The following is a 57,671-nucleotide window of genomic DNA, read 5'->3' as shown; positions in this document are numbered from 1 at the left end:
GCCAGCTTGCTGATCAGCTCGCACTCTTCCGCCTCGACACGAAGCTTTTCCAGGTGCGCTTGCATGTCCTTCATTGCACTGACTCCCCCGAGATCAGAGTGAGATCATCACACATGGAACTCAGGGAGCAATAACCTATGTGAGCGATCGGGAACTCCGTTCACCCACGGAGAACGCCGGTAATACTTCTAAGCTGTGGATCAGGAACATTCAGGAACGTATTGCGTCCCATCAAAATCTATATGCCCATAACGGTGCATATGCGACCTCGGCAATCCTACTGAGAACGTCGGCCCAACTGCGGTTTCCCGTTCGCTGTGGATCAGGGCATCGGCAACACGCCGACAATTGCCGGGCCGACGGGCAAGTTAACCTTCGGCCGGCATTTAATTGTCGCCGACGCGAGCGATGCGCTAAATCCAGCCTGACATCGCGGGGCACAGGGACCGGGAATATCTGATTGCTTGTTTCGAAGATTAGGACGTTTGGAGTGGTTGCCGGCTGGCTTGCGCTGGTCTTCATCGCTTTCGTCACATTGTCCCCCATCCAGGACCGTCCAACGTTTTTCCATCCGCAGATTGAGCGCTTCGCCGCGTTTGCGGTGATGGCGATGGCCTTCGTGCTCGGCTACCCGCGGCGGACCGGGCTGATCGTGCTGTTCGTCGTGTTCAGCTCGTTCACGCTCGAAGCGATGCAATTGCTGACGCCGGATCGCCACGGCCGGCTGCTCGACGCGGTCGTCAAGGTCGCGGGCGGTCTCGCCGGCGTCGGCGCGGGTCACTTCATCCTGCTGGTGCTGCGCAGCCAGTTCGGCCGGCTGAGGTCGCGCGCGGAACAGTCCGCGGGTTGAGCCGCGGTCAATCTGCGGCTCAATCGCGCTTGGGCGCTTCCGCGGACTTGGTGCTCTCCTGCGCCATGCATTGCTGAAAGAAATTCAGCCGGTCGCCATTCATCGGCGCCGCCCCCGGCCGCTTGTACGGATAGACCATGTAGGCCGCGCGCAGGCACCGCTTCGCCGTCTCGGCATCGGGGGCTGCGATGGCGGCACGCGACGACAGCAACAGCGCCAGCACGACGCCGAACCGGATGGCCGCGCCGCTCACGGCTTCTCGCATTCCGAGTAGAACACGCCATTCGCGGCCGCCAGCCGCTGCAAACAGTGCCGCTTGTCGGTCACCGCGCCCTCGACCGTGAAATCATAGGCCTGCGCCTTCAGGATCAGCGCGTAGCGTCCCGGCGACAGCGGCGCGTCGTCGCGCGGCTGGACCTCGAACATTTGCGGGTCCTCGCTGAGCGGCGCGGCGCGGAACGGGATCGAGATGTTGCGGATCACCCAGGTGTCGTCATCAGACGACACCACCGGCTTGCCGGCCGCATCGAACGTGGTCTGCTGGGTCACGCGCGCGATCAGGCGGACGTCGATCGGATCGGAGGCGCCGCCAGCGCCCTCGCGCCGGAACACAATGAAGCGAAGATGGCCGTCAGGCAGTGCGGTCTCGCTCGGCTTGGTGATCGCAGCTGAAATCGCGATGCGCGGATCGGGTGCGCGCCCCTGGATCAGTTGCAGCTCGTAGAGCTTGCCGCCGCTCTCGGCGTACACGCCATAGGCGGTCGGCAACGGCCGTTTCGGTGCCGGCGGCGCGACGGGCACGGCCGGCGCCGGCACCGCCGCAACGACTGCAGGCTTTTGGCTTTCAACCGGCACCGGCGCGAGCGTTCCCGCGATCATCGCGCGCGCTGCCGCCAATGACACGCCGCGTTGCTGGAGCAGGACGACGGCCGCGATCAGCGCAAAGAAGCCCAGCATCGCGACGTAACGCAGCGGCGCCGACGACGACCAGCGCGGCCGGCGCGGCAGTTCGGCGCGCTCGAGCGTGGTGACGAAGGCCTCCTCGGCATCGATCCGCTGCGGCCCCTCGATCCGCCGCGCGGCGCCCGCCGCCTCCAGAAAGGCGGGTAGCGCTCGCGCGGGCGGCACCGAGAACCTTTCGACCAGGTTATCCCTGGTATGCGCCTCGACGCCCTCGATCGCGACTTCCAGCGCCTGCATCAGACGGGCTTTTTCCTTGGGATCCTCATGCGCGAGTTGCTGCAGCTTCTGCCGCGCAAGCTCGTAGACCGCGCTGCGCAGCTGCTGCGGGTCGGCATTCACGGAATCGATGGTCCGCGCCAGCACCAGCGCGAACTCCACTTCGGGATGCGCAGGGCTGATATCCCCAAACGTCCTCTGGGCCGGCGTCGACGTCATAAATGTTAGCCTGGATTGCCCATAATGTTACAACATTGTAGGTGGCTTTTACTGTTAACACAAATGACGAAACCGCAGATGGCGCCGCGGTCCGGCGTTACCGTTCCAGGGCACAGCAGGATTCATTGACCCGTTCTTTGCAAATCCTGGACGACTGGTTGTTCGCGCCGAAGCGGGACCGCCGGTCCTGGCCGGACCTCCTGCTGTTGGCGGGATGGATCGCGCTGGTCGGCTTCCAGATTTCCCGTCACGTGATGTGGCGCGACGAGGTCCGCGCGCTCACCATCGCCCTTGATGGCGACGACGTGATCGCGATGCTGCGAGGGCTGCACGGCGAAGGCCACCCTGCTCTCTGGTATCTGCTGCTACGCGGCGCGCATGCCGCGGTCGGCCGGGTCGAGGTGCTGCCCGGTGTTGCCTTCGCGATCGGGCTCGTCACGGTCGCGCTGCTGATCTTCCGGTCGCCATTTCCGCGGCCGCTGGTCCTGCTGCTGATCACCGGCCACGCGCTGCTGTTCGAATATGTCGTGATGGCGAGGAATTACGGCATCTCGGCGCTGTTCCTGTTCGCGATCGCCGCCTGCTATCCCGTACACCGCGACCGCGGCGTCGTGCTCGGCGTGCTGCTGTTCCTGCTCGCCAACACCAATGTCGTCGGCGCGATCATGGTCGGCGCCTTGCTACTGTTCTGGCTGCTCGACCTGCTCGAGGTTCACGGCTGGCGCTGGTCGCCGCACCTGACCAATTTTGTAGTCAATGCGATCATCGCCACGATCGGCGTCGCGATCTGCGCCGTGACGATGCTTCCGACCTATAATGATGCCGCGGCCCGGGACTGGTCGCACGCGTCTCCGCTGACGGCCGCAATCCTGTCGCTGGTGAACCCCGGCGCGACGTCGCTCGGCGCGCTGTTTGCCAATCTGCTGCCGGGAATCGCAGGATCGGCCCTGCTGTTCGGTGCGACGCTCGGGCTATTGCCGCGGCGGCCAGCCTTTCTCGCCGCCATCGCCGCGCTGTTGCTGACATCGCTGTTCTTCGCGGTCGCCGCGAACGGCGCCTACCGCCACGCCGCGGTCTTTCTGTGCTTCCTGATCGCGATGTACTGGATCGGCTGGAGCAAGATCACTGCGGCATCCGCCGGACTGCTGCCGGCAATCGGACTCATCTCGCTGCTGCTGGTGCTGGCGATCCAGACCGCCGCAGGCATCAACGATCTGCGCAATGCCGTCAGCGGCGTGGTCGCAAGCCGCAGCGCCGATCTGGGCCGCCTGATCGCCTCACGCCCTGATCTCACCGACGCAATCATCCTCAGCGAGCCGGAATATCTGGTCGAGGCGCTGCCCTACTACGTCAAGAACCCGCTCTATCTCGCGCGCGACCACAGGTTCCGCAGCGTCGTGATCTTCTCGCGCAAGGGCAGGATGGACAGCGATCTCGGCGAGACGCTGCGACTGGCCCGCGAGCTCCACGACACGCGTGGTGCGCCCGTCATCATCCTGCTGGCCTACCGGCTCGATGAGATCACGCCGGACCAGACCTATGACGAAGGCAAGGACTGGCGAACGTTCCACGCCTCAGCCGCGGAGATCAGCGATTTCCGCGCAGCGACCACGATGATCCGCCGCTTCGACCCGGCGAAGACCGACGAGAGCTTCGACGTCTACCTCCTCAATTAGGCGATCAGGACAAGGAACCGCGCGATGGCGCTGATGGACAGCAAGGTCGAAGCGAGCAAGCCGCCTGCCGCGGGCATCCGGCAGTATCTCGCGATCCTGCGGCTCGATCACAGCACCAAGCACATCTTCATCCTTCCCGGGATCATCCTCGCCGGGCTGTTGCGCGGCGCGAGAGGCGATCACCTTGCCGCCTCCATCCTCCTCGGCCTCTTGGCCGCGATCTGCATCGCGTCGGCCAATTACGTGATCAACGAATGGTTCGACCGCGACTTCGACCGGCATCACCCGACCAAGTCGCAGCGCTCCGCGGTGCAGAGCGCCATGGACGGCAAGATCATCGGTCTCGAATGGCTGCTGCTGGTCACGGTTGGCCTCGTCTGCGCATCCGCGAGCAGCCGCCTGATGCTGTTTGCGACCAGCATCTTTGCACTTCAAGGCATCGTCTATAACGTCCCGCCGCTGCGCAGCAAGGACAAGGCCTATTTCGACGTCATCTCGGAGTCCGTCAACAATCCGCTGCGGCTGTTGATCGGCTGGGCGATGATCGACCCGACCTCGCTGCCGCCGGGCTCGGTGATCCTGTGCTACTGGTTCGGCGGCGCATTCCTGATGGCCGCCAAGCGGCTGTCCGAATATCGCGAGATCGCCGCATCTCATGGCCGGGAGCTTTTGGCGCGCTACCGCGCGAGCTTTGCCGACTATACCGAGGTGTCGCTGACCGCCTCCTGCCTCAGCTATTCGCTGTTCTCGGTGTTCTTCCTGTCGGTCTTCCTGGTGAAATACCGCATCGAATACATCCTCGCGATGCCGCTGGTGGTGATGCTGTTCACCACCTACTTCTCGATGTCGACAGCGCCGGGGTCATCGGCGCAGAAGCCCGAGAAGCTCTATGGCGAGCGCGGCCTGATGCTGACCGTGCTGGCGCTGGTTGCTGTCTTTCTGGTGACGAGCTTTGTCGACATGCCGTTCCTCGCGCGGCTGGCGGAGCAGCATTACATCACGCTGGAATGAAGCCGCTAGCGCGATTGGTTAGCGCCGTCGCGGATGCGCCTTCTGATGCCAGGCCCAGGCCGAACGAATGATATAGCCGAGATCGGAGCGGCTGGCCTTGAAGCCGAGGCCGCTTTCCGACTTCGAGGGATCGGCGACCAGGATCGGCGGATCGCCGGCCCGACGTTCGCGCACCACGCTCGGCACCGCTTCGCCGGTCTCGGCGCGGATCGCGTCGAGCACCTCGCGCACCGAATAGCCGGTGCCGGTGCCGAGGTTGAACACGCCACCGGCGTCGCCCTTCAGCAGCAGTTCGAGCGCGGCGATATGGGCGGCGGCGAGATCGTCGACATGGATGTAGTCGCGCACAGCGGTGCCGTCGGGCGTCTCGTAGTCCTCGCCGAAGATCGCGAAATCCGGCACGTGCCCCAAGAGCGCCATCAGCGCGCGCGGGATCAAATGCGTTTCGGGATCACGCAGCTCGCCGATGCTGCCGGAGGCATCGGCGCCGCAGGCGTTGAAATAGCGCAGGCAGACCGAGTTGAATTGATAGGCCGCGCGATAATCGGCCAGGATCTGCTCGATCATGTATTTGGAGCGGCCGTAGGGATTGACGGTCGGCCCCGCGGCGCTCTCCGGAATCGGATCGCGCCCGGCATTGCCATAGACCGCGCCGGTCGAGGAAAACACCAGACGGTCGCAGCCCGCTTCGCGCATACCACGCAGCAGGCCGAGCGTGCCGGCGACGTTGTTGGTGAAGTATTTCTGCGGATCCGCCACGGACTCGCCGACCGCACTGAACGCGGCGAAATGCATCACGGCGAGCACATCGTGCGCGCGGATCGTGGCGGTGATCTTGTCGTGATCGGCGACGTCGCCGACGACCAACGGTCCCCATTGCACGAAGTTGCGATGACCGGTCGACAGATTGTCGTAGACGACCGGAACAAATCCGGCCGCGGCGACGGCCTTGGCGCAGTGGGACCCGATATATCCCGCACCGCCCGTGATCAGTATCGAACCCTTGCTCGTCATTGAAAATGTCGTCCCTGCGCGGACCAATCCTGCGTCTCAACAGACGCAGTGCCTGCATGGGTACGACATTCCGTCTGGCGCGGCAAAACGGCGATGCGAATAGCGTTAAGACCGCCCCGATTGCGCGCGGACGTGAGGGTTAACGCGACCCCAGCGGGACGTTGGTCTGTTGTCCCACCGGCGGCACCTGGCGCGGCGCTCTGCCGTAAGGGTAAACCGGTGTTGCCGGCGGGACCGGCCGGGTCGCCTGCGGCCGCGCCGTCGGAACGCCGCCGCCCGGTCCGTCGATCGAGTAGCGGGATCCGCCCTGCATGGTCTGCCCGGTGCCCTGCGCAAGCACGGGGCCCGCGGCGGCAACCGCCAGCGTCGCGATCGCAAATAGGCCGGCCAGCTTCATGACGATGCCTCGATGGAGGTGATTGAAATTAACTGGTCAAGCCGCCAATCGTTCCGGAATGTGGGCGCAGTGACGTTGCGATCGTCATCATCCCTCATGAAAAATGGCGCGGCGAAATGCCTCGCCGCGCCACGTTCGATGGGGTCAACTTTGCAGATTCAGACGCCGGCCTGCGCGACCGCGGCCCAGTGATCGGGGTTATCAGGGGTCTGCATCCTGACCCAGCGATAGCGCGCCTGCGACCAGCTGCGGATCTGCGCATTGAGATTGTCGAGCACGATGTCGCCGCCCTTGGCGCGGACCACCAGCACGAGATGATGCTCGCCCCAGGAGGTCACCACTTCGCTGAGCAGCAGATTGCGCATCGGCCAACCGCGCGCCAGCAGCTCGTGGCGCTTGCTGACGGCATAGTCGTTGCAATCGCCGCGCGCCGGATTGATCAGCCATTCCTCGCCGGCGAGGCCGCGCTCGTTGCGCTGCGGAGCGATCTGGCGATTGACCGACGCATTGATCTCGATCAGGTCGGTGATGCGCTGCTTGGTCAGACGCGTCGCGCCGCCGCGGAACACCGTGCGGCTGCGCGGCTGCTGCTTGCATTCGTCGGCATAGCGCATGCAGAACATGGTGTAGGCCATCGGCGCCAGCGTCGGCTCGCTGAAGCGGATCTGCTCGATCGCGCCGCGCAGCGGCAGCGGAAAGCCGATCATTGCGGCCTGCGTATCCCGTGCGCTGGTCCCGAGCGCGACGATGGCCAGAACCAGGGCCATCACCTTCTTGACGCTGTACATTCTTCACTCCCCACCGTGACGGGAAGCATCTACGGGAAATGTCTTGCGCTTCGGCTCAAGCGCGCGGCGGCATTTGCTTCAAATGCGACGGTGCGCGCGCGCAGTCGGTTAACCAAGCGGCGTTGGCTGCGCCGGCAGGCTTATCGGTTGCCAATGATAACGCCCACATCGGGGTTGCGATGCACGACGGATGGCAGATCTGTCGTCTTTTCGGGCTTTTCGCCGCGGTTCCCGCCGACGCGGCGATCAGATGCGGGGCCGGTTGCGGCGCGGGATATTCCCGTTCCCGTGCAGGCATGGTTAGCCCGACGTGAAGGCGCCGGCGCGATCTGTTAACTGGTCACGCGTTGCCTGGGCGCGATCCCGCACCAGTTCATGACGAGGTCGGCGAGCATCTTGATCTCGAGATCGGCGGGGGTCCCGCCGGCGAAATCGGCCACCGATTGGCCGAGTGCGACGGCGCGCACATAGGCCGAGCGGCTTCCGATCATCGGCCCGATCTCCTCGTCGAGCGTATCCAGCTCCTCGATCAATTGCTGGCCTTCAAGGGTGCGCTGGTCGACGCGGTTCGGCACGATCATGGCACGGAGCGCGGTGCGCCGCGCGGCACGGACCTCGCGTACGATGTCGAGCGTCCGCGCGGTGGCCTCGATGTCGAGGCCGGACGGCGTACACGGCATCAGCACGATATTGGCGACCGCGAGCACGGCGCCGAGCACCCGATCGTTGGGGGCGGAGTCCACCACGATGATCTGATGCGGAATCTGCCGCATCAGCTTGGCCCATTCGGCCACGGGGCGGGTTTCCGGATCAAGCTGGTAGACCGGGAACGACAGATTGCCGGGCTCGGCCCAATGACAGGCGGATGCCTGCGAGTCGGCGTCGACCAGTCCCACCACGCCGGTGCGCCGGTCCAGTTCCGCGGCCAGCAAGACCGCGAGAGTCGTCTTGCCGACCCCGCCCTTGCGCTGGGCAACCGAAATGACAAGCGGCATCGCAAACTCCTGGCGTGATCCCCCGCGCGATCACGATGGGTGCGCGGGAGGACACCTTCATCCAACGAGCGTCAGCATCCTGGGCAGACAGACCCGTTTCGCGTCGTAATTGTCCCTCACGAAGCTTCTCGCCTTCATTCGCATCTTTTTGAAGGCCTTGGGCCGTGTCAGCACCGAGATTACCTGATCCGACAGCGCATCAATATCAAAAAACGGCGCCAGCAGGCCGTTGCCGTCCGAGATGATGTCGCGCAGCGGAGCGGTGTCGGACGCCACCACCGCACACCCCGCGCTCATGGCCTCCAGCAGCGACCATGACAGCACGAAGGGGTAGGTCAGATAGACGTGCACCGAAGAGATCTGCAGCAGTGCGAGATATTGGTCCCGCGGAATCCGGCCGAGGAAATGCACGCGGCGCAGGTCGATGTCCGACCTGATCTCGTCCAGGAACATCGACTTCCAGCTCGAGCCCTTCGGCGGATTCGCCCCGTAGGACGTTCCGGCACCACCGACGATCACCACCTGCGCATTGGGCCGCGCCGCCATAATCTTCGGCAGCGATCGCATGAAGATGTGGAAGCCGCGCACCGGCTCCAGATTGCGCGAGACGTAGGTGATCACCTCGTCGTCGGCCGAGAGTGTCGCGCCGTTCGGAAGCAGAAACCGCGCGACCGGATTGGGCTTCACCTCGTCGGTGTCGACGCCCTCGTGGATCACCTCGATCTTGCTCTGGAACTCGCGGGGAAAGGTCGACCTTTGCCATGGCGTCGGCGAAACGCCGGAATCGCATTCGGTGAGCGCCAGCAGCGTGGTCGCATTCTTCAAGTGAAGTGCGACATTGCCGTCGAGGCCGGTCATCGGAAACTCGGGATCGAAGCCGACGTCCCTGCCCTCCGAGCCGTAGTAGAATTCGCAATACAGGATGATCCGCGCACGCGGAAACATCGTGCGCAACGGCAGCGTCTCGCCCCAACCGGGATGCGCGAAGATCAGGTCGGGCACGAAGCCCTGCCCCGACAGCGACGACAGCGCATACAGAACCTCCTCGGCCCGCCGCGATTCGACATCGAAGCGGCGGGCAAAGGGATGTACGAGCGCGGAGTCCGATTTGGTCGTCGAATATTTGATCAGCCGAATATCCGGCGCCGTGCTCGCCGTCGACGAACCGACCGCGACGACCTTGTTGCCGGGCTGCTTCGCAAGTGCGCGCGCAATGTGGCGATACTGGGCTGGAAAGTTATTGTGGACGAAGAGGACGTTCATTGGCGGACGGGCGCGCTCCCCGGCCACGCGATCTTCGATTGGGGTCAGGCTCTGCATCATGTGACCGGCAGTGTGGCAGTGATATGCACGGGTGAAACTATCTCATCGATTAACATTAAGACCCCTTCTATCACACAGATTTTTGGGGCACACTGCGCGGGCGACATATCAATCCATTCCGTTAGGCTCGCAGGCGACGATGAACGAACAGATTCAGCAGAAAACCATTGATTTGGCACGGGGCCTCTTCCTGGTTCGGTACAACGGCGCAGATGATAAGGTGGCCCCTCCGGTGGTGCGCGTATATGCGGATCGCGCCAGTCTTAACAATTGTAATATCATTTCCGGGCCGGACGCCGCCAATGGAACCCTGTTTGCGCCCGAGAGCGCGCTGGTCGTGTCGGTTGCCCGGCCGAGCCGCCTGATCGTCGAGGTCACCGCGGGGCGCGTCGGTGGGTCGACCGCCGCCAACATCAAGATCGAACCGTTGACCCAGGGCCAGCTGCCCCAAGGCCAGCAGGCCCACGGCCAGCCGGCCGCGCAGCCGGCCAGCCAGCCATTCGAGGACTTTGACCCCGAGTTCGAACCCGAATTTGCGCCTCAGGCCGGCGCGAGTGGGCAGAGCGACCTCAAGCTGCTCGCCCATGTCGCTGGCCTCGGTGATGTGACCGTCGGCCCGAACACCTGGATCGCCGGACCGGCTGCTCCGGCCCGGATCGAGGGCATCTCGCTCGAATGGCCGAACAAGCCGCGCGATCTCAACCTGCAATATGCGGTCAAGTTCGCCCGGCCGCAGCGCGGCGACAACCAGTTCGTTCCGCTCGGAACCTTCGCCGGAACCCGCGGCCGTGCACTGGCCATCACCGGGTTCTCGCTGGAGGCCACGGGGCCCAGCGTGGATCGCTATACCATCTCGGCCGAGACCATCTTCCTGGGTGCTCCCGCTCTGCGCGTGACCGGGAACCGGATTGTGGTGTCGGGCCCGTCGGGACGGGAACCCCTGGTGGGCTTCAAGCTCAACCTTGAAGAACGCCGCGTGCAGGCCGCACCACTTGCGCCGCAGCAGCCGCGGCGCGTCGAACAGATCAACCCGGCGCCGCGCGTGGACGGACCGCGTCTCGAGGGCCGCGTGCGCGTGTTCCGGAGCCGGCAGAGCGCCGTGAAGACGACGGGCTGACATCCGGCAGATAAGGGCGACATTTGACCGCCGACGCGCGCAAGATCGCCTTTACGTCCAGAACGCTCCATCACGTCGATCTCGAGCGGGCTGCGGTCGCGGCACTGGAGGCGCGCGATTTCCGCTTGGCATTCGCGCTCGCCGACCGCCGCTGCCGGATCATGCCGCATCCGGGCGCCCGCGCCCACCTCCTGCGCGCAGAGGCGCTGTCTCGCCTTGATCTCAGGGATGACGCTGTCGCCAGCGTTGCCAGGGCGATCGAGCTCGAACCGGACGATCTGGTTGCCGCACGGCGCATGATGGCGTGGGGTGACGGCCCGCAGCGGATCGAGGCCGCACGCACCATCGCACGGCGCGACGATGATCCGGATTCTGTCAGGGGCGCCCTCGTGCTGCTCGAACACAGCGGTCAGGACAGCTGCGCCCGCGTCGACTTCCTGGATGAAGAGGTCAAGGGATGGGTGACGTGGCGAGGAGTTGACGACCCACAGCTTTCACTGGCGCAAGCGGACCAATCCAGTGCCGTCCAGCTTCCTTCCGATCCCCGCCACAGATTCGCACGCGATGGGCGGCACGCCGCGAGCTTCCGTCTGATCCGCCCGCCATCGGCGACCTCGCAGCGGCTCGAGATCGCGCAGGCGGGCCGGATCATCGCAAGCGTTCAACTCCCGGCCAATCGCGCGCCGGATCGCCGCGACGCGCCGCCACGGGCAGCGCGCGCGCGAAGCGGTGAAACGCCACCGCTCACCATCATCATCCCGGTGTACCGGGATTTGGCCGCGACACGCGCCTGCATCGAGAGCGCATTGACCGCCGCCGCCTGCACGCCGGGCTCGACCATCGTCGTGGTGGACGATGCGTCGCCCGAGCGCGACATCAAGCACCTGCTCGCCGAGCTGGCTGCCAGATCGCATATCCAGCTGCTGATCAATGAGCAGAATCTCGGCTTCGTCGGCGCGGTCAACCGGGCACTTGGCGAAACCGATGCCGGCGATGTCGTGCTGCTGAACTCGGACACGGTCGTGCCGAAATACGCGCTGCAACGCCTGCGCAGCGCGGTGCAATCGACACCCCGCGTCGGCACGGCGACGCCGCTGTCGAACAACGGCGAATTCACCAGCTTCCCGGTCCCGAACCGGTCAAATCCCCTGCCCTCGCCGGACGAGATAGAACTGCTCGACGAACTCGCCGGCACGGCAAATTCCGGGGTGGCGATCGACATTCCCAACGGCATCGGATTCTGCCTCTACATCACCCGCGAATGCCTCGACGCCGTGCGTGAGCTCTCCGACGACTTCTATCGCGGCTATCTCGAAGACGTCGACTTCTGCCTGCGCGCGGCAGAGGCCGGCCTCCGCAACGTGTGCATCCCGTCGGTGTTTGTCGGGCATGAGGGCTCGCGCTCGTTTCTAGGCGAGAAGCGTTCGCTGGTGCTGCGCAATCTGCGGGTTCTCGAGCAGCGCTACCGGCGCTATGCGACGGAGTGCGCCGCGTTCCTGCTCGCCGATCCGCTCCGCGATTGCCGCGCGGCGCTGGAGCTCAAGCTGCTCGCGAACGAAGCGGACGCCGCCGGCCCGCACGTCATCTTCTGCGGCTCCGCGATTGGCCGCGAGATCGCCATCAGGCGATGCGGGCACCTCGCTGCGGACGATCAGCGCGCTCTGGTCGTGCAGATCCGAACGGAGGGACAGCGCCGGCTGGCGACCATCTTCGATCCGGATAGCCGCGCACCGCAGTCGATCGCACTCGACGTTGCAACGGCTGAAGGCCGTGAGGCCTTGCTGACGCTGCTCACCGACCTCAAAATCCGCGCGCTCGAGATTGCGGAGCCGAACCGCATCCCCGCCGCATGCCTGGTCCAGCTCACGCAACGCTTCCCCTACGACGTCCTGATCACCGACACTGCGCTCGCACTGCGCACAGCGATCGGGTCGGGCGTTGACCCGGACTGGACCAGCCTGATCACCAGCGCTCAGCGCGTGACCGCGATCGGTGAGGACGGCGCGGCCTTTTCGGACACGGTGCTCGGCCAGCAAGCGACCCGACTGGACGACCCGCCAGCGCCGCCGGCGCGCTATCACGTTGTCAGCAGTCCGGCGCGTCTGGGTCTGCTCGTCCTGCACGCCAACGCGGCGGAGTTTCGTTTCATCAGGGCGTTGAGCGATCAAATCGCCAATGTCGACCAAGACGTCGAGATCATCGTGCTCGGGACCACGCTCGACGATCTCAAGCTGATGCAGCGGAGCAATGTCCTGGTTACCGGCGACATTGCCGTCGACGACATCGCGACGCTCGTCGAAGGTCACGGCATCACGAAACTGGTTCTCGACATCGGCGAACCCGCCTTTGGGCATCCGCTGGTGGATGCGCTCAGGGCGACCGGGCTGCCGGCCGCCGCGACGGAATGGAGGCCGACAGCAGCGGGACATGGCCACAAAGCCGACCTGAAGCTGCCGCCGGGCTTTGATGCCGATCAAACGATCGCCGCCGTGCTCGGCTGGGTGACCGACGATGCGCGGCTACATCCCGACCGGAGGAGCGGCCGGCACCGGCGGCAGGTTGGCGCGCGGCTTCCATGATCGCGGTGGCCATGCCAGCGAAGAGAACGGCGTCGAGTCGAGCCCCAGCAGCGGGCTGTAATAGGGATCGTCGAGCAGCACCTCGCCCCATTTCGCGCGCAGCATCGACAGCTCGCGCTTGAAGCGCGCCTTGCGATCCGGCGCGGAATCGCGGCCCCGGCTCGCCGATTCCAGATGAACGAGCTTCGCGTCCGCCGCGAACACGATCCGCTTGCCGAGCTGGCGCAGCTTCAGGCACAGATCGATATCGTTGAAGCTGATCGGAAAGCGGGTCGCGTCCATGCCGCCAACGGCGACGAAATCGCGTTTGCGCATCAGGACACACGCGGCCGTCACCGCCGAGCATTCGTGCGCCACCTGGAGCAGATCGCCGTAGCCGGGATCACCATCCATCCGGTCGTTGAAGGCATGCGCAGCCGAGAAATTGGCCCCCAGCACCACCCCGCCATGCTGCACGACGCTGCTCGGCCACAGCAGCTTTGCACCGACGGCTCCGACGTCGGGAGCGGCGAGCCGCCACAGCAGCTCCGCCAGCCAGCCGTCGTCGAGCGCCTCAATGTCGTTGTTGAGGAAGCAGATGTTGTCGGCGTCGACGCAATCGACCGCGGCATTGCAGATCGCTGCGAAGTTGAACGGTCCCTCGACCGAGATGACGTCGATGTCCTCCTCGGACAGGCTCTCCAGATAGTCGAGCGTTTCAGGCTCCGTCGAACTGTTATCGACGACAAGAATTCGAGCATTCGTCTCATTCGCGGCCGGCGTCACGGTCTCGATGCATCGCTTGAGCAGCTCGGCGCGATTTCTGGTCGGGATGATGATGGTGGTGCGCTCGTTCCAATCGACGGCGCGCTTGACCTGAACAGCAGGAAGCAGCCCCGCCTTGCGCGGCTCGACGCTCGCCTCGATGCCGGCTCTGGCCAAATATGCCTTGCTTGCGGCGGCCAGTTCGCCGGTTGCGGCCGACGCATCGATCTGCGGCAGTGCCGCGATCGATCCCGGAAGGTGATAGGTTCGGCCAGGCTCCGCGCAGGACAGAAAGATGTCGTAGAGCGACGTCGCCGATCGCAGCGCTTCGATGGCATGTTGGCGGCGAACCGCAAAACAATACGCGCCATAGCCCTGCTCGAGCGCGCGCTCGAGATCGAACGCCGAAAACGCCAACGGCCACACCGCACCTGCGCCCGCAGGGATCTCGACGTCGCCATAGGCAAGATCGCAGTCGGGCTCGGACGCGAACAGAGCGGCGAAGCGCTGCAAGGCATCCTCTGCGAGGATCGTCCCGCTCAGGCAGAAGACAAAGAACTCGCCGTTGGCGGCATCGCCGTCGACGAAGTCGCGCGCGGCTTTCGGATCGAACTGACTGAACGCCTGCGTGGGCAGGCACACCGCCGACCAGGCCGCGTGCCCCTGGGCCTCAAGGCTCTCGATGCTTTCGTCGACCCTGTTCTCGCCGATCAGGACGACCGCGGCCTCGGATGGAACGTCGGATTGTTCTGATTGCGTCGTCGGCGCAAAGCGCTCTTTCCAGCCGGGATAGGCATGAAACGGCATCGAGGCCGGCAGCACACGGTCGAACAGTTCTCCGCGCAGCCGCTCGCTCTCCCAGCGCCCGAGCTCTGCAAGCGTCTGCTCCAATCCGCGCTCGAATGCCACGAATGGGATCGGCTCCGAGATCAAGCTGCGTCCCGAAACCGTCCGCGCCGACAGGCCGCGCATACGACCATCCGCAAAATGCTCGGGCAGATGAAAATCGATCCGGCGGCCGACGCCGAACTCGCTTCCCCGCGCAACGTTGGTCCAGCCGGTCGGCTTCACCGTCATCACCGGCCGCTGCGCGATCAGGATCTCGATATCTTCGTCGATGTCCCGAGACAGCCAGCCCTCGAAGCGCAAACCTCCGGCCCAATCGATTTCGGCGATCCGATGCCACTGCGCTTCCGGTGCGGCAACGTCGCAACGAATCGGAGCGCCGACGGGACTGCCGATGTTGGCCAATCTTGCCTCGACCGTTCCGGCGCTCGCGCCAACCTGATCCTGCACATTGAACGTAAAGCCGAAGCGACCGTCGCCGATTCCGGCGTCGGCAAGCTCTGTTACAAACTCGTCACACAATGATGACATGTATGGCTCGCCGTCGACCAGCAGTTCGACAGTGTAGCGTCGGCCGAGATCGGCGCGGTCATAGACAAACCCGGAAAACGTCGTGCGATCGTATCTGGTGAACTGCGTTTGCAACGACGCGTCGTCAGCTCCTGAGGGCCTCTGCTTGCCAATCGTCTTCGTGCTCATGTCCACCCCTCAAACGGCGGCTCGATTATCGGTCGATTTCAAGTTGAGAATGTGTCCATGGCGCGCCCAAGGTGACTAGCGAGCACTCACCTGCACTGAGGCGATCACCGTTTGCACAAAAAGCCGCCGAGCTCCAACACAAACTATGCGTCATAAAACTTGGCGTTATCGGCGCCAATTGTGCTAGTGCTAACTCCTCCTCTCCACACTGATCGACGAGCGGATTCATGAAGATTGCAATGGTTGGAACGGGATATGTAGGTCTCGTGTCCGGAGCGTGTTTTGCCGATTTCGGCCATCAGGTCGTGTGCGTCGACAAGGACGCCGGCAAGATCGAAGCCCTGAAGCGCGGCAAGATCCCGATCTACGAAACTGACCTCGACAAGCTCGTCGAAACCAATGCGGCCGCCGGACGGCTGACCTTCACGACGGAGCTCACCGGCGCCGTCGCCGACGCTGATGCCGTGTTCATCGCGGTCGGAACGCCCTCGCGCCGCGGCGATGGCCATGCCGACCTGAGCTATGTCTATGCTGCCGCCAAGGAGATCGGCGCGGCGCTCAAGAAGTTCACCGTGGTGGTGACGAAGTCGACCGTGCCGGTCGGCACCGGCGACGAGGTCGAACGCCTGATCCGCGAGACCAATCCCAACGCCGATTTCGCCGTTGCTTCGAACCCCGAATTCCTGCGCGAAGGCGCGGCAATCCAGGATTTTCGTCATCCCGACCGGATCGTCGTCGGCACCGAGGATGATCGGGCCAAGCGGGTGATGGGCGAAGTCTATCGCCCGCTCTATCTGAACCAGGCGCCGATCCTCTATACCGCGCGGCGCACCGCGGAACTGATCAAATACGCCGCAAATGCCTTCCTTGCCACCAAGATCACCTTCATCAACGAGATCGCCGATCTCTCCGAGCGGGTCGGGGCGAACGTGCAGGAGGTCGCGCGCGGCATCGGGCTCGACAACCGGATCGGCACCAAGTTCCTGCATGCCGGCGCCGGCTATGGCGGCTCGTGCTTCCCGAAGGACACCCGCGCGCTGTTCAAGACAGCGCTCGACCACGACGTCCAACTGAAAATCGTCGAAGCGACGCTGACCGCGAACGACAACCGCAAGCGCGCGATGGCACGCAAGGTCGCCAACGTGATGGGCGGCGAGCTGCGCGGCAAGACGATCGGCGTGCTCGGCCTGACCTTCAAGCCCGATACCGACGACATGCGCGAGGCCCCTTCGATCCCGCTGATCAACGGCCTGATCGATTTCGGCGCCACGGTTCGAGCCTATGATCCGATCGGCATGGAGCAAGCGCGCAAGGAATTGCCCGAAATCGAGTACTGCAAGGATGCCTATGAGTGCGCGCGCCAGGCGGATGCGCTGGTCATCGTGACCGAATGGCGCCAGTTCCGCGCCCTCGATCTCAAGCGCATCAAAGATGAGATGAAGCATCCGGTCGTGGTCGACCTGCGCAACATCTACCGTCCGGACGAGATGGCCGCGCACGGCTTCACCTATGACAGCATCGGCCGGCCGCGCTGAGCGGCCGCACCTGACCGGCGATCGCCGCCGCTCAGTTCAATCCCGAAGCCCCGGTTCTGATCAAATCAGAACCTGGGGCTTTGTTTTTGACGCGCATCGTTTGCCGCGAACCGGCTCCCCTTCGCGCGAAGTCGTTCTAGGCGTGCGCGGGCGCACTGAGCTGGACATAAGCGTCAAGCTCGTGCGCGAGCGCTTCCTGCCAGGTCGGCATCGCTACGCCGAACTGCGCCTTCAGCCGCGTCAGATCCAGCCGCGAATTGCCCGGACGCACTGCCTTGGTCGGAAAGTCCGCCGTTGCGATCGGAGCGATGCTCTCGACCGCCAGCGTGACACCACGTGACTTCAGCCCGCTGACAATGGCGCTGGCAAAGCCGTGCCAGCTGGTTTCGCCGGCGCACACCAGATTGACGACACCGCCCCTGCGCGCGAGCTGATCGTGCAACGTGGTGAGGTTCGGCAGCACGATGCCGGCCACCGCACTGGCGATCGCCTGTGCCGACGTCGGCGCCCCGATCTGATCGGCCACGATCCGCAGCTCCTTGCGCTCGCCGGCGAGCCGCGCGATCGTGCGCAGGAAGTTGGTGCCCTTTGCGGCATAGACCCACGAGGTGCGCACGATCAGATGCGCCCCGCCTGCTGCCTGCACCGCGACATCGCCGGCAAGCTTGCTGGCGCCGTAGACCGACAATGGCTCGGTCGGACTATCCTCGCGCCACGGCCTGTCACCTGAGCCGTTGAAGACATAGTCGGTCGAGAAATGCACCAGCGGCACATGGTTTGCCGCCGCCCATTTGGCGAGCGTCTCGGGCCCCTTCGCGTTGACCAGGAACGCCAGCTCGCGCTCGTCCTCGGCACGATCGACCGCCGTATAGGCCGCCGGATTGATGATGAGATCGGGCTTCAGGCTTTCGAGCTGGCTCGTCAACAACTCCGGTTTCGACAGATCGAACTCCGCGGTCGGCGGCGCAACCACTGTGCCGTGACCGTCCAGCAGCGGCTTGAGAGCACTGCCAACCTGCCCGCGTGTTCCCGTCAACAAGATCCGCATCAGATTTGTCCGTAGGTCGGAAGGTTGCTGGCGTCGGCGAGCAGCGGCGCGTCCGCATCCTTGGCCGACAGCTGTGGCTTGTCGACGCCCCATTTGATCCCAATCGCCGGATCGTTCCACCGGATCGAGAGCTCGTCCTTGGGGCTATAGAAATCGTCGCACTTGTAGAAGAAGTCGGCGGATTCCGAGAGCACCACGAAGCCGTGCGCGAAGCCGCGCGGCACCCATAATTGCCGGCGGTTGTCCTCGCTCAACTCGACCGCGACATGCTTGCCGAAATTCGGGCTACCGACACGCACGTCGACCGCGACGTCGAGCACCTTGCCGCGCAGCACGGTCACGAGTTTGCCCTGGGTGAGCGGGTTTTGCAGATGCAACCCGCGCAGCACGCCGTAGGCCGAGCGGGACATGTTGTCCTGCACGAAGGGGCGCGTGATGCCGTGCTCGACGTAACGGGGCGACTGATAGGTCTCGAGGAAGAAGCCGCGCTGATCGCCGAACAGCTTCGGTTCGACGATCAGAACTTCTGGGAGCTCGGTCTTGATGACGTTCATGTAACGAAGGTTCCAGTTTGAGCAGGCCTGAAATGTTAATTTGATACTCATAACAAACTTGTGCGGCGCACGCTATCTGTTATGTTTTGATAGTCAAACTGTGAGGGACCATGAAGGGCATTATCCTCGCCGGTGGAACCGGCTCGCGCCTCTACCCCGTGACCACTGTCGTCTCGAAACAGCTGCTGCCTGTGTTCGACAAGCCGATGATCTACTATCCGCTGTCGACGCTGATGCTGGGCGGAATTCGCGACATTTTGATCATTTCGACGCCGCAAGACAAGCCGCTGTTCCAGCGCCTGCTCGGCGACGGCCACGAGATCGGCATCAGGTTCTCCTATGCCACGCAGGAGACGCCACGCGGTCTCGCCGACGCCTTCATCGTCGGCCGCGACTTCATCGGCGATGACTCCGTCGCCCTTGTGTTAGGTGATAACATTTTCTACGGCCACGGCCTGCCCAGCATGCTGTCGGCCGCCTCGGTCCGCAAGAAGGGCGCCACCGTGTTCGGCTACGTCGTCAACGCGCCGGAGCAGTATGGCGTGGTGGAGCTCGACAGCACCAACCGGGCGCTGTCGATCGAGGAGAAGCCGAAGCGGCCGAAATCCAACGTCGCCGTCACCGGCCTCTATTTCTACGACAATGACGTCGTCGACATCGCGGCCGGCATCAAGCCGTCGCCGCGCGGCGAGATCGAGATCACCGACGTCAACAAGGCCTATCTCGAGCGTGGCGACCTCTATGTCGAGGTGCTCGGCCGCGGCTTCGCCTGGCTCGACACCGGCACCCATTCCTCGCTGGTCGAGGCCAGCCATTTCGTCCAGATCCTGGAGCAGCGCCAGGGGCTGCGCATCGCCTGCCCCGAGGAGATCGCGCTGCGCCAGGGCTATATCTCGCTGGAAGCCTTCGCGAAGGTGGCGCAGAAGACCGCCAAGAGCAGCTACGGCGAGTATCTGCTGTCGGTCTACCGCTCGTTCCAGGGCCAACCCCGCACCGCCGAGGTGTTCAAACATGCGGTTTAAGGGATCGACGATCTTCGTCACCGGCGGCGCCGGCTTTATCGGCTCCGCCGTGGTCCGCCATTTGCTGCGCGACACCCACGCCCGGGTCGTCAACATCGACAAGCTGACCTATGCGGCCAATCTCGACTCGCTGCCCGGCTCAGCCGAGAGCCTGAACTACAGCTTCGAGAACGCCTGCATCTGCGAGGCGCAGAGCCTGCGCCGGCTGTTCGAGAAATATCAGCCCGATGCGGTGATGAATCTCGCCGCGGAAAGCCATGTCGACCGCTCGATCGACGGCCCCGGCGAATTCATCCAGACCAACATCGTCGGCACCTTCACGATCCTGCAGGAGACGCTGCGCCACTGGCGCACGCTCTCGCCCGAGAAGCGCGACCAGTTCCGCTTCCTCCACATCTCGACCGACGAGGTGTTCGGCTCGCTCGGCGATGAGGGGCTGTTCACCGAGACCACGGCCTATGCGCCGAACTCGCCCTATTCGGCCAGCAAGGCATCGTCCGATCATCTGGTGCGCGCCTGGCGCGAGACCTACGAGCTGCCGACCCTGGTAACCAACTGCTCGAACAATTACGGCCCCTATCACTTCCCGGAAAAGCTGATCCCGCACATGATCATCAAGGGGCTCGCCGGCGCGCCGCTGCCGGTCTATGGCGACGGCCAGAACATCCGCGATTGGCTGTTCGTCGAGGACCACGCCAAGGCGCTGACCCTGGTGCTGGAGCGCGGCAGGATCGGCGAGACATACAATGTCGGCGGCCGCAACGAGCGCACCAATCTGCACGTCGTGGAAAGCATCTGCGACCTGCTCGACGAGGTCGCGCCTTCGGCGTCAGGCCCGCGGCGCCAGCTGATCAACTTCGTTGCCGACCGTCCCGGCCACGACCGCCGCTACGCGATCGACGCCACCAAGCTCGAAACCGAGCTCGGCTGGCGTGCCGAGGAGAATTTCGAGACCGGCATCGCCAAGACCGTGCGCTGGTACGTCGACGAACAACCCTGGTGGCGCGCGATCCTGGAGCGCGGCTACAAAGTGGAGCGCGTCGGGCTGAACCAGTAGCCCGCCGATCTCGCCAAATCACCGGCGTGGATAGCCAACGGGAAGCCGAGAAGGGCGATGACGATTCAACCGGATCTCATCGCGACTTGACCAGCCGCGACCGGCTTCCGACGGTGGATTGGCAGCCACCCACCACCAGACAGCAAATCGAGAAACCACGGGGTCCCGCCATGAAAATCGCAATGGACGCTCAGGAACTGACACTGTTCAAGAGCTTCGTGGACCTCTCGACGCGCTATCTTGAGTTCGGCTCGGGCGGAAGCACCTGGCTCGCCTGCCAAACCAGGAAGGAATGGGTCATCTCGATCGATTCCTCCGCGGAATGGCTCGCCAACGTCGCCGATGCCACGGGCAATGCCAGCACCAGGCCGCAGCTGCTGCACGTCGATATCGGCAAGTTGCGCGAGTGGGGCTATCCGATCGAGAAGGAGCGGGAGAGCTCCTGGCCGGACTATCATGAACTCATCTGGGAGCGGCCGGAAAGCAAGACGGCCGATCTGTACTTCGTCGACGGCCGGTTCCGCGTGGCCTGCTTCGTGCAGTGCCTGCTGCACGCCGCACCGGGCGCCTTCATCGCAATCCACGACTTCGAGAACCGCCCCCACTATCATTCGGTACGGACGGTCGCGCGCGAGATCGCCCGCGCCAACAACATGTCGGTGTTCCAGCGGCCGCCAAGGATCGATGTCGATGCCGCGCAAGCCCTGCTGGCGAAATACCGGCTGGAGCCGCTGTAGGCGCCTGAAGCACCTGCGGGGTCAACGATCAATTCAATGCACAAAATAACAAGGGCGCGCCGATTGGCGCGCCCTTTTCCTGTTTCCCGGATTTCAGGCCCGGATTCAACCCTGGACCAGCCTCTTCAGCTCGGGGAGAAACCGCTGGATCGTCGCGTCTTCCACGTCGTTGCGATCGCGCAGCGTGAAGAACTCCATGGCGCGGATCTTTTCAGGATCTCCGTCCGCCAGCGGGCGGCCGCGCTCACGCTTCTTCAGCAACTGCTCGCGCGACTTGGTGTAGTAGTGATTGATCACGAGCTTGCTGCGCTTCGGAGCCGTGCAGCGGCCGCCAATCGGGAAAACCGGCGTGCCGTCTTCCTGGACGTAGCAGCCCAGAACAAGCGATTGATGGGGATGCAGGTAGGACACGATGGTGTCGGGCCGCACGATCGACTTCATGATGAAATGATCCGGGAAGTCGTCCGGCGCGCGACGCGTGAAGGACTCGATGCACAAGCCGGCCGGCCGCGCCTCGTGACCGTTCGAGCCGAAGTTCAACCAATGCACCGCCACCGCCGGCGCCGAGCCGAGCTCGGCCAGCACGTCCTTGATGTTGCCGGCCTGCGTCGGAAACAGATACTCGTCGGCATCGATGAAGGCGCACCATTCGGCGCAATTGCGATAGCTGTCGATCGCATGCGAGAAGGCGCGCATCTGGCCGAATTCGCCCTCCACGAAATGGTAGGTGATCATGTCAGGCCACGGGAAGGCCTCGATGACGGCGCGCGTGTTATCGGTGCTGCCGTTGTCGTAGAGATAGAAGTGATCGAAGCCCACCAGCCTGTGGAAGTGCAGCCATTCCAGCAGATCGTCGCCTTCATTCTTGATGGCGCACACCGCGGCCAGGCCGTGCTTCTTCCGCTCGACCCCGGCGTAGAGCTTCTTCGCCTCCATCACGCGCAGGAGGCCGGCAAACTCCCGCCGCAGATTTTCACTCTTGGGGGCCGCAACCAGCGCGGACAGATAGACATCCTGCGCTTCCTGGGCGGATCCCATGTTGAGATCGGCGATCGCAAGGCGATGCAGCACCCGCGAGTCGGATGGCATCTGCTTGACGAGGTCGAGCAGGATTGCGCGCGCTCCGGCGAAATCACAGGCCTGCACAAGCGCTGCCGCTTTTGCAAACTGGAATTCCTTGTAGTCGCCGAATTGCTGCTCGAGCTGCTCGACCGATTGGATGAGCTCGTCGGGTTTCGGATTTGCGATCCGCCCGGAAAAGAATTCTCTAAGCTTTGTCTCGATCTCACTTGCTGGAAGCGTATCGAGATTCACGCCTGAGCTGAAACTAGACAATGCAGGAATTTCCATGTCCAACCTGAGCCGCTCCCCACGAGATCAACAAGCAATTAACATTGGTTCGCACCACGAATTCCCTATTAGCGCACTTATCCTACAAGAATAAGGCTATAACACGCAGCGCTCACACTTAACTGTTGTAAGGTTATTTCGAGGAAAATCAATACAATAGAGCAGAGGGCTCGGTGTCATGTGCATGAAACCGTCACACAGGACGGGAACGATCGGAGATCGCCAATGGACAATGGGAACGAAGCAATCCGTAAGCCGTTCGCGCTGACGCGACGGATGTTTTTGACATCGTTATCAGCGAGCCTCCTGCCCGGCTCGCTCAGCTTCCTTGGTTCCGGGCATCCTGCTGCTGCCGCGACACCTTCCCGGCCGCTGGTCGGAGCCATTCGATGGGACGCATGGTACGCGCCGGGCTCGCAGCCGACGGAAGCGATGAAGCAATCGCTTGGCCCCCAGAAGTATCGTTGGCGGGCCCCGTTCTTCGGGACGCAAGTGAACCGCGATCCCAACGCGCTGGATTTTTCGAGCTCGATCCAGACCGAGATGGACAAGGAGATCGACCAGGCCATCTTTGCCGGATTGGACTACTGGGCATTCGCCGGTTACGGGGCGAACCATCCGATGTCGAAAGCCCTGTATGCATTCAGAACGCGTCCGAAAGCAGCCGAGCTGAAGTACTGCATGTTTACCGAGCTCGGTCGATGGGGATCGGCAGCCAAGCTATCCTCACTCCCCCAGGAGCACATCGGCCTGATGGCGGACAAGAACTATCTGCGGGTGGAGGGCAACCGGCCGCTCTATTTCCTGGGCTTCATCAAGGGTGCCGATGTGCAGCGAAGCTGGGGCGGCGTGCCGGGTCTGCAAGCACAACTGAGCAAGTTCAGAGCCGATGCGAACGCGGCCGGCCACGGCGAGCCCTATATCGTGCTCGCAGGAGACACGAAATTCCTGAGCCAGGAGGCCGCCAATCTGGGCGCCGACGCGCTCGGGTCTTATGCGATTACAACCGGCAACGGTCGGGGCAGCTTTGCGGACCTCGCGAAGTATGCCGAGAAGGGCTGGAATGCGCTGGCCGCCAGCCAAGTGCCCGTCGTGCCCACGGTGATGACGGGATGGGACCGGCGCCCGCGTATCGAACATCCCGTGCCCTGGGAAACGTCGCAGCGTCCCGGCGACGGCATCACCAATTTCTATACGGCTCCGACCAAGCAGGAATTGGCCGGCCATCTCACGCAATCGATCAATTGGGTGAACAGCCGCGCACCTGATCAACGGGCCCCCGCGGTGCTGATCTACGCATGGAATGAAAATGACGAGGGTGGCTGGCTGGTGCCGACCCTGCCCTGCCAGACTGACCGCCTGGAAGCATTGCGTGAAGTTCTCAAAGCGACTGCACGGGCTGCGTCGAAGAACCTTTGCTAAGTTGCTTTCGCGCGGAGTGCAGCGCATCGCGCAAAGCGACGACGGACTCACAAGGCTCCGTTCCGAGATCACCGGAACGGAGCCTTGTGCGAGGCGATCAGCGCCAGCGGATCGGCCGGGTCCGGTCGTTCGATTCCACCGTCCGATGCTCCGGATGATACGGCGCGTAGATCTGCTTGACCCAATAATTGAAGTTCGGGTGAAGCTTCACGAAGTCATAGAATGAATCGCCGAAATTGGACGGGCTGAGGCAGGTCTTGTTCTGCGGCCTCGTGGTGATCGCATTCAGGCAATACGACATCATGCAGGCCTTCGTCTCGCTCTCCGCCACCTTGCTCAGGCTGCGGAAGCTGTTGGTGGAATGCAGCCGATACAGATATCGATCCGCGTCGAGATAAGTCGGCTCGACCTTGGTGACGGCGCGCAGTGCGAAGTCCCAGTCATGGCAGTATTTGAGGTCGGCAAGCCACCCCACCTGACGCAACAGTTCACGGCTGAAAACAAAGTTTCCGGTCGACGCGGCAATCTGGGAATCCAGGAACGTCCATGACAGCGGCGCGCCCGCGATCTGGGCGCGATCGATTGCATAGCGCAGCCGTGTCGGAAACTGGTAGTTGCTGATCGACTTGCCGTGTTCGTCGATCGGCTCGACGGCCGAGAAGCCGAAGAACAGCCGCTCATTGGCGTGCTTGTCCGCGAACAGCCGGACGCGCTCCTTCGAAAAGGCATCATCCGAATTCAACAGGAAGATCATGTCGCCCTTGGTCAGCGACAATGCCCTGTTCCAGGTGTAGTGGGCGCCGAGGTTTTGCGGGTTCTTGAGCAGCTTGCAGGAGACGAAGCGCTTTCCGAACGACTTCTTCTTGATGACCCGTTGCGCGACCTCAAAACTCTTGTCCGGCGAATTGTCGTCAACAATGACGAGTTCGATGTCGGCAAAAGTCTGTTGGTAGACGGTCTCGAGGCACTCCTCGAGATACTGCTCGTGCTTGTAGCAGGCGATGACGACACTTGCGAGCATCGGCGTCCTCAACGTCTCACGATGATCGAGTGACGGGACCTGACGATCGCGCTGGCTCCGTCGCCGACCTCGAGAATGGCGAGCTGGTATTCACCGTCCGGCAAATCGCGGATCGAGAAGGATAGCTGGAAACCGAAATAGCAGTCCTTGCTTTCGGCCTTCATGTATTCCTTCACGTCGACGCGTTCGTGCCAGTCAACGACCAGACAGTAACCGCTGTTGGCTGCGTTCGCCTGAGCGAGGTCGGAGAGCAGCAGGAATCCCGTTCTCTGCCGACTGGCTTCGAACGTATTGCCCGCGCAAATCCATCCGCGCACCAATATCTCGTAGCGCGGATCGACGATCACGCGCTCGCCGGTCTGGGAATTGATGTTTTCGATGACCAGCAGCGAACCTGCCGGATTGTCGGATGCGCCTTCCGCCTCGACCGGAACGCCGCTCCTGACGCGCTGAACCCCGGAATGCGTGAGGCCCGATCGATGCAGGCTGGCCAGCACCTCGACATGCGTCGCGGCTTCCTTCACCGCCCATTCGAGCTCCTGCCTGCTCAGGCAATCCAGCAGATCGGGACTGTTTCGAATCTGGGATGAGATCGGCTCTGCCGAAGCCACCCGACGCACCACTTCGAGGAAGGCCCGTCCATAGCGCGAATCCGGCTCGAGATGTGCACCCTCCGCCCACTCGTTCCAGGAATTGATGAACACCAATGATTCGGAGAAGCTGTTGCCCTTGGCCCGCAGGGTCGCATCGCGAAGCCAGACCTCGAACGCCTCCGGGCTGGACCTCGTGAAGATATGACCGCGCGGCCCCTTGCGCGGCGTATTGTCCCAGCGCGGCATCACGGCCGGAAAGAACGGGAAATCGTAGGTCTTGCCGATCGACGACCGCATGGCGTCGACATAGTCGTAGACTTTCCCGGCGAAGGTCGGCGGTGCATCGACCTCCGTCGGCGGCACCTCCCTCGTCGAGACGGTGTGCGGCGGAAACTCGATTGCCGCGTCGCAATTGACGTCACGCGGATCGAACTCACCGAAGGTCATCGCATTGCAAATCAGAAGCTCGCCGATCCCGAGCTCCCGGGCGCGCTCACGCCAGATCTCGAACAGGCGCGGCTTGTCCGGCAGCAATGAGGGCCTGTAGATGACGATGACCTTGCGGCCATCAACGGTGATGTAGCGCTCGTCGAGCAGCAAGTCGGCCATGTCGTCGATGAAGCGGACATCGTCTTCGAGCGAGTGATTCTGCCCGAGCAACAGCTCGGCATCCGAGCCGTCCCATCGCCGCGACCAGTTCTCGTTTGCCCAGCAGATGCAGAATGGCAGATTCGGCTCGCCGTCCTCGAGCATCAGTTGAAGCGGCTTCTCCAGCAGCCTTCGCCCCTGGAACCAGTACACGTAGTAGCAGAAGCCATCGATGCCGTATTGGCGTGCGAGCTCGCCCTGCTGACGACGCGTCTCCGGCAGCCGGACGTCATAGAATCCGAGATCGGCCGGCAACCACGGAGATTCATGCGCCGGAAACTGGGCCCGCATGCGCGAGACGTTGGTCCACTCGGTGAAGCCCGGTCCCCACCATCGGTCATTTTCATCAAATGAATGGAATTGCGGCAGGTAGAAACAAATGTAACGCACTTCCTTGGGGGATGCGTCCGCCAGCCCGGTGACGATCCTGTCGTTGCCGGGAAACAGCAGGTCGTCGTAATCCTCGGTCGAGAAGCCGAGCGCAACAATCGCTTCACTTGGCGTAAAATTCTCGAACAGCGGGATCTCGTAGTATTCGCCGTCGCTCAGGCTGATGCGCAGATAGATCTGCGCACGCTTGGGGTCGACCAGCGCGTTGCGCAGCGCGCGCGCCAGACGGCGGCGCACGCCCGGCGTGGACAGATCGATGCGGAAGCCGGGACGCCCGATCACGCTGCGCGGACCGATGCGCGCCGGCATCGAGCGGCCGGTCCGTCCCTCTTCGACACAGTGCGACGCGACAAACAACGCTAGCGATACGGTCGAGGCAGGCGACTGGGCATCGACGATCCAGCCGGAGATCCCTCGCCCCGAATATTCGAGGATCGCGCCACGCAGCCGCGATCCCGACTGCAGATCGCTGATATCGGGATCCAGGAACAGGCTCTGCGGATGGTCGTCCTGCTGAACCGGACTGGCAACGGGCAACATATCCTTCGTATCCCTGACGCTCCGTTCGACCATCTTGTTCATTGCCACTCAATCTCCTGCCAACGTTTAACGTCGGCTCCAGTTTCTTTCCCGGTCACGCGGACGTTCGATCCCGGGATCAAGTTGACGAACACGCCGCCGATCATGGCCTCACGGTGCTTATCGATCATCTTCACACAACCAGAGGTACAATGAGCATTTATTCTGCGAACGCAACATTAGCGCAATCTCTCTGTCGTCGATATGAAAGCCATTGTTAGTTCTGCCTAGATTGTCACGCCGACGTGCCCGCTTCCGTGCCTTCGCGCTCAAAAACAAAGCCGGTCACCATCTCTGTCCCTGCTCGCATGCGACGAGATGTCCGCATCCAAACAATCTCAGCCGACGCTCTCGCTCATTGCCTGCAGACGACGCTGCGCGCCTTCGTTGTTCTGCTGCGCCGCTTGTCGATACCAGTGCAGCGCCTGATCGCGGTCCTGCGCGACACCGTTGCCGGCACGCAGTGCGTCGCCGATCGCGAGCTGCGCTTCGACCATGCCTTGCTTCGCGGCTGCTTCGAACCACTCGGCCGCCTTTGCCGGATCGGCGTCGCAGCCCTGTCCCCGCCCGAGCATCACGGCAAGGTTGTATTGCGCCGTCGTGTGGCCCTGGCGCGCGGCGGACTCGTACCACTTCACGCCCTGCGCGAGGTCCTGCTCGACGCCCTGCCCGGTGCAATACATAACGGCAAGCTTGAACTGCGCCGCAGCGTTGCCGCCGTCGGCGGCCTTGACGATCCAGCCGGCGGCGGCCTGTGGATCCTTGAGGCTGCTCTTCGGATCGGAATACAGCAGGGCCAGCGTGTGCTGGGCCTCGACATGACCGGCGGTTGCCGCACGCTTGAACCATTGCGCCGCGGCCGGCAGATCGACGGTGCCGCCGGACCGTCCCATATGCAGCCCGCCGAGTTGAAATGCCGCAGCCGGATGCCCGACCTCGGCGGCGTCGGCGAGCAGCTTGCGTGCTTGCGCAAGGCGCGCTTCGGACGGCTCTTCCTGAATCAGAAACATGGCATAGGCCGTCTTGGCATCGGCGTCGCCGCCATTGGCCGCCTTGCTCAGCCATTCCGCTGCGCGCGCCTGGTCGCGCGGCACGCCGTTGCCTGCGGAGTAGAGCCGACCAAGCTGTACGGCCGCGGCACTGATGCCACCCTCGGACGCGCGCTCGAACCACTTGACCGCGGCTGCAACGTCGCGCGTCACGCCGTTGCCGTTGAGATAGAACACCGCAATGTTGTGCGCCGCCGTGGCGTGACCGCTCTCGGCCGCGTGCTCGAACCATTTCGCCGCCTGGCGGATGCTGGGCGGAACGCCGGTGCCGGTGGCATAGAAACGCCCGATAAAGAATTGCGCCTGCGCATCGCCGCGCTCGGCGGCCTTCTCGTACCAGTACGCCGCCTCGCGCAGATCCGGTTCGGCTGAGCTGCCGAGCGCATAGAATTCGGCCAATGCCTGGATCGCCGGCAGATAGTCTTTCCGCGCCGCCTTGCGCAACGCGGTCTCGGCCTTGTCGAGATCCTTGGCAACGCCTTTGCCGGCGAGCCGCAACAGCGCAATGTTGTAGAGCGCGATCGTATCATCATGGCTCGCGGCGCTCTGGAACAGCCGTGCGGCCTCGTCGACATTCCCGGGAAGCCCGGTGCCCTTGAGGCACATGAACGCGAGCGCAACCTGCGCGCGCACATGTCCCTGCTCCGCGGCCTTGTGATACCAGATCGCCGCCTGCGCGAAATCAACGGGAACGCCGCGGCCCTGGTAATGCACATCGCCGAGCGCGAATTCGCCGGACGCGGCCTTCTGCTCGGCCGCGGCCTCGTACCAGCGCAACGCGGTTGCGTGATCCTTCGTGCAGCCCGTCCCATTGGCGTACATGTCGCCGAGGATCGCCTGCGCGTCCGCCTTGCCGGCTTCAGCCGCCGCCGACATCCAGAGGAAGGCGGCGTCGACATCCTTGGGCACCCCGATCCCGTTCGGGAAAACCAGATCGTGGAGATTGGCCGCCTTGTCGCCGAGGCGCTGTGCGGTGGATTGCCGCCACGTCTCGGGCCGGTTCGGTCCGACCATCGGCTTGACCCCGTTGAGGTAGATCAAGCCAAGCTGGAATTGCGCTTCGGTATGTCCCTTGACGGCGGCGCGCTCGTACCACGCAACCGCGTCCGGAAGGTTGCCGATGACGCCCTCGTTGCGCGCATAGAGCAGCCCGATCCGGTAATCCGCCTCCGGGCTGCCCGCTTGCGAGGCGAGCCGCCAAAGGCGCAACGCCTCGAGATATTGCCGGTTCTCGTACGCCTCCAGCCCCCGTTCAAACTGTGTCGGGTTTGAACGGGACGAGCCGGGCCGGAGCAGGTCGAGGAGGGATCGCGTCGATACCGTCATGGCTCGCGCATTGCTTCTTTTGCGCTGCGCAGCATGCCGCCGAGCAGATACATCGCCACCGAGCGGGTGCCGACATTGACGTCGCCTTGCAGCGTCATGCCGGGGATGAGGCGGAAGTTCTTCGGAACATCCTTGAAGTTGGTCTGGTCGACCGAACAACGCGCCTTGTAGTAGGCGTCGACCGGCTTTCCGTCATCATCGGTCGTGAAGGCGCCTTCGCTGATCCAGCGAATCTTGCCTTGCGCCGTGCCGTGCTCCGCCGCGTTGAAGGCATCGATCTTCATCGTGCAGGGGTCGTTCGGCCGCACAAAGCCGACATCGCGCGACAGGATCTGGATCTCGGCCTCGAGCCGGGTCTTCAGCGGCATCAGTGTAATGAACGGATCGCCGGGCTTCAGCACCGATCCGACCGAGAGCTTGGCAAGGGTCAGGACCACCGAAGGCTCGGCAGCCGTCCACCGGACCAGGTCCTGGTGCTTGATCGCCTTGTCGTATTGCGAGCGGGCCGTATCGAGATTGTTGCGCGTCGTCACCAGATCCTGGCTCAGCTGCGCGTTCCACTGCTCGGAGAAGGCGCTGCGATCCGCCTTCAGCGATTCCAGCTGGTGTTGTGCTTCCAGCAGGGTGTTGTGCGTATTGTCGATCTGACGCAACAGCTCCAGGCGATTGTCCTGCGACAAATACAGGTTCAGCTTCGATCCGCTGCCGCTTTCGGCGAGCGTCGAGCGCATGTCCTCGATCTTGCCGGCGATCTCGGCACGTTGGCTGTACCGTTCATCGTCCTTCTTCGACTTCTGGATCGTCGCTTCGGTCTGGCTGATCTTGGAATCGTAGCTGTTCACCTGCGCGTGGTACTGCGCGACACGCTGGTCGTAGAGCGCCTTTTGCAAGGCGTTGTATCGGGTGACTTCCGGATCGCTGGACTGACCGTATGACAACGGCTTGCCGGACAGTTCGGCCTCGTCGCGGGCGACCTGCGCCTCGAGGCTGGCAATCTGCGACTTGTATTGCGAGACGTCGGCAGCCGTGAACGTCGAGTCGAGGGTCGCGAGCTGCTGCCCGGTCTCAACCTGCTGGCCTTCCCGGACATCGATCGTCTTGATGATCGAGGCATCGAGGGCCTGCAGTACGTTGATCTGATCGACTGGGACCATTCTGCCGCCGACGCTCGTGATCACCCGGTCGACGCGGGTGAAGCACATGATCGCGACGACCGATGCCAGGAACCCGGCGAGCACGTACAACGTCGCGCGGGCCAATAGCGGTTCGGCCGCCTCGCGAATGGCGTCGGTTTCGGACTGGAACTGGCGAACGGTCGCGAGCGAAGCCTGATTAGGAGACAAGGGTCGGACTCCTGAAGTTCTTCTCGTTGCGGCCCGTCGGCACCAGGTGCGTATTCTGCTGGTACCAGAGCGAGCTGTAGATGTCGTTGCGCTCGAGAAGCTCCTCGTGGCGGCCGATATCGTTGACCACGCCACGATTGAGCACGAGGATCGCATCGGCCTTGGTCAGCGACGACAGGCGGTGCGAGATGATGATCAGCGTGCGCCCATGCGCGATCCGCGAGATGTTCGCGTTGACGATCGTCTCGCTCTCGGCATCGAGCGCGCTGGTCGCTTCGTCCAGGATCAGGATCGGTGGATTGACGATCAGTGCGCGCGCGATCGCGAGGCGCTGGCGCTGGCCGCCGGAGAGATTGGTGGATCCTTCGTAGACATAGGTCTCGTAGCCGCGCGGCAGCTTGTCGATGAACTCCTCGGCACCGGCCAGCCGCGCCGCCCTGACGATGTCGTCGAAGGTCGCATCCGGCTTGGCTGCCGAAATATTCTCGCGAATGGTGCCGCTAAACAGGAAGTTCTCCTGCAGCACGACGCCCACATTGCGCCGGAGGTGGTCGACATCGTATTCGCGCACGTCGATGCCGTCGACCTTGATCAACCCGCCATAGTCGGAGTGCAGGCGCTGCAACAGCCGGGTGATCGTGGTCTTGCCCGAGCCGCTCTTGCCCATCACGCCGAGCGTCGTGCCGAGCGGGATCTCGAAGGAGATGTTGTTCAGCGCCGGCGAAACCGCGCCCTTGTATCTGAACGTGACGCCGGAGAATTCGATATGCCCCTTCAGCGGCGCCCTCACGCCATGGCCGGTGCGCCCCTCCTCGGGCGGCTGATTGACCAGCCTGCCGACGATCGTGACGGCGGTGCGCGCCTCGTCATACTGGTTGATGAGCTGGGCCATCTGCATCAGCGGGCCCGCCACGCGTTGCGACAGCATCAGGAAGGCGAACAGCGCCCCGACATAGACCGGATCGCCGCTCGACACCGCGAGGTAGACGCCAAACGCATAGGGAGCGCTTACCGCCAGCCGTTCCAACGGCTTCACCACCGTCTGGATCGCGGTTCCGGTCAGGCCTTCCGCAAGACGCGCCTTGGCGACCCGCGCAACGAGCACATCCCACATGTGGCGCTGGCGCGCATCGAGCGCCAGCGACTTGATCGTCCGAATGCCGTTCAGGCTCTGGATCAGGAACGCGCCCTGCGCGCCCTCAGCCGCCAGCGTTGCCGAGGACTTCTTCCGATAGGCCGGCAGCATCAGGATCAGCCAGGTCACGATCACGCCGGCGAAAGCGAGAACCATCAGCGTCATGATCGGGCTGAAGAAGAACATCACTGGCAGAAAGAAGAACAGCGTCGTCGAATCGAGAATGGTTCCGAACAACTGCCCGGTCAGGAAGCCGCGAATCCGGAACACTTCGCGGATGTCGCGCGAAACCAGGCCGACCGGGTTCTGCTCGAAGTAATCGATCGGCAGGTTGAGCATCTTCTCGAACACGTAGGTCGACAGCTTGACGTCCAGCCGCGCCGTCAGGCGCTGGACCAGATACTGCCGCAGGAACGAGAACACCGCCTCGAACATGATGACCACGAACATGGCGATACAGAGCACATAGAACGTGTTGTAGGCCTTGTAGAAAATGACCTTGTCCGAGAGCAGCCGCCAGAACATGATCGGCGCCAGGCCCATGAAACCCAGGATCAGCGCCGCGATCGCGACGTCACGCAGGATGCGCCGTTCGCGGAACAGCAGGGCGGTGACGAAACCGAAGCTGAACGGCTGGGTCTCGTCGGAAATCTCGTAGTCGCGCTTGGCCATGACGACATCGCCCGACCAGATGTCCTCGAAGCGCGGTTGATCGATGACGAGCAGCGCATCTTCGCTCGCATTCGGATCCTGCAACACCACCCGGGTGCTGTTTTCGTCGCCCTCGAGCCGCAGCAGCACCATGTGGCTGCCATCGCGCAGCCGGACAATCGCCGGCAGCGCCCGCTTGAGATGGCTCAGCCCCTGCCAGTCCAGCGTGACGGCCTTGGCCGTCATGCCGGAGGAATTCGCGCACTTCAGAAGCTCGGGCAGCGTGACTTCCTGGTCGCCGAGGAGATTGTCGTGGATCAGCTGGGACGGCGTCAGGTGCAAACCGTGCTGCCGTGCCACGATGACGAGGCAGGCGAGGCCCGAGGGTGGCAGCGCCTCCACCGAAGGTGCGCCGACGAGCGAGAGGTGTTTGGTCATGGAGGCCTCGAAGTTTCGACTGCGCACGATCACGGGCTCGAGCGAATTATAACTTATCACTGTTAGTTCGCTAACGCAGCATTTTCAGCACACCGCCTCAAAAAGATATATGAAGCGGCGGGCCGGCAAGCCGGTTTTGAGCATTGCCGTGGTTGGTTTAACCACGGAACCTTATAACATTATTTAACATGTCGAAGTTACGAGACGGGGGTCACCGTCTCCCGGAAATCGAAACCGCAGGCCTCCAGCTGCGGCCGGATCCGCTCCTCCCGGGCCTGTGGCATCAGCGCCAGCGCGCAAACCTCGAAATTCCCGCTGCGGACGGAAACGGTCGGAAAGCCGGCGCTGAGCAGCAGGTTCCCCATCCGATCGCACGAAAAGCCGGTCTTGTGCGCCATGTGGTGGCGTCCCTGCTCGATCGCACCGGAGTGCCCGTAGATCATATCCAGTGGCCGGATCGGACCGGCCGGCGAGACATAGGCGATAGCGCCGAGGCCCTGGGTCAGCATGTGCTGAGCCACCGCCTCCAGATCGGGCGACATGATCAGCGCGAAACCGTCCGGTTTGAGAACTTCACGGAACTGGACAAAGGTCGGATGAACTTCATGGGCATAGAGATGCTCCATGACATGCGAGCACCAGATCGCATCGAACGAGGCCAGCGGGAACAACTGCGAGAGATCGGTGATCGACCCGACGACATCCGGGCTCACGCCGCCGTCGACGTCCAATCGAATCTCTTCCCACTCATGCGATGTCAGGAGCGGCTGGATGCGCTTGGTAACCGTCGTTCCAGCGCCGGCATTCAGCATTTTCTTCTTGGCCAATTCGAAAGCTCCGCGGGGTTCGCGTGATGTCAAGCGAGCACGCCTTTACAAAAGCTACGTGGTCCGAATGTGACAAGCTAACTTCTAACATCCGCTGGCGGAAACGCCAGAAGTGGAACTTGTGATGGAGAGGAGCGGATTCGACGCGGATCGGTCGATAAAGTTCCGGTTATCACATTCGCATACAGGAAAAACGCCGCCTCAACCGGGGTCGAGACGGCGCTTCGCCTGGTGGCGGGCCTTGGATCTTACGACCTGGTCCAGTGACCGTCGTTGAAGATCAGGTATTCGACGTTGCTGACCTGGGTCACCTGGCCGTTGCTGAAGTTGACGTCCAGCGCGCCGTCCTTGCCGGCGCTGATGTCGGTCACATCGCTCGAGGCGTGATCGAGGAAGGTCACCGAGTCCTTGCTGCCGGCGCCGCCGTCGATGGTATCGCTGCTGGTTGGGTTGGACAGGTAGAAATAGTCCTGGCCCGAGCCACCGACCATCGACGCCGTACCGGTGGCGGAGCCGACGAACGACGAATCGCCGCTGCCGCCGATCAGCGTTTGCGTGCCCGAACCGGCGATCAGGGTATCGTGGCCGGAGCCGCCATGCAGCGTGTCATTGCCGGCACCGCCGTAAAGCGAATCGTTGCCGTCACCGCCATAGAGCGCGGTCGCGTGCGACGCATCGCTGCCCGAATAGACGATGTCGTTGCCGCTGCCGCCGTACTCGGCAACGGTTCCGATGCCGCCGACCAGGAGGTCGTTGCCGGCGCCGCCATAAAGGCTGTCGGCCCCCGTGCCGCCATAGAGTGAGTCGTCGCCGGCACCGCCGTCGAGGATCGTGCCATGCGACGCATCCGAGTGCGAGTAGATCGCATCGCTGCCGCTGCCGCCATACTCGGCAACAGTCCCGGCGGCTCCGATCAGCAGGTCGTTGCCGGCACCGCCCTCCAGCGTGTCGGAGCCGATATCGGCAGGGTTATACCCCGCACCGGCAACCAGCGTGTCGTCGCCCGCACCGCCATCGAGCAACGTCCCGAACGTCGCACCGGAGCCTGAATAGAGAATGTCGTTACCGCTGCCACCGTATTCCGCAGCAGTCCTGATGCCACCGATCAGCACGTCGTCGCCGGCGCCGCCGTCGAGCGTGTCGGCAGCGGCACTGGCACCACCCTCCAGCGTGTCGTTGCCGGCACCGCCCGACAACAGCGACCCCTGCTCGGCAAACAGGTCCGCGTAGAGCACGTCGTTGCCGGCACCGCCGTAAAGCTGACAGCTGTCGACGCCGGCGACCAAGGTATCATTGCCCTCACCGCCGTAGAGACTCTCATTGCCCAAACCAGCGCTCAACCAGTCGTCACCTGTGCCGCCAAACAGGCGATCATCACCCCAACCGCCGAACAGCCGATCGTTGCCGCTGCCGCCGTAAAGCGTGTTGGAGGTGCCCACCTGGCTGCCAGACAGCAGCACGTCGTTGCCGCTGCCGCCAGACAGCTGCGACCAGCTACCGCCGTAAAGCGTGTCGTCGCCGGCGCCGCCGTCGATCGTGTCGTGACCGGAACCGCCGAAGATGGTGTCGTTGCCATTGCCGGCGAGAACCGTTGTGTCGCCGGTATTGTTGAGGAAGATCTGATCGTTGCCGTCGCCGGTCGCAACCAGCACCGGAGTGCTGCCGCTCACCGTCAGGGTCACGTCGCCGTCGGTGGCTGCAATGATCGCCTTCAGGCTCGGGTCGGTGTGGATGATATTGCTGACGTTGGTTTCGATCAGAACATTGGCGCTCGAATCCGGATTGCTGATCCCCGCGCCCTCCTGCACCGGGATCGTCGCGCCGTCATCCGGGCTGGTGTAACCGATCCCCGCGCTGATCAGATAGTCGAGAATCTGTTGCCCGGTTGCGTGATCGATCGTGGAGCCGATCGCGGCCTCGAGCTGCGTCTGGTTCAGGTTTTGCGTCACCATCGATGTAGCCCCTGCTTGAGCGCGCTACATAATCGCTAAGCAAATAGTCAAACTATCGCGATGACTCACAATTGGAGCAGTCAGCAACACTGCGAGGTTATCAGACAACATTTCTGAACACCACCTGCAATCGCAAAAAAGCGCCGCCTCAACCAACGTTGAGGCGGCGCCTTCGTTCAGTGCAGATTCGCTTAGTTCAGACCTGCTAGTTCAGACTTGGGATCTTACAGCTTGGTCGAGTGACCATCGTTGAAGATCAGGTATTCGATGTTGCTGATCTGGGTCACCTGGCCATTGCTGAAGTTGACGTCCAGAGAACCGTCCTTGCCGGCGGTGATGTCGGTCACGTCGGTCGAGGAGTGATCGAGGAAGGTCAGGGAGTCCTTGCTGCCTGCACCACCGTCGATGGTGTCGCTGCTGTTGGCGTTGGACAGGTAGAAGTAATCCTGGCCAGAGCCGCCAACCATCGACGCCGTACCGCTCGCCGAACCAACGAACGAGTCATTGCCGCCGCCGCCAATGAGCGTCTGCGTGCCCGAACCGGCGACCAGCGTGTCGCTGCCGGAGCCGCCATACAGCGTGTCGTTGCCGGCACCGCCATAGAGCGAGTCGTTGCCGTCACCGCCATAGAGCGAGGTCGCGTGCGACGCATCGCTGCCCGAGTAGAGCACATCCTTGCCCGCGCCGCCGTACTCGGCAACAGTGCCGGAACCGCCGACCAGCAGGTCGTTGCCGGCGCCGCCATACAGCGTGTCGGCACCCGCACCACCGTACAGCGAGTCGTTGCCGGCGCCGCCGTCGAGGATCGAGCCGTGCGACGCATCCGAGTTCGAGTAGAGCGCGTCGTTGCCGGCACCGCCGTAGAGCTGATTGTTGCCCGAGCCGCCGATCAGGACGTCATTGCCCTTGCCGCCGTCGAGGATCTGGTTGCCCGAGCCGCCGATCAGCGTATCGTTGCCGGCGCCGCCGTTCAGGCGATCATCGCCCGCACCGCCACGCAGCAGATCGTTGCCGGTGCCGCCATCCAGCGTGCTGGAGTTGCCGACCGTGCTGCCGGAGACCAGCACGTCGTTGCCGCTGCCGCCCTCCAGGGTCGACGAGCTGCCGCCGTACAGCGTGTCGCTGCCGGAGCCGCCGATCAGCGTATCGGCACCGGTGCCGAACAGCAGATCGTTGCCCTTGCCGCCATCGAGCGTGCTGTGACCGGAAACGTTGTCGACCAGGACATCGTTGCCGTTGCCGCCGGAGAGCGAGTCGTGACCTGCGCCGCCGAAGATCGTGTCGTTGCCGTTGCCGGCAAGAACCGTGGTGTCACCGGTGTTGTTGAGGAAGATCTGATCGTTGCCGTTGCCGGTCGCGACCAGCACCGGGGTGCTGCCGTTCACCGTCAGCGTCACGTCCTTGTTGGTGTCTTCGATGATCGCCTTCAGGTTGGCGTCGGTGGTAACGGTGTTATTTGCGTTGGTTTCGATCAGAACATTGGCGTCCGGATCCGGGTTGGTGATGCCAGCACCCACCTGCACCGGGATCGCAGTGCCGTCGTCCGGGCTGGTGTAACCGATCCCAGCGTTGATCAGATAGTCAAAAATCTGTTGCTGGGTCGCGTGATCGATCGTTCCGTTGATCGCGTGTTTGAGGTCGGTTTGGTCTAGATTGTAAGTCGCCATCGAGGTAGCCCCTGCTTGGGATACGAGGATTCAAGCCGCTCGCCCGCACCTAAGCTGTTGAATCACAACTGGTTTGTTGCGACGCAGCTCAAATGTGGACACACGTTACGAACTTGTTAAGTCCATTGTTAAGTCCGCAATACCGGAGTGTCAATCAGCAATGCGCTATTAACATCTGGTTCCCTGAGGCTTTTGTGAGACTTAGCGCAATCTCGCATACCGAATAACATTCAGCGCTGGTCACCCACAAATGTTAGCCGCGGCGCAAAAAAGGGTAGTGATTATACGGGGTTTCATCGGGTCCCCTGATCGCATCGGAGCGCGGAATTTCGCAGCTGCTGCGCAGCTTTCGGCGCGATTTTCTGATCTGAAAAAATATTTCTGCGCCGCGTGAGAGCTTCTCCAAAAAAGCGTCAAACTCCACCACTGGGCGGGATTCGACGGGCGTTATTGCGAGATCCCGGTTGCGGGTTGCTGCTCCGGAGACGCGAAAGCCAGGAAAATCAATCGCAGAATCGGGACAGTTCAACCCGTGCGGCAACGTCGATGCGGCATCAGACTGCAGGGCCCTGATATAACAAATTAACATCAGATTCGCCGCGATTTGCTCGCGGCGGGCACGCGAAGCCGGCACCGTGGTACCGATCACGGCCGAAACGGCATCCGCGATAGCTATGCTGCGGAAGCGCGGGCGTAGATCGCCACGAGCTGCCGGAGATTCTCATCCGGCGCGTAAAGCTCGAGAAAGGCGGCCCGCGCGGCCTGTCCCCAGGCAGCAGCACGATCCGCGGCGCCCAGCGTGTCGGCGATCCCGCTTCGCAGCGCAGCCGCATCGCCGGGCGACACCAAGGCGCCGGTCTTGCCCGCGGTCACCACCTCGGCAAGTCCGCCGATCGCGGAGGCAATCACCGGCGTGCCGCGCGCAAAGGCCTCGACCACGACCATCGGGAATCCCTCGTACCAGAGCGACGGCACGACCAGGGCCTGCGCATTCGCCATTTCCCGCAGCACGTCTTCGCGCGGAAGTGCGCCGAGGAACGTCACATTGCCGGACGCGCGCGCCTCGAGCGCGGCGCGCTCGGGTCCCTCGCCCACGATCCGCAACGGCACGCCGGCCCCGGCAACGGCTTGGAGCAGCACGCCGACGCCCTTCTCGCGGCTCAGCCGCCCGACATAGAGCAATCCGGCACGCGGCGCGGCCGGATCGGGCGCACCGGGATCGGCCATGAAGTTCGGCTTCACGTCGATCCGGTCCGCGTCGAAGCCGGCTTGCGCGAACAGGGTCTTGGCAAACTGCGTCAGCGCGATCAGGCGCAGGCCGGGACGCGTCCAGGTGCCGCGCCGCTGGTGCTGCGCGATCATGTAGGCCGAGGCCAGCGAGCCCGGCAGCGATCCGCGGTAGCAGCGATGCGCAACACCCCAGAGATGACCGTGATCCAGGCATTTGTGGCAGATCCGGCCGTCGCGCAGCAGCATGCCGCCGGTACAGATGGTGCGATAATTGTGCAGCGTCACCACCGCGGGCACGCGCTTTTGCCGGCAGAGATCGAACACCGCTGGCGACAGCAGCGGGAAGAAATTGTGGACGTGGACGACATCGGGGCGGAAGCGGTCGATCGCATACGCCATGACCCGCCTGCCCTCCGCATTGTCGGCGATCGACAGCGTGGTCGCGATCCGCGCGGCGAGCGAATCGATCACCGCGTTGCTGACCGTGAGGGTTTCCACGCTGTGTCCCGCGCCGCGTAGCAGATCGACTTCCGCCTCGAACACGACGTCCTCGCCGCCGCGGCCCTGATACCTGTTGTGAGCAACCAGGATCCTCATGATCGGGGCGCTAAGTCTCGCGACCAACGCAGCTCCGTCACCAGGCTTTGGCCGGCCGCGAGCGTTCCGGAGCCGATCAGCGTGGTCGCCGGCACTTTGAGATCGAACGACGGCGAATACCAGCCGGCCGGCACGGCCTCGTCACCGCGATACGACGTCCAGCTCAGCGCGGCGGGTAGATCGAGCTCGCCGTGTCCGCCCGGCCATGCGAGTTGCGCCGTGCGCCCGTCGAGCTTGCATTCAACCTCGGAACCGAGATGCCAGCTGAGGCGCGCCGGCACCGCAAGTCCTTCGTCGCCAAGTCCTTCATGCCCAAGCACAATATCGGTGACGACGAGTCGCGACGCCTGCCGCTGCAATTGCACCGAGCGGCGATGCACGAGACCGGCTTCGTCCTGATATCCCGTGTGCGCCGCGATCCAGCTCGCGTCTGCATCACGGTCATCCAGGCCGCTCGTCGCGATCAGCCGGCTCTGTGCATGCCGGGTCCAGAGGAACGGCCCGCCCGACACCGATTGGTCACGCGCGAACAGACAAAGCGTGTTGTGGCCCAGCGTGGAGCGGAAGTAGGCGCGCCAGCGCGGATCGCCGTGATAGCAATAGGTGCCGGGATCGGCGAGGACATCGACCCCGCCGATCCTGCATTCAAGCGACAGCGCGTCGGCATGGGCATGCGCGGCGATCCGGCCGAAGCCGTGCGGGCCGTGGTCGCAACGGCACCACACCGCGCGCTCGGCATCGACGAGAAAGGCCTGCCCTGCCCCAGCCAGCACATGCGGACGGCGCGCCGGCCGCCCCGCGATCGCACGCGCCGCGATGCCGTCGGTCAGCACAAAGCTGCGCAGATCGGACTCCGGCAATGACGGCCACCATGGCAGATCGCCGAACAGGCGCGCGCCGGTAGCGAGCAGACCGAGCCAGCGATTGCCGGCGTGATCGTCGAGCAGCAGGCCGATGCCGTCGTCGCCATCGCCCTGACGCGGCGGATGCGCGCGATCGTCGAGCATCGCGGCAATGACATCGCTCATGCGGCACATCGTGGTCCAGACCGCATCGTCAAGCGGATGTCCCGACGCTTCGCCCTGCACCGCCGCGGCGAGCAGGAGTTCGAGGACAAAGCCGTGATAATCGGTCGCGAGCTCGGCGTTGCTGCCGCAGCCAAGCGTTTGCGCAACGGCCTCATGGGCCAGCGTGGCAGCGGATTGCGCGCGCCAGCGCGCGCTGTCGCGGAAAAAGGGAAATACACAGGCCGCCACGAACTGCCCGGCGGCTTCCGCGATGATGTGGTTGTTGGCGGACGAGCCACGACTCGGAAATTGCGACAGCCAGTATTGATGTGCATAGAGCTGCGTCAGGAACTGGTCGTTGTCCTCGAACAGCGCAGGCGCGCCGGGCCAGCCCTGCAACAGCTGGCGTACCCAGGCCCAGGAGATCAGCCGCACGCCGAGCTCGATGCCGCTGATCCAGTGTGGGCCGCACGGAAACGGATTCTCGCGCCACCAGCTTGTGAGATGCTCCGCCACGCGGCTGGCGTAGCGTTCATCCGAGGTCAGGTAATAGGCTGACGCGAGCACCGTGAGATGGTGGTGACGCGACGGCTCCCAGATGTATTTGATGTTTCCGACCGCGGCTTCGTCGCGATAGGGAACCGCAAACGCGTACGCACCAGCGGGCGCCCGTTTGCCGCTGCGGACATCGACGAACCAGTCGGGCCGTTCGCCCAGGGCATCATGATCTCTGGCAAAAATCCGCCAGTGTCCCGCGAGGATCCGGTTCGCGGACTCGATCAGCCGCTCGGCAGCTTGCCGCGGCGCGCAATCCGGCGAAGGCAGCGGCTTCAGCCGCGGCTGTCGCGCGCCCGGAGCCAGCCTGGTGCCGGTACGCCGCGCGACATCAGGCGGGGCGATCCGCCAAAGCTGGCGCAGCATTTGGTCGTTCACCCGTCCCGCAAGCTCGGACGGCTCCATGCGCCGCAGCCTGCGCAGATACCAGGCCGGATTCATCTCGCGCCGGTCGCGGCGCGCACGGCGCCCTGCTCTGCGGCGCCACGCGTCAGATCGACCGGCATGCCGGCGGCAGCGCTCTCCTGCACCGCAAGCGTTGCGCGGGTGGTCGCCAGCAGCGATCCGAGCCCGATCGGCATCGCGGCTCCCGCTGCGACCGCCGCGATGAAGGCATCCAGCATCGGCCGCTGGCCCTTGTCGAGCCTCGCTTTTTTCGTCGTCCGTTGTCCGGCGTACCAGACCTCGAAGCCTGCGAAATTGTCGAAAGCGGCAAAGCCGGTGCTTGCCGATATTTCGAGCGCCTCCTTCGGCACCCGAGGATCGCCGCCGGTGAGATAGCTGAGGCTCGCAACCGAGCCGTCGGCGAAGTCGAAGGTGGCGACGAGATTATCGACGTCCCTGCCCGCGGCACTCGCGGAGACACGCACCGGCTCGGCGCCGAGCCACCAGGACAACACATCGATGAAATGCCCGCCCTCGCCGACGAAGCGGCTGCCCTCGCTCTCGGCCTGCAGATACCAGGATGATTTCTCCAGCGGGCCGGCGATGACGCGATATTGCAGGGTTTGCGGGCCTGCCGGCGCGAATGCCGCGCGCATGCCCTGCAACAGCGGCGAGAAGCGGCGGTTGAAGCCGACCATCAGCCGGTTGTTGCCGGTTTCGCGGATCACCTGCTCCAATTGGCTGAGCGAACCTGCATCGATCGCCAGCGGCTTTTCAACGAACACCGCCTTGCCGGCGCGCAGCGTTTGCACCGCAAGGCCGGCATGGGAGGCGTGGCGCGTCGCGATCAACACCGCATCGATGTCGTCGGCGCCGAGCACCGAGGCCGCATCCGTCGAGGCGCGCGCGAAGCCGAACTTGCGCACCGCGGTGGCGCCGCTCAGGCCAGTGTTGGTGGCGACCTCCACCAGATCGACGCGCGCGTCGTTGGCGAGCTGCGGCAACAGCATGCTGGAGGCATAATTGCCCGCGCCGATCACGCCGAGCCGCACGCGGCCGCTGCGCAGGGCAACCGCCGGACGATAGGTCATCTGCATCGTGCGGGGAGCGGCATCCGGATAGGCGAACACCATACCGAGGCCGATTTCGCCCCGGCTCATGCGCTCGAATGCCGATGTTGCCTGCTCCAGCGGCACCGTTTCGGAAATCAGCGAGGAAAAATCCAGCCGCCCGTCGGCGAGCAGCGCGACGATCGCCTCCATGTTGCGCTTCTCGGTCCAGCGCACATGGCCGATCGGATAATCGATGCCGCCCTCCTCGTAGAGCGGATCGTAGCGGCCGGGGCCGTAGGAGCGCGAGAAGCGAACGTCGAGCTCCTTGTCGTAGAATTCGTTCCACGGCAGGTTCAACGTGCATTTGCCGATATCGACGATGCGGCCGCGGTCGCGCAGCAACGCGGCCGAACGCGATGCGAGCTCGGGATCGTCGCTGCCCGCGGTGATGAACACGCAATCGACGCCGTTGCCTGCGGTCAGCTGATCGATCCGGGCGCGAAAGGAGGCGGCGGCATCGTCGGATGCGACGGCACAGGCCGCAGCGCCCGCGGCCTCGGCCTGCCGGCAGCGCGCCTCCAGCCGGTCGAGCCCTGTGACCACGACGCCGGCGCCGCGCAGCAGGCGCACCATGATCTGCCCAATCAGGCCGAGGCCGATCACGCAGGCGGTCTCGCCGAAACGGATTTCCGACTGGCGCATCGCCTGCAGCGCGATCGAGGCGATGGTGGTGAAGGCGGCCTGGTCGAGCGCGGCGCTGTCCGGCAGCGGCACGCAGAGGTTCACCGGCACCCAATTGTATTCAGCGTGGGTCGCATATTGATTGCCGCCGCAGCAGACCCGCTGTCCGACCGAGAAGCCGGCGACGCCCTCGCCCACTTCCACGACGGTGCCCGACAGTGAGTAACCGAGCGGCGTGTAGGAATCGAGCCGGTTCATCACCTTCTGGTAGGTCGCAAGCAAGCCCTGCTGGCGGACCGAGCGCGCCACCTTGGCGACTTGATCGGGTCGCGCGCGCGCCTTGCCGAGCAGCGACAGGCGGCCTTCGGTGAACTTCATCATCTCGGTGCCGGTCGACACCGCCGAGAACGCCGTGCGCACCAACACGCCGCCGGGCCGACAACGCGGCGCCGGCACATCGATCAGCTTGAGCTCGCCGCTCTTATAGTTCTGCGCGATCTGCTTCACAGTTGGTCAATCGCCTCACGTTAACAGCGCTCTTGTATCGCGCCCGCCGCCGGCAATGAAGCCAAGAACATCGACATAGTTATCCCGCGACCGGGATTTAACATCGTTATCATTCCAGCAACAGCACCGGTTTCGGCGAGATCTCGACCTCACCATTGGCGACAGCTCCTTCGCCGCCGTCGAGCCCCTGATAACGGTGAAAATGCGGATCGACCCGATCAACGGACCGGCCCTTGGTGGTCCACAGGATCAAGCCGTTGCGGCCATCCGGCATGCGAAGCTCGACCCGCCAGGTCGACGGCGACGTCCTGCCTGCGGCCACGACGCTCGCGTCGACCAACCATGACCGAACCGTGCGATAGGCAATTCCGCTCGGAAGCAGCCCGCGCGCCGGATCCCATAGCTTTCCAAAGTCGCTGCCGCCGCCGGCAAACTCGTACCAATAGAAGCGGTCGACGCCGCTGATCCATTTCAGGATGTAGGCCCGCGCCAGACACCCGTCCGGATTGTCTTCATAGGACGACCAGCCCGCCTCGGTGTCCCAGATCGGCCGTGCCGCAAGATCATGCGCAGCGAGGATCTGCTTGAAGCGCGCGATGATGCCGATCACCGCTTCGGGTTCGCTGGTATAGCCGTGGAAGGCGAACACATCGGCATATTGCCCGCCGCCTTGCGCCATGAAGGCCTTTTGCCAGCGATATCCGTCGGGCGTGCCGTTGGACGGCGGCGTCAGCACGATCAGATCGGGATCGGCGCCCTTGATGATCTCGTAGGCCCGCTTCTGCATCTGGACCATTGTGGCGATATCGCCCGAGTAATATTTAGGATCTTCCGGCTCGTTCCAGATTTCCCAGTATTTGATGCGGCCGGCGGCGCGTGTGACGGCCGCGCGCACCCATTGATCCCATGACGCGAGATCCGCCGGCGGCGAGGATGCGCCTGGTGTGAACGCCGGCGGCGCGTCCTTCACCGACGCGGCCCATCGCGGCGTGAAGGCGAGATTGAGCACGATCTCGACGTGCTCGCGCTCCGCGGCCGCAAGGATGGCGTCGAAGCGCGCCCAATTGTAGACGCCAGGCGCCGGGTTGATCTGCGCCCAGTAGATCGCGCCCCAGAGCCGAACGCCGTCGAATTTGAGCTCGGGCCAAGGCTGCGACTGCCCGATCGCGTTGACCGTCATGCCGAACAGCGTCGACGGGATCATCGCGTTCAGGCGGCTCGCAACGAGCGCATCGTTCGAGGTCGAACCCGCCCACGATAGCGGCCATCTGTGGGCCAGCGGCAGCAGCGTGCTCAAAACCAGCGCAATCAACGCCCTTTGACCCCAATCCCTCACTCTGCCTGCCATGTCCTCGTCTCGTCGCCGTCACATCCGCGGCGGGATTGCTAAGTGCAAGTCACGGCGGCGGGATTGCTAAGTGCAAGTCACGCATGTTAATGCCAATGTTAGTCAGATTGTGATGTTGTTAGGTCAATGGTATAGATCATCGCAGATGTCGAGAGCTGAACCATCACCGCGGCGGATCCTGATCATCGTCGAGAACCTTCCGGTTCCTTTCGATCGCAGGGTGTGGTGCGAGGCAACGTCGCTGCGCAAGGCGGGCTATCAGGTTTCGGTGATCTGCCCGAAGGGCCGCGGTCACGACGAAGCTTACGAGTGTCTCGAGGGCATTCACATCTACCGCCATCCGATGCCGGTGGAAGCGCGCGGCATCGCCGCCTATCTCATCGAATATCCGGTCGCGCTGTTCTGGGAAACCTGGCTTGCGATCAAGGTGGCGTGGAAGCATGGCTTCGACGTGATCCAGGGCTGCAATCCGCCCGATTTGATCTTCCTGATCGGCCTGTTGTTCAAGCTCGGCGGCAAACGCTTCGTGTTCGATCATCACGACGTCAATCCCGAGCTCTATGAGGCCAAGTTCGGCCGCCGGGACTTCTTCTGGCATCTGCTGCGGCTGGTCGAATATCTCACCTTCAAGACCGCGAGCATCTCGATCGCAACCAACGAATCCTATCGCGAGATCGCGATCACGCGCGGCGGCATGCCGGCCAACCGGGTTTTCGTGGTGCGCTCCGGCCCCAATCTCGACCGCGTGCGGTCGCGCCCTGCCGATCCGGCCTGGCGCCGTGGCCGGCGCTACAGCATCGGCTATGTCGGCGTCATCGGCCAGTCGGAAGGCATCGATCTCCTGCTGCAATCGATCGGCCATATCGTGCACGACCTCGGTCGCACCGACATCCAGTTCAACATCGCCGGCACCGGGCCGGAGTGGCACGCGGTGGTCAAGCTGTGCGAGGAGATGCAGCTCTCTGACTACGTGAACTTCACCGGCGCAATCGCCGACGACGCGCTGTTCACGATGCTCTCGACCGCCGACGTCTGCGTCAATCCGGACCGCGTCACGCCGATGAACGACATCTCCACCATGAACAAGATCATGGAGTACATGGCGCTCGGACGGCCGATCGTGCAGTTCGACGTTCGCGAGGGCCGCCGTTCCGCGCTCGATGCCTCGCTCTATGCGGCGAAGAACGATCCGCAGGATTTTGCCAGCAAGATCATTACGTTGATCGACGATCCCTCGCTGCGTCAGACGATGGGTGCGTTCGGCCGCAGCCGCGTCGAGCGCGCATTGTCCTGGACACATGAGGAGCCGAAGCTGCTCGCGGCCTATGAGGCGCTGTTCCCCAAGAAGGCCTCCTCGCAGAGCCGCGCACCACGCGCCAGCGCAACCGTGGAACGGCCGACCTCACAGGCCTCCGGCGTCAACGCCAATGCGGCCGCCGGGCGGGCCTCGCGTTGAACGCGCTGCCGCCTCACCCCCGCCCAACGCGACGTGGCCGCGGCCACGCGCACGTCTCCAAGCTGTTGAAGGTCGAAGCATGAACGTCAGCATATTCGGCCTGGGTTATGTCGGAACGGTCTGCGCGGCCTGCTTCACCGAACTCGGCCACCAGATCATCGGCGTCGACAAGAGCGTGGCGAAGGTCGACTTGATCCGCAAAGGCCGATCGCCTGTGATCGAGCCGGGCATCTCCGACAAGGTGGCGCGCGCGGTCGCAACCGGCCAGCTGACCGCAACCACCGACGCCACCGAGGCGATCGTCAACAGCGACATCTCGATGGTCTGCGTCGGCACGCCCTCGTCCGGCAACGGCAATCTCGACCTCACCGCGATCCGGCAGGTTGCGATCGAGATCGGCCGCGGATTGCGCGCGAAGAACGCGCCGCACACCGTGACGATCCGCTCCACCGTACTGCCGGGCACTACCCGCGGCACCGTCGGGCCACTGATCGAGGAAGCCTCCGGCAACAGAATCGGCCGCGATTTCGACCTTGCCTTCAATCCCGAGTTCCTGCGCGAAGGCTCAGCGATCGCGGACTTCAACGCACCGTCGAAGACCGTGGTCGGCGCCTTCAATCAGGAAACCGCCGATCGCGTCATGGCGCTCTACAAGGACCTGCCCGGCGCCAAGATCACGCCGCCGGTCGAGACCGCGGAACTCGCCAAATATGTCGACAACAGCTGGCATGCGCTGAAGGTCAGCTTCGCCAACGAGATCGGCACGATCGCAAAGACGCTCGGCATCGACGGCCGCGACGTCATGAACATCTTCATGCAGGACACAAGGCTCAACATTTCGTCGGCTTACCTGCGGCCGGGATTTGCCTTCGGCGGCTCCTGCCTTCCCAAGGACGTCAAGGCGCTGAAGCATCTGGCGCACAGCCGCGGGCTGTCGACGCCGGTGCTGGAAAGTATACTGCCGAGCAACGACATGATCATGTCGCGCGGCGCCGACTGGATCCTGTCGCATGAGGGCCGCCGCATCGCCTTCCTCGGCATCAGCTTCAAGGCCGGCACCGACGATGTGCGCGACAGCCCGTTCGTCGAGCTGGTCAAGAGCCTGCGCGGCGAGCGGCGCGAGATCCGGATCTACGACCCCAATGTGCAGCTGTCGCAGCTGATCGGCGCCAACCGCGACTTCCTGATGCGCAACCCGGACCTGGTCGGCCTGCTGCATGACGATGTGGCGGCGACGATCGAATGGGCCGACATCATCGTGCTGACGACGGCCGATCCGCGCTTCGTCGCGGCACTGAAGGCAAGCCGTTCCGACCAGACCGTGCTCGAACTATCTGATATCGGACTGCCCGACGAAGTCAGCGCCAGAGTGAGCGGCTTCCATTGGTAGGGATGATCATGGCCACCATGGCCGAGACTCGCGACCGACCCGAAATCCGCTTCCACGACGAGATTTCGTCGGGGTGGGAGGCGCTGCATCAAAGCCGCACCTTCAAGGCGCGCACCGCCGCGCTGTTCGGTCTGCTCGGGACCGCGGACCTCAACGGCCAGCGTTGGCTGGATGCGGGTTGCGGAACCGGAACGTTGTCCCGCCTGCTCGCTGCACGCGGCTGTGACGTCACCGGCGTCGACGCCTCGCCGGAGATGATCGCGGCGGCGCGCAGCCGCCTCGCCGACCCGACGGCCGAACGGCTGACCTTCCGGCAGATCCCGACCATCGCAAACCTGCCCTTCGCCGATCGATCGTTCGACGGCGTGCTGTGCGCGAGCGTGCTGGAATATGTCCCCGAGGTGGCGCAGTGCCTCGCCCAGATTCATCGCGTGCTCAGGCCCGGCGGCGTGCTGCTGGTCTCGATCCCCAATCGCGGATCGCTGCTGCGCCAAAGCTACAAGCTTGCGCACGCAGCATCGGTGCGGGTGTCGGCGCGGCCGCTGTTCCGCTACCTCGCCTTCTCCAAGTTCGACACCTCGCCGATCGCGATGCAGGGCCTGCTGCGACAGAACGGCCTCACGATGCTCGGCTCGAGCTTTGCCGGCTCCCCGCTGCCGCCGGCGCTCGACCGCCGGCCAGCGGTCGGCACGCTGATCAACATCCTGGCCCGCCGCGACAATTGACGCGGCAGGCGGACGCCTGCCTCAGGTCTTGATCGCCATCAGCGACTTGGTCATGCCGAGATATCGCTCGCGATAGATTTTTGCGTCCGGAAAGGATTCCGTCATCTCGCGCCAGTCAAACAGGTGCCAATCGGGCGCTGTGCGCTTGAACCAAAAGCGGTTGAACGTGTCGATCAGCGCGATCTGCAGCCGCCTCGGCAGCAGCACGATGATCCCGGGCAACCAGGTATGGCTCTCGATCGGAAAGTAACGATACGGCGTCTGCACGTAGAACGATTTTGCGACCCGTGAGATCTCGCCGGCAAAGCGGTTCTGGTGCTCGCGTGCGACATTGAGAAAATCCGCGTCGCTCTCGATCGTCACCACGTCCTGCTTCGGCCCGGTGACGTGCTCGATCACCGACGAGCAGAAGCAGAAGTCGAATGCCTGATCGTCGAACGGCAGGCGCTCGGTCTCCTGCAGCAGGACGGTCTTGAAGCCGAAGCGCTCGCGCGCAGCCTTCAGATCGTCGGCCGAGATGTCGCACACCGTGATGTCGGTATGGCGCGGCAGGATCGCGCGAATATGCCGGCCGGTGCCGCCGCCGAGATCGAGGATTTTTGCATCGAGCGGCAGGTTCACGGTGCGGACGAGGAACTCGCCGCGCCGCTGGCGTGCCGCACTGGAAAATCGGGCCTGAATGGCGCCCAGCACGATCAGTCTCCTGCTTCCGGTCGCGTCGGTCTAGCACGCCACATGCGATCCTTCCCGCTCACTTGACGGCCTCGAAGAAGATCGATTCGTCCGGCCGGTTGTCGAGCCGGTCGATATCGGGACAAACGCCCTCGCGATAGGCCCTTGTATGGGTCTCAGAACACCCCGCCTCGCGGAACAGCGCCGCGAGCGATGCGCGCGTATAGCCCCAGTGATGCGCGAAGGCCACTTCCTTGCGGCGCTCGATCTCGAACACGCCCTTGAGGAAGGCCTGCGGCGCGGCCGGATCGTACAGCGCGACGATCCGTTCCATGTCGGGCACGACGATGCGGCATACGCCGCCGGGCGCCAGCACCCGCACGATCTCGCGCGCCAGCCGCTCGACTTCGTCCGGAAACAGATGCTCGAAGACATGCGCGCTGAACACCGCCGAGAGGCTGCGATCTGCGAACGGCAGTGGCTTCGTCAAGTCCATATGGCGGAGCCCGGCGAACTTGCCCTGGCGGTGCTCAGCATAGCGGGCATCGCTCAGCAAACCGGCAAGATGCAGCGCCTTGGCCGCGAACGGGAGGCGCGCGATCCACAGATGCATCGTGATATCGGTGTTGATCCAGCCCGCGATGCCGCAATTGAAGGCGCCGATATGCAGTTTCGAGAGCGCGCGGCCGGGTGCGTCGTCGGTCATGCCTGCTCCCGCGCCGAATTGGTCAGCACAACCGTGATCACCGATGCCGCGCTGGAGGCCACCATCGCCGCTACCGCGCCCATTATCCCCCAAGCCTCGGCCGCCAGCGGCAGCACGCAGCACAGCGCGACGAGGCCGGTGATCCGGCTCAGCATGAATCGCTGCGGCCTGCCGGTCGCAAACAACGGTAGCGCGAGGCCGAGCCACACCGCATCGAGCGCCATCGCAGCGCCCATCAAAGCGAGGCTACCGGTGCCGATCTGATAGGTCTGTCCGTGAATGACAAGCGCGAGAATGCGCTGGCCGAGCAGTACGACGATCGCGCCATAAGCCACGGCGATCGACCCAAGCAGCAGGGCATTTTCGCGCGCGGCGGCAGCAACCGCGCTGCGGCGGCCGGCGCGCAGCTCGGATGCGATCTCCGGCAGGCGGACCGAGAACATCGTGGCGCAGAACTGGCTGAGCGGGGCGAACACCAGCAGCAGGATCCGCAGCGACGCGCTAGCGTCGAGCCCGATCAGGACGCCGCACACCGGGATCAGCCCGATGCTGCCGATCCAGTAGGTCAGCGAGGTCGCGACGAACCAGCGGCCGTTCCGAAACAGCCGCCGCAGCGAGCCGCGGAAGATCCGAACTTCCGGCCAGGCCAACTCGCCGGTGTGGATCAGCAGCAGGCTCGCCGCGACCGCCCCTGATATCGCGATGCACGCCATCGCCGCCGCAGCACCGGTGAGCTTCAGCGCGATCATCAGCCCGGCCGAGGCGACCAGCACCACGCAATAGGTCAGCGAGGATGCCACCGCGCGCGGCAGCCGCCCGTCGAGATAGCAGATGCGGCGGAACATGCTTTGCAGGCGAACCGCGGGGATCGCGAGCCCGGTTGCGATCACGAGCCCGCCCGCTTCGCCGCCGACAGCTGCGATCACCAGGCCCGCAATCACCAGCAGCAAGCCAAGGGATCCCGAGACCAGCAGCGACGACAGATAGAGGCCGAGCCGGAGTTGCGGCCATCGCGTTCTCGGAATGCGATGCGCGGTCGCCGGCAGTCCGTCGTCGAACAGGCCGCGCAGAAACACCGCCTCGATCAGGATCGAGAACGACCAGGCGACGCTGAAGCGGCCGAACGAATTGATGTCGAGCACGTTGGCCAGCACGATCGTCAGCACGAAGGCGGAGCCGCTGAGCAGCCCCTGATCGACCAGGCCGAGCGCGACATTGCCGCCGGCGCGGCGCAGCCGGCGGACCGATCCGCTCACGGCAGCGGCGACCCGGGACTGGCCCGCCGCGCGATCCAACCTGTCGGTCAACGCACTCACGCCTCACTCACACGCAATCTGGTGAACGCCCGCCGCGGCACCGTTTGCAGCCTGGCCTCCGGGCCGAAATAGCACCAGAACACCAGCACGCAGCCGAAATAATTGTGCAGCAGCTGGCTCGAATCGTTGGCGGAGGCGACCACGACGAACAGCAGCATCGCGAACGGCGCCAGCCAGTACATCCCTCGCCGCTCGAAGGTGAAGACGATGGTGTTCCACAACGCGCGCCCCAGCAGTAAGATGTAGAGCACGCCGCCGAGCAGACCGAACTGGAGAAAGGCGTCGAGATAGGAATTCTCGAACGAGCCGAACTCGGTATTCCACGGCGCCATGTTGGTCAGCTCGGTCGCGGGCGAGTTCGGCAGCTCGTTGAAGAACCCGGAAAAGCCGTAGCCGAGCCAGGGGTGCTGCCAGAAGAAGTACGGCCAGACCGACCAGAGGAACGAGCGGCCGGTCAGGTTTCCGCTGCGGCCGACCAGCCCATATAACTCGTCGCTCGGCACGGCGAACACGACCAGCGCAACAAAGGCGAGACCAAGCCAGTAGATCGCGGCCGCACCTCTATGCCCAAGCACCACCAGCAGCAACCCGAAGGTCACGGCGAGCGCCGTCAGCATGCTGATCAGCGGTCCGGCGGCGCCGGCCGCGGCGAGCGCAAACAGATGACAGCCCATCAGCAGCAGCGACCAGCCGAATTGCTTGCGCGGCCCCGCCAGCATGCGCACGAAGCAGATCAGCACCATCAGGCCGAAGAATGCACCCGCGAGATTCTTGTGCCCGAACACTCCGGCATAGGCCTGGGTGCCAAGCACCGTCGGCCGGTGCAGCGGGTCGTAATCCCATTGCGAGCCGATCACCGGAAACAGCACGACGTGGACGATCAAGACCACGATCCCGATCCGGAACAGGGTGTCGACGAGACGATCGACCGGGCAGCTGATCACGACCCAGGCTGAAAACATCGTGGTCAACAGATACATCGCGAACTTGACCGACGAGCCCGCCGGGTCGGCACTCAACGCCAGCGACACCAGCGCGAAGGCCACGAACGTCAGATAGAGATGCGATTGCAGCATCAGCAGGCCGAAGCGCTTCCGATCGACCGCAATGTGCAGCATCAGGAGAATGTAGAGCAGCAGCCACGCGGCGCGGAATAGCGTGGATTCGCCAGCCCGTTCCGCGAACGAAATGCCCTCGATGAAATTGAACAGGAAATAGATGCAGCCGAGCACCATCACCAGATAGGCGTGCAGGAAGACGTCGGCTCGCCACCACCATCGGCCGATCATGGCACGGCCTCCTGCCGGGCCGGCGCCAGCACGAGATGATCGACCGCAGCGATGAAACGCGCCGTAGCCTCGGCAAGCGCATCGCGCCGCACGCTCGCCCTGGCTCGCTGCGACATCGCCTCCCAGCGCGCGGGATGCTCGAGCAGGCCGCGGGCCGCCTCGACCCAGATCTGCTCATCGAGCGCACAGACGTGGCCATTGTCGCCATCGCGCACCAGCTCGCCGCCTGCCCCGACATGCGGCGACACCAGGCAAGGCACGCCGCACTGCATCGCCTCGTTGCACACCAGCCCCCACGGTTCCAGCAGCGAGGGCAGCAGCAGCAGCCGGGATTGCAAATAGACTTCCGAGATCGCCTGCCACGGCACATAGCTGTCGTGGCTGACATTGATGCCGGCCTCATCCAGCCGCGCCAACATGCGCGTCTCGGCGGCGCCGGATCCGACCACGCGCACCCTGAGTTCGGGCACGATCTTGCCAAGCGCAATCGCAACGTTCTCGAAGAAGATCGCGTTCTTGGCGTCATCGTTGATGCGGGCGCACCAGAGTAGATGAAACGGACGGTCGTGGAAGGCAGGTACGGTCGCGGGAGGATCCCATGCCGGCACCAGCGGCACCACGAACAGATCGTCCTCACCAACGCCCTGTTCGCGGAAATAGGCCCTGCCCTTGTCGCTGCAGCAGACCACCGCGTCGCACTGGCGCAGCAGCCAGGGCCGCGCCAGCCGATGATAGGCGGTGTTGGGCATGGTTTCGCGCCAGCCGTCGATGGTCAGCGCCAGCGCCTTGCCGTTGGCGCGCGCCCATGCCGCGCCGGCCAACATCGAGGGATACAGCCCGTTGACGAACAGCAGGTCGGGCGCGAGCGCGTTCAAGGCGCGCCCGATCCCGATATTGACATGGGTGTGACGCGACCGCGACAGCGGGATCGAGACACCGGGCACGGTGCGCGTGGTGTAGCGCGGCGTGAACGAGCCGGCCCAGAGCCGATCGGCCTCCTGCGCGGTGCAGGACAGCACGGCGAGATCCAGCCCGCGATCAACCAGCTCGTTGCAGAGCCGGTTGGTGTAGGGTGTGATCATGTTGTTGAAGACGACCACGCGCGGCGCCATGGCTTATCGATCCCGTGGCGGCGCCGCGTCGTGCCGGCAGATCGCCCCGCAATGATAGGTCGCGAGCCGCGTCGCGACGCCTGGGCTCACCGACAACAGCGACTTCCGCACGATGCTCTTCGCGAGCCCCTTCATCCGCGACGAATGAAAAGCATGCACCGGCAGGCTGTGGTCCCAAGTGCCGACGTCCTTGACCTTGAGTCCCACGGTCTCCAGCAGCAGCCGAAACGTATCGGGCGTGTAGAAATTGATATGGCCGATGTCGAGCGTCGATTGCAGCGCCGCGCGACTGGTCCGGGCGTGCAGCTCGCAGGGCACCTCGACATAGATGAAGTCCCGCGAGACGCGAGCGAGCTCATGCAGGAACGCGCGCGGCTCGGGCACGTGCTCCAGCACATGGCTGGCATAGACGAGGTCGAACGATGCGTCGGCGAACGGGATCGTCGCACCGTCATAGCTTGACCAATGGAACGGGGTTGCAGCGGCCCCCTCGGTCTCCAGATTGGTCGCGGGATCGATCACGTCGATGCCGGTGAAGTCGCGCCCGACGCCGATCGCCGACAGCCGCGCCAGCACGGCGCCGGTGCCACAGCCGACCTCGAGGACAGTGCCGATTTTGGCAGCGGACCTACCAAGCAGGCCGGCGATATGATCGGCCTTGTCGATGGCGCAGACGCGGCGCCAGTCGCGCTCCTGCGCGGAATAGACGCCCTCATAATGCGCGTTGTGTCGTCTGACGCTGAATTCCATCGTCATGGCCTAGCCCTCGCTTCGGGCGGCATTCGGGCAGGCTCGTCGAGGCGGTCGTTCGATTTGCGCCCCAGATTGCGCCGTTCCGCAGGCGAGCGGCGATCGAGATCATATCCGATGTCGGCCATGGTCTTGGTCAGGATGTCGACGTTCCGTTGCGGAACGGCGGCAAGGCCGGCCAGCAGCTTTTCCCGATGCACCCAGCCCGGTCCCTTCAAGAGATCGATCGCCTCGGTGTAGAGCTCGGTCTTCACCAGGCGCGCGAACTCGGCAACGACCTCGGCCGACAGGTCGGGCGGCAACGCATCGAGCATGACAAGCGCCATGGCGCTGCGCTTGACGACGATCCAGCCCTCATTCGGTCCGAGCCGGTACGACATCCGCAGCAGGTCGAAATTGGCGTCGTTCAAGCCCTGCCTTGTGTTGCGAAGCCAGAACAGCACCAGCCAGAGATAGGGATCGGCCGGCGCGCAGCCGAGCGATTTGCGGATCGCCGCATCGAGCTCGCTCATCCGGGCGTCGACCTGGTCGCCGGATGCGAGCGCGTTCTCGGCGAGCCGCAGCCGGATCACCGCGGCGCTGCGATCGCTCGCGGGCATGCAATCCGATGGCGCCGCGGCACGGGAGAGCGCCGGCGCGAGCGCCCCGAGCTCGGCATCGCGGACCGGGACGTTGCGCAGGATCAGGTCGCTCGCGCCATCGAGCCGGGCCTGGTCGACGAAGTCAGGCAAGGTGGTCGCGCCCCAGGCAACCGACGAGCACGCGACCACGGCCAGCAAGCCGCGCGCGAACCAGACGGCGGCACGCCGGGACATCGCGCCGCGTGTCTCACTCGGTGTAGCCATAACGCCCATAGTGCGAGTTGTAATAGTAGTTCTTGCCGCCATAGCCGCTGTAGCGGCTCATCGCGGCGATGTCGGCCTTGTTGAGCACGACGCCGAGCAGGTTCTCGTTGACCGCGCGCGCACTGCGCAGCGCGCGCTCGACCACCTGCACCTGGGTCTTGCCCCATTCCACGATGAAGACGAAGGAATCGACGAAGTGCGCCGTGATGCGGACGTCAACCACCGGCGTCAGCGGCGGGAAATCGACGATCACGTAATCATACTGGCTGCGGACCCCATCGATGAAATCCTTCATCTGGTCGGAAGCCAGCACCTCGTGCGAATGCGCGATGCGCGACCGTGTAGCGCCCGGCAGGAAGGCGAGGCCAGTCTCCGAATCGCGCCACAGCACATCCTGCAATGTCGCATTGTTCGACAGCACGTCGAGGATGCCGCGCTCGGCGGTCGCGGCGACCTTGCGGCTGAGCGAGGGATTGCGCAGGTCGCAATCGATCAGCAGCACGCGTGCCCCGCTCTGGGCGACCAGCTGCGCGAACACGAAGGCCAGCGTCGATTTGCCCTCGTTGGGCAGCGCCGAGGTCAGGCCGAGGATCTTCGACGGCTTGGTGACGTTGAGGTCGGCATTGACCTTGATCGAGCGGATCGCTTCCGAGAATCGCGAGAACGGCGCATCGATCGCTGCCCACAGCACCGCCTCGTCGCTGCGCTGGATCGTGCGCGGACCGACCGGCAAATTGGGGCGGCCGGCCACCGGCGGCTTGAGCTGGCCCGGCGAGACGCGGGGCACGATCGCAACGCAATCGGCGTCGAGGATGGTCTCGACCATTTCGACGGTGCGGAACACCCGGTCGTAGAGGTCGCGCAGCACGCCGAACCCGAGCCCGGCGATCAGGCCGCCGAGCGCCGAGAGTGCGAGCACGACCAGGGTCTGCGGATGGCTCTTGCTCAGGGGACGCGAGGCACGGGTGATCACCCGCGCCTCGCTGACCGGGAACGACTGCTGCTGCACGTTCTCCATGTAGCGCTGCAGGAAATTGTCATAGAGCGAGCGATAGGTCTGTGCCGAGCTCTCGAGCTCGCGCAGCGTGACCTGCGCCTGGTTGGTGGACTGCGACTGCGACACCGAATCGTTGACGGCGCGCTCGATGTCGTTCTGGCGCTGCAGGGCGATCGCATAGTCGCTCTTGTAGCTTTCGGCGAGCCGCTTCAGCTCATCCATGATCGACGACTGGATCTCGCGCATCTGGTTGCGCAGATTGACCGCGGCCAGATGATTATAGCCATAACGCGACGACCAGTCGGCCTCGCGGTTGGCAAGCTCGAGATACTGCGAGCGCAGCTTGGTGATGACCTGGTTGTTCAGGGAATCGGCGACCGCCGCATCGGGGACGCCGCCCTTCACCACCGCGTCGATGCGGTCGAGCTTGGCCTTGGCGTCGGTGACCTGCGACTTCGCGTGCAGCAGCTGGGTGTTGAGCTCGCCGAGCTGCTGCTCGTTGAGCAGCTTGCCGCTGGAGGTGACGATGTTGTTGGTCTTCTTGTAGTCGAGCACCGCGCGCTCGGCGTTGGATGCCTGGGTGCGCAGCTCTGTGATGCGGTCCTGCAACCAGACGCTCGCGCGGCGGGTCGCCTGGTACTTGGAATCGAGCTGATCGACGATGTAGGCGTCGGCGACGGCGTTGGCTATCTGCGCCGCGCGCTCGGGATCGAGCGAGCGGAAGCTGACCTCGATTACATAGGTCATGCCGCGGCGGCGGACGTCGAGCTGCTTCTGGAAGGTGCGGACCGCGCGCCGGGTCCGGTCGAACTCGTTGGGCGGCGCGCTACCGGCGAACAGGCCGGTGACGAAATCCAGCACCGCTCCCGCCGCGCCGGCCTTGGAGCCGATGAATTCCGGATCCTCGTTGAGCTTGAGGTCGCGGATTACCGTGAGCGCCACGTTCTCCGACTTCAGGATTTCGACCTGGCTTTCGACCGCTGCAGAATCGACCGGAGCCTCGCTCACCGGCGACTGCTGCGGGAACGCCTGGAGTTTGCGCGTGTCGATGATCATCGTGGCAAGCGCGGTGTAACTCGGCGCCGCTGTCGCCAGGTAGCAGATGCCGCCGAACAGGCAGAGCCCGGCGGTGCCGAGGATCACCCAGTACTGCCGCAGCAAATAGGTGACGAAGGCGTCGAAGGTTTCCGCCAGCGACGGCAGTTCAGCCGGACGATTTCTCAGATCGACGGACGACGGAATCTGGTTGCGCTGAAGCATCTCGTTCTATC

The 57,671-nt window shown here is 64.0% G+C and carries 47 protein-coding genes (1 of these 47 running past the window's edge); 13 read left to right on the top strand and 34 right to left on the bottom strand.

Going from position 1 to position 57,671, the window contains the following annotated elements:
* Nucleotides 1-74, bottom strand: partial view of a hypothetical protein gene (locus tag JQ616_RS24980; RefSeq protein ID WP_212019018.1) — the 5' portion only. Its footprint begins 103 nt before the window's first position; 74 of the gene's 177 nt are visible here — the first part of the coding sequence; its start codon is at nt 72-74; its stop codon lies beyond the left edge, outside the window.
* Between the two features lie 416 nt (nt 75-490).
* Here JQ616_RS24980 and JQ616_RS24975 point away from each other — a divergent pair, with 416 nt between their 5' ends.
* Nucleotides 491-850, top strand: coding sequence for a VanZ family protein (locus JQ616_RS24975; RefSeq protein ID WP_212019016.1), 360 nt, complete (start codon nt 491-493; stop codon nt 848-850).
* A gap of 19 nt (nt 851-869) precedes the next feature.
* Here the strand turns inward: JQ616_RS24975 and JQ616_RS24970 are convergent, their stop codons facing one another.
* Nucleotides 870-1,103: a hypothetical protein gene (locus tag JQ616_RS24970; protein WP_349630044.1), complete on the bottom strand. Its 234-nt coding sequence runs from the start codon at nt 1,101-1,103 to the stop codon at nt 870-872.
* Nucleotides 1,100-2,248 carry a hypothetical protein gene (locus JQ616_RS24965; RefSeq protein ID WP_249137182.1) on the bottom strand — a complete coding sequence of 383 codons (1,149 nt, stop codon included), beginning with the start codon at nt 2,246-2,248 and terminating at the stop codon, nt 1,100-1,102. Before JQ616_RS24965 ends, JQ616_RS24970 begins: the two co-directional genes overlap by 4 nt.
* Before the next feature lie 125 nt (nt 2,249-2,373).
* Here JQ616_RS24965 and JQ616_RS24960 point away from each other — a divergent pair, with 125 nt between their 5' ends.
* Both JQ616_RS24960 and JQ616_RS24955 read left to right on the top strand, forming a co-directional pair.
* The gene (locus JQ616_RS24960) at nt 2,374-3,924 is read left to right on the top strand and encodes a hypothetical protein (RefSeq protein WP_212019012.1); all 1,551 of its coding nucleotides are present in this window, start codon (nt 2,374-2,376) and stop codon (nt 3,922-3,924) included.
* A 24-nt stretch (nt 3,925-3,948) separates the two neighbouring features.
* The gene (locus JQ616_RS24955; protein ID WP_212019010.1) at nt 3,949-4,935 is read left to right on the top strand and encodes a UbiA family prenyltransferase; all 987 of its coding nucleotides are present in this window, start codon (nt 3,949-3,951) and stop codon (nt 4,933-4,935) included.
* An 18-nt stretch (nt 4,936-4,953) separates the two neighbouring features.
* On the opposite strand, the gene galE is transcribed toward JQ616_RS24955, so the two are convergent.
* The 5 genes from galE to JQ616_RS24930 form a co-directional block, all read right to left on the bottom strand.
* A complete protein-coding gene (gene galE / locus JQ616_RS24950) occupies nt 4,954-5,949 on the bottom strand; it encodes a UDP-glucose 4-epimerase GalE (protein WP_212019008.1) in 996 nt (331 codons plus the stop codon).
* A gap of 139 nt (nt 5,950-6,088) precedes the next feature.
* Nucleotides 6,089-6,346, bottom strand: a complete 258-nt coding sequence (locus JQ616_RS24945) for a hypothetical protein (RefSeq protein WP_212019006.1) — start codon at nt 6,344-6,346, stop codon at nt 6,089-6,091.
* Nucleotides 6,347-6,504: 158 nt separating this feature from the next.
* Nucleotides 6,505-7,134, bottom strand: coding sequence for a transglutaminase-like cysteine peptidase (locus JQ616_RS24940; RefSeq protein ID WP_249137180.1), 630 nt, complete (start codon nt 7,132-7,134; stop codon nt 6,505-6,507).
* A 332-nt stretch (nt 7,135-7,466) separates the two neighbouring features.
* Nucleotides 7,467-8,129: a ParA family protein gene (locus JQ616_RS24935; RefSeq protein WP_212019004.1), complete on the bottom strand. Its 663-nt coding sequence runs from the start codon at nt 8,127-8,129 to the stop codon at nt 7,467-7,469.
* 57 nt (nt 8,130-8,186) lie between these two features.
* Complete coding sequence (locus JQ616_RS24930; RefSeq protein ID WP_212019003.1) at nt 8,187-9,392, bottom strand: glycosyltransferase family 4 protein; 1,206 nt, start codon at nt 9,390-9,392, stop codon at nt 8,187-8,189.
* A 199-nt stretch (nt 9,393-9,591) separates the two neighbouring features.
* Here JQ616_RS24930 and JQ616_RS24925 point away from each other — a divergent pair, with 199 nt between their 5' ends.
* Nucleotides 9,592-10,569 (top strand): hypothetical protein, encoded by a 978-nt coding sequence (locus JQ616_RS24925; RefSeq protein ID WP_249137179.1) that lies wholly within the window; start codon nt 9,592-9,594, stop codon nt 10,567-10,569.
* Between the two features lie 389 nt (nt 10,570-10,958).
* A complete protein-coding gene (locus JQ616_RS24920) occupies nt 10,959-13,148 on the top strand; it encodes a glycosyltransferase (RefSeq protein WP_212019000.1) in 2,190 nt (729 codons plus the stop codon).
* On the opposite strand, the gene JQ616_RS24915 is transcribed toward JQ616_RS24920, so the two are convergent.
* A complete protein-coding gene (locus tag JQ616_RS24915) occupies nt 13,089-15,437 on the bottom strand; it encodes a glycosyltransferase family 2 protein (RefSeq protein ID WP_212018998.1) in 2,349 nt (782 codons plus the stop codon). The genes JQ616_RS24920 and JQ616_RS24915 overlap by 60 nt on opposite strands.
* A gap of 227 nt (nt 15,438-15,664) precedes the next feature.
* On the opposite strand from JQ616_RS24915, the gene JQ616_RS24910 reads away from it, so the two are divergent.
* Nucleotides 15,665-16,972 (top strand): UDP-glucose dehydrogenase family protein, encoded by a 1,308-nt coding sequence (locus JQ616_RS24910; RefSeq protein WP_212018996.1) that lies wholly within the window; start codon nt 15,665-15,667, stop codon nt 16,970-16,972.
* Nucleotides 16,973-17,108: 136 nt separating this feature from the next.
* Here the strand turns inward: JQ616_RS24910 and rfbD are convergent, their stop codons facing one another.
* On the bottom strand, nt 17,109-18,020 hold the full coding sequence (gene rfbD / locus JQ616_RS24905) for a dTDP-4-dehydrorhamnose reductase (protein ID WP_212018994.1): 912 nt from the start codon (nt 18,018-18,020) through the stop codon (nt 17,109-17,111).
* Complete coding sequence (gene rfbC / locus JQ616_RS24900; RefSeq protein ID WP_212018992.1) at nt 18,020-18,574, bottom strand: dTDP-4-dehydrorhamnose 3,5-epimerase; 555 nt, start codon at nt 18,572-18,574, stop codon at nt 18,020-18,022. The genes rfbD and rfbC overlap by 1 nt, the downstream gene beginning before the upstream one ends.
* Nucleotides 18,575-18,684: 110 nt before the next feature.
* On the opposite strand from rfbC, the gene rfbA reads away from it, so the two are divergent.
* The 3 genes from rfbA to JQ616_RS24885 all read left to right on the top strand — a co-directional run bounded on the left by rfbA (nt 18,685) and on the right by JQ616_RS24885 (nt 21,390).
* Nucleotides 18,685-19,596: a glucose-1-phosphate thymidylyltransferase RfbA gene (gene rfbA, locus JQ616_RS24895; RefSeq protein ID WP_212018990.1), complete on the top strand. Its 912-nt coding sequence runs from the start codon at nt 18,685-18,687 to the stop codon at nt 19,594-19,596.
* The gene (gene rfbB / locus JQ616_RS24890; RefSeq protein ID WP_212018988.1) at nt 19,586-20,653 is read left to right on the top strand and encodes a dTDP-glucose 4,6-dehydratase; all 1,068 of its coding nucleotides are present in this window, start codon (nt 19,586-19,588) and stop codon (nt 20,651-20,653) included. The genes rfbA and rfbB overlap by 11 nt, the downstream gene beginning before the upstream one ends.
* Nucleotides 20,654-20,739: 86 nt before the next feature.
* On the top strand, nt 20,740-21,390 hold the full coding sequence (locus tag JQ616_RS24885; protein WP_249137177.1) for a hypothetical protein: 651 nt from the start codon (nt 20,740-20,742) through the stop codon (nt 21,388-21,390).
* Nucleotides 21,391-21,495: 105 nt separating this feature from the next.
* On the opposite strand, the gene JQ616_RS24880 is transcribed toward JQ616_RS24885, so the two are convergent.
* Nucleotides 21,496-22,725: a glycosyltransferase family 92 protein gene (locus tag JQ616_RS24880; protein WP_249137176.1), complete on the bottom strand. Its 1,230-nt coding sequence runs from the start codon at nt 22,723-22,725 to the stop codon at nt 21,496-21,498.
* A 240-nt stretch (nt 22,726-22,965) separates the two neighbouring features.
* Between JQ616_RS24880 and JQ616_RS24875 the strand changes: the two genes are divergently transcribed.
* Nucleotides 22,966-24,162 carry a hypothetical protein gene (locus JQ616_RS24875; RefSeq protein WP_212018984.1) on the top strand — a complete coding sequence of 399 codons (1,197 nt, stop codon included), beginning with the start codon at nt 22,966-22,968 and terminating at the stop codon, nt 24,160-24,162.
* 97 nt (nt 24,163-24,259) lie between these two features.
* On the opposite strand, the gene JQ616_RS24870 is transcribed toward JQ616_RS24875, so the two are convergent.
* The 14 genes from JQ616_RS24870 to JQ616_RS24810 all read right to left on the bottom strand — a co-directional run bounded on the left by JQ616_RS24870 (nt 24,260) and on the right by JQ616_RS24810 (nt 45,142).
* Nucleotides 24,260-25,183, bottom strand: a complete 924-nt coding sequence (locus tag JQ616_RS24870) for a glycosyltransferase family 2 protein (protein WP_212018983.1) — start codon at nt 25,181-25,183, stop codon at nt 24,260-24,262.
* 8 nt (nt 25,184-25,191) lie between these two features.
* On the bottom strand, nt 25,192-27,396 hold the full coding sequence (locus JQ616_RS24865) for a glycosyltransferase WbsX family protein (RefSeq protein ID WP_212018981.1): 2,205 nt from the start codon (nt 27,394-27,396) through the stop codon (nt 25,192-25,194).
* Nucleotides 27,393-27,524 (bottom strand): hypothetical protein, encoded by a 132-nt coding sequence (locus tag JQ616_RS39675; RefSeq protein ID WP_283812667.1) that lies wholly within the window; start codon nt 27,522-27,524, stop codon nt 27,393-27,395. Before JQ616_RS39675 ends, JQ616_RS24865 begins: the two co-directional genes overlap by 4 nt.
* Nucleotides 27,525-27,731: 207 nt before the next feature.
* Nucleotides 27,732-29,768 (bottom strand): tetratricopeptide repeat protein, encoded by a 2,037-nt coding sequence (locus JQ616_RS24860; RefSeq protein WP_212018979.1) that lies wholly within the window; start codon nt 29,766-29,768, stop codon nt 27,732-27,734.
* Nucleotides 29,765-31,111: an HlyD family type I secretion periplasmic adaptor subunit gene (locus JQ616_RS24855; protein ID WP_212018977.1), complete on the bottom strand. Its 1,347-nt coding sequence runs from the start codon at nt 31,109-31,111 to the stop codon at nt 29,765-29,767. The genes JQ616_RS24860 and JQ616_RS24855 overlap by 4 nt, the downstream gene beginning before the upstream one ends.
* Nucleotides 31,101-33,335 (bottom strand): peptidase domain-containing ABC transporter, encoded by a 2,235-nt coding sequence (locus JQ616_RS24850; protein WP_212018975.1) that lies wholly within the window; start codon nt 33,333-33,335, stop codon nt 31,101-31,103. Before JQ616_RS24850 ends, JQ616_RS24855 begins: the two co-directional genes overlap by 11 nt.
* A gap of 197 nt (nt 33,336-33,532) precedes the next feature.
* Nucleotides 33,533-34,147 carry a class I SAM-dependent methyltransferase gene (locus tag JQ616_RS24845; RefSeq protein WP_212019170.1) on the bottom strand — a complete coding sequence of 205 codons (615 nt, stop codon included), beginning with the start codon at nt 34,145-34,147 and terminating at the stop codon, nt 33,533-33,535.
* Nucleotides 34,148-34,410: 263 nt separating this feature from the next.
* A complete protein-coding gene (locus JQ616_RS24840) occupies nt 34,411-36,114 on the bottom strand; it encodes a calcium-binding protein (RefSeq protein ID WP_212018973.1) in 1,704 nt (567 codons plus the stop codon).
* 224 nt (nt 36,115-36,338) lie between these two features.
* Entirely contained in the window at nt 36,339-37,781 is a 1,443-nt protein-coding gene (locus JQ616_RS24835) for a calcium-binding protein (RefSeq protein WP_212018972.1), read from the bottom strand.
* A 253-nt stretch (nt 37,782-38,034) separates the two neighbouring features.
* The gene (locus JQ616_RS24830) at nt 38,035-38,430 is read right to left on the bottom strand and encodes a hypothetical protein (RefSeq protein ID WP_212018970.1); all 396 of its coding nucleotides are present in this window, start codon (nt 38,428-38,430) and stop codon (nt 38,035-38,037) included.
* A gap of 23 nt (nt 38,431-38,453) precedes the next feature.
* A complete protein-coding gene (locus JQ616_RS24825) occupies nt 38,454-39,608 on the bottom strand; it encodes a glycosyltransferase (protein WP_212018968.1) in 1,155 nt (384 codons plus the stop codon).
* Nucleotides 39,605-41,611, bottom strand: coding sequence for a heparinase II/III family protein (locus JQ616_RS24820; protein WP_212018966.1), 2,007 nt, complete (start codon nt 41,609-41,611; stop codon nt 39,605-39,607). The genes JQ616_RS24825 and JQ616_RS24820 overlap by 4 nt, the downstream gene beginning before the upstream one ends.
* The gene (locus JQ616_RS24815) at nt 41,608-43,794 is read right to left on the bottom strand and encodes a bi-domain-containing oxidoreductase (RefSeq protein ID WP_212018964.1); all 2,187 of its coding nucleotides are present in this window, start codon (nt 43,792-43,794) and stop codon (nt 41,608-41,610) included. Before JQ616_RS24815 ends, JQ616_RS24820 begins: the two co-directional genes overlap by 4 nt.
* A 109-nt stretch (nt 43,795-43,903) precedes the next feature.
* The gene (locus JQ616_RS24810; RefSeq protein ID WP_249137175.1) at nt 43,904-45,142 is read right to left on the bottom strand and encodes a glycosyl hydrolase; all 1,239 of its coding nucleotides are present in this window, start codon (nt 45,140-45,142) and stop codon (nt 43,904-43,906) included.
* A 145-nt stretch (nt 45,143-45,287) separates the two neighbouring features.
* Between JQ616_RS24810 and JQ616_RS24805 the strand changes: the two genes are divergently transcribed.
* The 3 genes from JQ616_RS24805 (at nt 45,288) to JQ616_RS24795 (ending at nt 48,713) form a co-directional block, all read left to right on the top strand.
* Entirely contained in the window at nt 45,288-46,598 is a 1,311-nt protein-coding gene (locus JQ616_RS24805) for a glycosyltransferase family 4 protein (RefSeq protein ID WP_212018962.1), read from the top strand.
* Between the two features lie 79 nt (nt 46,599-46,677).
* Nucleotides 46,678-47,988, top strand: coding sequence for a nucleotide sugar dehydrogenase (locus tag JQ616_RS24800; protein WP_212018960.1), 1,311 nt, complete (start codon nt 46,678-46,680; stop codon nt 47,986-47,988).
* A gap of 17 nt (nt 47,989-48,005) precedes the next feature.
* The gene (locus tag JQ616_RS24795) at nt 48,006-48,713 is read left to right on the top strand and encodes a class I SAM-dependent methyltransferase (protein ID WP_249137174.1); all 708 of its coding nucleotides are present in this window, start codon (nt 48,006-48,008) and stop codon (nt 48,711-48,713) included.
* A gap of 21 nt (nt 48,714-48,734) precedes the next feature.
* On the opposite strand, the gene JQ616_RS24790 is transcribed toward JQ616_RS24795, so the two are convergent.
* Genes JQ616_RS24790 through JQ616_RS24755 form a run of 8 tightly spaced genes read right to left on the bottom strand, consistent with a single transcriptional unit; the run spans nt 48,735 to nt 57,660 of the window.
* A complete protein-coding gene (locus JQ616_RS24790) occupies nt 48,735-49,406 on the bottom strand; it encodes a class I SAM-dependent methyltransferase (protein WP_212018956.1) in 672 nt (223 codons plus the stop codon).
* A 58-nt stretch (nt 49,407-49,464) separates the two neighbouring features.
* Nucleotides 49,465-50,091, bottom strand: coding sequence for a class I SAM-dependent methyltransferase (locus tag JQ616_RS24785; RefSeq protein WP_212018954.1), 627 nt, complete (start codon nt 50,089-50,091; stop codon nt 49,465-49,467).
* Complete coding sequence (locus JQ616_RS24780; RefSeq protein ID WP_212018952.1) at nt 50,088-51,407, bottom strand: polysaccharide transporter; 1,320 nt, start codon at nt 51,405-51,407, stop codon at nt 50,088-50,090. Before JQ616_RS24780 ends, JQ616_RS24785 begins: the two co-directional genes overlap by 4 nt.
* Entirely contained in the window at nt 51,404-52,696 is a 1,293-nt protein-coding gene (locus JQ616_RS24775) for an O-antigen ligase family protein (RefSeq protein ID WP_212018950.1), read from the bottom strand. The genes JQ616_RS24780 and JQ616_RS24775 overlap by 4 nt, the downstream gene beginning before the upstream one ends.
* Complete coding sequence (locus JQ616_RS24770) at nt 52,693-53,808, bottom strand: glycosyltransferase family 4 protein (RefSeq protein WP_212018948.1); 1,116 nt, start codon at nt 53,806-53,808, stop codon at nt 52,693-52,695. Before JQ616_RS24770 ends, JQ616_RS24775 begins: the two co-directional genes overlap by 4 nt.
* A gap of 3 nt (nt 53,809-53,811) precedes the next feature.
* Nucleotides 53,812-54,564, bottom strand: coding sequence for a class I SAM-dependent methyltransferase (locus tag JQ616_RS24765; protein WP_212018946.1), 753 nt, complete (start codon nt 54,562-54,564; stop codon nt 53,812-53,814).
* Nucleotides 54,561-55,373: a hypothetical protein gene (locus JQ616_RS24760; RefSeq protein ID WP_212018944.1), complete on the bottom strand. Its 813-nt coding sequence runs from the start codon at nt 55,371-55,373 to the stop codon at nt 54,561-54,563. The genes JQ616_RS24765 and JQ616_RS24760 overlap by 4 nt, the downstream gene beginning before the upstream one ends.
* 13 nt (nt 55,374-55,386) lie before the next feature.
* On the bottom strand, nt 55,387-57,660 hold the full coding sequence (locus tag JQ616_RS24755) for a polysaccharide biosynthesis tyrosine autokinase (RefSeq protein ID WP_212018942.1): 2,274 nt from the start codon (nt 57,658-57,660) through the stop codon (nt 55,387-55,389).
* Between the last annotated feature and the right edge of the window lie 11 nt (nt 57,661-57,671).

This window comes from Bradyrhizobium tropiciagri (genome assembly GCF_018130545.1).
GTDB lineage: Bacteria > Pseudomonadota > Alphaproteobacteria > Rhizobiales > Xanthobacteraceae > Bradyrhizobium > Bradyrhizobium tropiciagri_A.
The sequence above is the reverse complement of the archived record's forward strand: the minus strand, read 5'-3'. Positions and strand labels throughout refer to the sequence as shown.

Coding starts and splice junctions, on each gene's coding strand:
- JQ616_RS24850 (WP_212018975.1), bottom strand. CDS start 33,335: ATGACCAAACACCTCTCGCTCGTCGGCGCACCTTCGGTGGAGGCGCTG.
- rfbC (WP_212018992.1), bottom strand. CDS start 18,574: ATGAACGTCATCAAGACCGAGCTCCCAGAAGTTCTGATCGTCGAACCG.
- JQ616_RS24945 (WP_212019006.1), bottom strand. CDS start 6,346: ATGAAGCTGGCCGGCCTATTTGCGATCGCGACGCTGGCGGTTGCCGCC.
- rfbB (WP_212018988.1), top strand. CDS start 19,586: ATGCGGTTTAAGGGATCGACGATCTTCGTCACCGGCGGCGCCGGCTTT.
- JQ616_RS24770 (WP_212018948.1), bottom strand. CDS start 53,808: ATGGCGCCGCGCGTGGTCGTCTTCAACAACATGATCACACCCTACACC.
- JQ616_RS24755 (WP_212018942.1), bottom strand. CDS start 57,660: ATGCTTCAGCGCAACCAGATTCCGTCGTCCGTCGATCTGAGAAATCGT.
- JQ616_RS24935 (WP_212019004.1), bottom strand. CDS start 8,129: ATGCCGCTTGTCATTTCGGTTGCCCAGCGCAAGGGCGGGGTCGGCAAG.
- JQ616_RS24760 (WP_212018944.1), bottom strand. CDS start 55,373: ATGTCCCGGCGTGCCGCCGTCTGGTTCGCGCGCGGCTTGCTGGCCGTG.
- JQ616_RS24925 (WP_249137179.1), top strand. CDS start 9,592: ATGAACGAACAGATTCAGCAGAAAACCATTGATTTGGCACGGGGCCTC.
- JQ616_RS24795 (WP_249137174.1), top strand. CDS start 48,006: ATGGCCGAGACTCGCGACCGACCCGAAATCCGCTTCCACGACGAGATT.
- JQ616_RS24870 (WP_212018983.1), bottom strand. CDS start 25,183: ATGCTCGCAAGTGTCGTCATCGCCTGCTACAAGCACGAGCAGTATCTC.
- JQ616_RS24845 (WP_212019170.1), bottom strand. CDS start 34,147: ATGCTGAATGCCGGCGCTGGAACGACGGTTACCAAGCGCATCCAGCCG.
- JQ616_RS24930 (WP_212019003.1), bottom strand. CDS start 9,392: ATGAACGTCCTCTTCGTCCACAATAACTTTCCAGCCCAGTATCGCCAC.
- JQ616_RS24955 (WP_212019010.1), top strand. CDS start 3,949: ATGGCGCTGATGGACAGCAAGGTCGAAGCGAGCAAGCCGCCTGCCGCG.
- JQ616_RS24805 (WP_212018962.1), top strand. CDS start 45,288: ATGTCGAGAGCTGAACCATCACCGCGGCGGATCCTGATCATCGTCGAG.
- JQ616_RS24825 (WP_212018968.1), bottom strand. CDS start 39,608: ATGAGGATCCTGGTTGCTCACAACAGGTATCAGGGCCGCGGCGGCGAG.
- JQ616_RS24865 (WP_212018981.1), bottom strand. CDS start 27,396: ATGAACAAGATGGTCGAACGGAGCGTCAGGGATACGAAGGATATGTTG.
- JQ616_RS24785 (WP_212018954.1), bottom strand. CDS start 50,091: ATGACCGACGACGCACCCGGCCGCGCGCTCTCGAAACTGCATATCGGC.
- rfbA (WP_212018990.1), top strand. CDS start 18,685: ATGAAGGGCATTATCCTCGCCGGTGGAACCGGCTCGCGCCTCTACCCC.
- JQ616_RS24910 (WP_212018996.1), top strand. CDS start 15,665: ATGAAGATTGCAATGGTTGGAACGGGATATGTAGGTCTCGTGTCCGGA.
- JQ616_RS39675 (WP_283812667.1), bottom strand. CDS start 27,524: ATGATCGATAAGCACCGTGAGGCCATGATCGGCGGCGTGTTCGTCAAC.
- rfbD (WP_212018994.1), bottom strand. CDS start 18,020: ATGCGGATCTTGTTGACGGGAACACGCGGGCAGGTTGGCAGTGCTCTC.
- JQ616_RS24810 (WP_249137175.1), bottom strand. CDS start 45,142: ATGGCAGGCAGAGTGAGGGATTGGGGTCAAAGGGCGTTGATTGCGCTG.
- JQ616_RS24775 (WP_212018950.1), bottom strand. CDS start 52,696: ATGATCGGCCGATGGTGGTGGCGAGCCGACGTCTTCCTGCACGCCTAT.
- JQ616_RS24800 (WP_212018960.1), top strand. CDS start 46,678: ATGAACGTCAGCATATTCGGCCTGGGTTATGTCGGAACGGTCTGCGCG.
- JQ616_RS24820 (WP_212018966.1), bottom strand. CDS start 41,611: ATGAATCCGGCCTGGTATCTGCGCAGGCTGCGGCGCATGGAGCCGTCC.
- JQ616_RS24835 (WP_212018972.1), bottom strand. CDS start 37,781: ATGGCGACTTACAATCTAGACCAAACCGACCTCAAACACGCGATCAAC.
- JQ616_RS24940 (WP_249137180.1), bottom strand. CDS start 7,134: ATGTACAGCGTCAAGAAGGTGATGGCCCTGGTTCTGGCCATCGTCGCG.
- JQ616_RS24915 (WP_212018998.1), bottom strand. CDS start 15,437: ATGAGCACGAAGACGATTGGCAAGCAGAGGCCCTCAGGAGCTGACGAC.
- JQ616_RS24965 (WP_249137182.1), bottom strand. CDS start 2,248: ATGACGTCGACGCCGGCCCAGAGGACGTTTGGGGATATCAGCCCTGCG.
- JQ616_RS24860 (WP_212018979.1), bottom strand. CDS start 29,768: ATGACGGTATCGACGCGATCCCTCCTCGACCTGCTCCGGCCCGGCTCG.
- JQ616_RS24875 (WP_212018984.1), top strand. CDS start 22,966: ATGGACAATGGGAACGAAGCAATCCGTAAGCCGTTCGCGCTGACGCGA.
- JQ616_RS24765 (WP_212018946.1), bottom strand. CDS start 54,564: ATGACGATGGAATTCAGCGTCAGACGACACAACGCGCATTATGAGGGC.
- JQ616_RS24840 (WP_212018973.1), bottom strand. CDS start 36,114: ATGGTGACGCAAAACCTGAACCAGACGCAGCTCGAGGCCGCGATCGGC.
- galE (WP_212019008.1), bottom strand. CDS start 5,949: ATGACGAGCAAGGGTTCGATACTGATCACGGGCGGTGCGGGATATATC.